The organism is Pseudomonas sp. Irchel 3A7 (assembly GCF_900187565.1).
In the GTDB taxonomy this organism is placed as follows: Bacteria; Pseudomonadota; Gammaproteobacteria; order Pseudomonadales; family Pseudomonadaceae; genus Aquipseudomonas.
Genome location: NZ_FYED01000005.1, coordinates 228,294 through 285,327, shown reverse-complemented (window position 1 = coordinate 285,327; position 57,034 = coordinate 228,294). Strand labels below are relative to the sequence as shown.

Below are 57,034 nucleotides of genomic sequence, written 5' to 3'. Positions count from 1 at the left end.
TCGCCAGTTGACGAGTATTAAGAATTCCGCCTTTTTGTAAATTGTCACGTAGCCGCAATGGCCCAGGGTACGGCGTTGAAGTGCCTAGATTCTTTTGACGTATAACGTCAGCGGCAGCTGCTTCTACTTGTAGCCACGCCTCAAGTATAGCGGCTCTAGGCGCCAACTCAGCAATGGCATCGAGCCGTAATTTTATTTCGTTTTTCGATTTTCCTGCTATTTTTGTATCGTCCTGTGTAGCAGGAACTACTTCCTTAATCTCGTTGGCTATTGCTTCGGTAGCTGCGCCGAATTCTACTTCAATATCTTTGTACTTGAATCTGCGCAGCGATCTCGCGATTGCGGGAAGCTCTTTGCGTATTAAAAGGATAAAGGCAATTACAGTAGCTGGCCATGCAAGGGATTCTATAGCTTTGCTGATAAAAGTTAAGCAATCCACGGAGCCTCCTTGGCTTCTAACTACTATAGGATGACATTGCTGCCATGTTTAGACGAGATGTCGTATAACGTTCCTTGTCGCTCTGCAAGCCCTTATCTCCTGTGGGGGTAGTCGCAGTAAACGCGACATGGGTTTTGGCAAGCGCAATAGCGATAAAGGCACAGTGCTACACGTCTAACCCTACCTATTTGCAATTGGCCTGTCCATCGGCTGCTTAGGGGCCTTCCGTATGATTGAAGCGGGGGGATAGGGCTTCCGGAGAACGGCATGCTTTGGGGGCAGGGCCTACTGATCCTGTGCTCAGCGGTGGGGATGCCATCGTACCGGGCACTCCTGGCCGCCATTTGTTACAATGCGCGGTTCTCTGTGTTGGCCTTTGCAATCGGCCAAAGGTACTTTTTTAACTGTGTACATATCAGCGTACACAATCGAGATTTTAAGCGATGTCCGATAGTAAAATTGTCAATGAAGTCAACGCCAGACGCACGTTTGCCATCATTTCCCACCCCGATGCCGGTAAAACCACCATCACCGAAAAGCTCTTGCTGATGGGCAAGGCGATTGCGGTGGCCGGCACGGTGAAATCCCGTAAATCCGACCGCCATGCCACGTCCGACTGGATGGAAATGGAAAAGCAGCGGGGTATCTCGATTACCACGTCGGTCATGCAGTTCCCGTATCGCGAGCACATGATCAACCTGCTCGACACCCCGGGCCACGAAGACTTCTCCGAAGACACCTATCGCACCCTGACTGCGGTGGACTCGGCGCTGATGGTGCTCGACGGCGGTAAGGGCGTAGAGCCACGGACCATTGCGCTGATGGACGTCTGCCGTTTGCGTGACACGCCAATCGTCAGCTTCATCAACAAACTCGACCGTGACATCCGCGACCCGATCGAACTGCTCGACGAAATCGAGGCAGTCCTCAAGATCAAGGCTGCGCCGATCACCTGGCCGATCGGTTGCTACCGCGATTTCAAAGGTGTGTACCACCTCGCCGACGACTACATCATTGTCTACACCACCGGTCATGGTCACGAGCGCACCGAAACCAAGATCATCGAGAAGCTTGATTCCGACGAAGCCCGCGCGCATCTGGGCGACGAGTACGAGCGCTTCATCGAGCAGCTGGAACTGGTGCAGGGTGCCTGCCACGAGTTCAACCAGCAGGAGTTCCTCGACGGTCAGCTGACTCCAGTGTTCTTCGGTACCGCGCTGGGCAACTTCGGTGTCGATCACGTCCTCGACGCCGTGGTGGACTGGGCGCCGCGCCCGCTGGCGCGTGTAGCCAACGAGCGCACCGTGGAGCCGGTGGAAGAGAAGTTCTCGGGCTTCATCTTCAAGATCCAGGCGAACATGGACCCGAAACACCGCGACCGTATCGCCTTCATGCGTATCTGCTCCGGCAAGTACGAAAAAGGCATGAAGATGCGTCACGTGCGCACCGGCAAGGACGTGCGTATCGGCGACGCCCTGACGTTCTTCTCCTCCGAGCGTGAGCAACTGGAAGAGGCCTACGCGGGTGATATCATCGGCCTGCACAACCACGGCACGATCCAGATCGGCGACACCTTCAGCGAAGGCGAAGTCCTGGGCTTCACCGGCATCCCGCACTTTGCCCCGGAACTGTTCCGCCGCGTACGCCTGCGCGATCCGCTGAAGTCCAAGCAGCTGCGCCAGGGCCTGCAACAGCTGGCCGAAGAAGGCGCGACCCAGGTGTTCTTCCCCGAGCGCAGCAACGACATCATCCTCGGCGCCGTGGGTGTTCTGCAGTTCGATGTGGTCGCCAGCCGCCTGAAAGAGGAATACAAGGTCGAATGCTCCTACGAGCCGATCACCGTTTATTCCGCGCGTTGGGTTGAATGCAGCGACAAGAAGAAACTCGAGGAATTCTCCAACAAGGCCGTGGAAAACCTGGCACTGGACGGCGGCGGTCACCTGACCTACCTCGCCCCGACCCGGGTCAACCTGGCATTGATGGAAGAGCGCTGGCCGGACGTGAAATTCCGTGCGACGCGTGAGCATCACTAAGCGCTGAACTGAAACACCAAAACCCCGTTGCGAAAGCTGCGGGGTTTTTTATTGCCAACTCGATCTCGAACTGTGGGAGCGAGCCTGCTCGCGAATGCGGTGACGAATGGCAGGGTGAAGACAGTTGCTCCCACAAAGGATCATTGGTGTTAGTGGAATTGGGCATAACCCTTATTCAAAACCAATCTCTATATCGACGGCATTTCCATCGGTTCGTTAGCGTCCTATCTGGAGAACCGTGCTGATCGGAACTAGATTAAATTCAGCGCCAGACAGGCACTTCGAGACAGGAAGGATTCGGCTATGAACAGGTTGCTGCGTGTGTTGTTGATGTTGAAGGTGATGGTGATGCTGGCTCTCGGCAGTGCGACAGTCTGGGCCGAGTGCAAAGATCACGAGACGCAGGCGTCGAGCGGTCAGGTGGGGCACGGTGAACTGATGATCGCCGCGTCCGAATCGGAACCGGGCGACAAGGGGCAGGGCGGTAGTGCGGGTGATGACGACTCGACCACCGATGAGCCGGACTCCGATGAGGAAGGTGATAGCCAGACGTAAGTTGCGGGCAAAATAAAACCCCTTCGCTGCCGATTGGTACGCAATCGAAATAGAAGGGGTTGGGAGAAGGCAAAATCCCTGTGGGAGCGAGCCTGCTCGCGAAAGCGGTCTGTCAGTCGACAATGATGTGACTGACATGACGCCTTCGCGAGCAGGCTCGCTCCCACATTTTTAGCCCATTTTTTATGCCGCGCCGTGCACGAACTGCTCGGCGTAGTGGCAAGCCACCTGGCGGCTGTCGAGCAGGCGCAGGGCCGGCTCTTCGGTGCTGCAACGCTCGGTGGCGTACGGGCAGCGCTTGTGGAAGGCGCAGCCGGGCGGCGGGTTCAGCGGGTTGGGCAGTTCGCCGACGATCTTGATTTTCGGCTTGTCCGGATCCGGGTGGATGGTCGGTGTCGCCGACAACAGCGCCTGGGTGTACGGGTGCAGAGGACGGGTGTAGATGTCTTCTTTCGGACCCATTTCCACCGGACGGCCGAGGTACATCACCATCACGTGATCGGCGACGTGACGCACCACCGCCAGGTTGTGGGAGATGAACACGTAGGCGGTGTTGAATTCCTGCTGCAAGTCCATGAACAGGTTCAGCACCTGGGCCTGGATCGACACGTCCAGCGCGGAAGTCGGTTCGTCCGCCACCAGCACCTTCGGTTGCAGCATCATGGCGCGGGCCAAGGCGATCCGCTGGCGCTGACCGCCGGAGAACATGTGCGGATAACGCTGGTAGTGCTCGGGACGCAAGCCCACCTGCTTCATCATTGCCTGGACTTTCTCCCGGCGTTCGGTGGCGGACAGGTTGGTGTTGATCAACAGAGGCTCGGCCAGTTGATCACCGATTTTCTGCCGTGGGTTCAGCGACGCGTAAGGGCTCTGGAACACCATCTGCACGTCTTTGCGCAGTTGCTTGCGCTGGGCCTTGTCGGCGCCGGCCACTTCCTGGCCGGCGATTTTCAGGGAGCCCGAGGACGGCTCTTCGATCAGGGTCAGAGCGCGGGCCAGGGTGGATTTACCGCAACCCGACTCACCTACAACGGCGAGGGTCTTGCCGGCTTCCAGCTCGAAGGACACGCCGTTGAGGGCGCGCACAGTCGCGTGGCCCTTGAACATGCCACGGGACACTTCGTAGTGACGGGTCAGGTCGCGGGCGGTAAGTACGACGGCCATTACGCCACCTCCTGGTTCAGCGGGTAGAAGCAGCGGGCGAGGCTGTTGCTTTTCGGGTCAAGGGCCGGACGTTGCGCGCGGCAGTTGTCCTGCACATATGGGCAGCGCGGCGACAGCAGGCAACCCTGCGGACGGTCGTAACGGCCGGGGACGATACCCGGCAGGGTCGACAGGCGAGAGGCGCCCAGGCTGTGTTCCGGAATCGCCTTGAGCAGCGCTTCGCTGTACGGGTGCGCCGGTATATCGAACAGTTGCGGCACCTGGCCGACTTCGACGGCTTGACCGGCGTACATCACGCACACGCGCTGGGCGGTTTCAGCCACGACCGCGAGGTCGTGGGTGATCAGCACCAGGCCCATGTTCTGCTCTTTCTGCAATGCCAGCAGCAGGTCCATGATCTGCGCCTGAATCGTTACGTCCAGGGCGGTGGTCGGTTCGTCGGCGATCAGCAGTTTCGGCTCGCCGGCAATCGCCATGGCGATCGCGACACGCTGGCTCATGCCGCCGGACAGTTGATGCGGGTAGGCGTCCATGCGGCTGGCCGCGCCCGGGATTTCAACTTTTTCCAGCAGTTCGATGGCGCGTTTGCGCGCGGCCTTGCCGGACATTTTCAGGTGCAGGCGCAGCACTTCTTCGATCTGGAACCCGACGGTGTAGCTCGGGTTCAACGCGGTCATCGGGTCCTGGAAGACCATGGCCAGGTCTTTGCCGACGATCTGCCGACGCTGGCGGTTATTGAGCTTGAGCATGTTCTGGCCGTCGAAGCTCAGGGAATCGGCGGTGACGATCCCCGGGTGCTCGATCAGGCCCATCAACGCCATCATGGTCACGGACTTGCCGGAACCGGACTCGCCAACGATGGCCAGTACTTCGCCCTTGTCCACCTTCAGGTCGAGGCCGTCGACTACCGGTGTGGCGTTCTTGTCGCCGAAGCGAACGTTGAGATTCTTGATTTCTAGCAGTGACATGGGAATCTCCTCAGGCGGCGTTCTTGAGTTTCGGGTCCAGCGCATCGCGCAGGCCGTCGCCCATCAAGTTGATTGCCAGCACGCTGAGCAAAATGGTCAAACCAGGCAGACTGACTACCCACCAGGCGCGTTCGATGTAGTCGCGGGCCGAGGCCAGCATGGTGCCCCACTCAGGGGTTGGCGGTTGTACGCCAAGGCCGAGGAAGCCCAGGGCGGCGGCATCGAGAATCGCCGAGGAGAAGCTCAGGGTGGCCTGAACGATCAGCGGTGCCATGCAGTTGGGCAACACGGTCACGAACATCAGGCGTGGCAGGCCGGCACCGGCCAGGCGCGCGGCGGTCACGTAGTCGCGGTTCAGTTCGCCCATCACCGCGGCGCGGGTCAGACGAACGTAGGACGGCAGGGACACCACGGCGATGGCGATCACGGTGTTGATCAGGCCTGGGCCGAGGATGGCGACGATCGCCACGGCCAGCAGCAGCGAAGGCAGGGCCAGCATGATGTCCATCAGGCGCATGATGGTCGGGCCGATCATTTTCGGGAAGAAGCCGGCGAACAGACCCAGCAGGATGCCGGGGATCAGCGACATCACCACCGACGACAAGCCGATCAGCAGCGACAGGCGCGAACCCTGGATCAGACGCGACAGCAGGTCGCGACCCAGTTCATCGGTACCCAGCAGGAACTGGATCTGCCCACCTTCGAGCCAGGCTGGCGGGGTCAGCAGGAAGTCGCGGTACTGCTCGCTCGGGTCATGCGGGGCGACCCACGGCGCGAAGATCGCGCAGAAAATCACCAGCAGCATGAACATCAGGCCGGCAACGGCGCCCTTGTTCCGGGAGAAGGCGTGCCAGAATTCTTTGTACGGCGACGGGTACAGCAGGCTTTGATCCACAACGGAGGTGGCGGCGGCTACTGAGGAAGTTGGAGTGCTCATGGGTATTGACCTCAGCGCTGATGACGGATGCGTGGGTTGGCAAAGCCGTAGAGGATGTCCACTACGAAGTTGACCAGAATCACCAGGCAGGCGATTAACAGGATGCCGTTTTGTACGACTGGATAGTCACGGGCGCCAATGGCTTCGATCAGCCATTTGCCGATGCCCGGCCAGGAGAAGATGGTCTCGGTCAGGACCGCACCGGCCAACAGGGTGCCGACTTGCAGGCCGACCACGGTCAGCACCGGAATCAGCGCGTTACGCAGACCGTGCACGAACACCACGCGCGACGGCGACAGGCCCTTGGCCTTGGCGGTACGGATGTAATCCTCGCGCAGCACTTCGAGCATCGACGAACGGGTCATCCGCGCGATCACCGCCAGCGGGATGGTGCCGAGCACGATGGCCGGCAGGATCAGGTGGTGCAGGGCATCGAGGAACGCGCCGACATCATCGGCCAGCAGCGTATCGATGAGCATGAAGCCGGTGCGTGGCTCGATGTCATACAGCAGGTCGATCCGCCCGGACACCGGGGTCCAGCCCAGGGACACCGAGAAGAACATGATCAGGATCAGGCCCCACCAGAAGATCGGCATCGAGTATCCCGCCAGGGAGACACCCATTACCCCATGGTCGAACAGGGATCCTCGCTTGAGTGCCGCGATCACCCCGGCCAGCAGGCCCAGGATACCGGCGAACAACAGGGCGGCCATGGACAGTTCCAGGGTCGCGGGGAATAGGGAGGTGAACTCGCTCCAGACGCTTTCACGGGTACGCAGGGATTCCCCCAGATCGCCGTGGGCCAGTTTCCCGATGTAATCCAGGTACTGGGCATACAAGGGTTTGTTCAGACCTAGGCGTTCCATTGCCTGAGCATGCATCTCGGGGTCGACCCGACGTTCGCCCATCATCACTTCCACGGGGTCGCCGGGGATCATGCGAATCAACGCGAAAGTCAGCAAGGTGATGCCGAAGAACGTGGGGATCAATAACCCCAGTCGGCGGGCAATAAAACTAAACATCGTGTGGTGTACCTCATCAGCCGGTTAGGCGTGCCCGGCATGCCTGGGGTCAGGAATGCCGGGAGTTTCTTATCTACTTCACCTGGGTGGTGGCGAAGTTATTTGTGGTGAGCGGGCTGATTTGGTAGCCCTCTACGTTGTTGCGCATTGCGGTGAACATTCTAGTGTGCGCCATGCTGATCCATGGCTGGTCCTGGTTAAAGATAACCTGAGCCTGTTCGTACAGTGCTGCACGTTCGGCCGGGTCGGTTTTTTCGCGGGCCTGGTCGATCAGGGCCTGGAACTTTTCATTGCACCAGCGTGCGTAGTTTTCGCCGTTCTTGGCCGCTTCGCAACTGAGCATAGGCGTCAGGAAGTTATCCGGGTCGCCGTTATCGCCCGCCCATCCGGCGGAAACCATATCGTGCTCGCCGTTTTTCGCGCGCTTGAGCATTTCGCCCCATTCCATCACGCGGATGTCGATCTTGATGCCGACCTTGGCCAGGTCGGCCTGCATCATCTGCGCGCCGAGCATCGGGTTGGGGTTGGTCGGGCCGCCACCGTTACGGGTGAACAGGGTGAAGGTGGTGCCTTCCGGTACGCCGGCTTCCTTGAGCAGGGCACGGGCCTTGTCCAGGTCGCGGGCCGGGTTCTTCAGCTGGTGGTTGTAGCCCAGCAGGGTGTCCGGGAACGGGTTGACGCCCACGGTCGCGTTGCCCTTGCCGAACAGCGCGTTGACGTAGGCTTCCTTGTCGAAGGCAATGTCGATGGCTTTGCGCACCCGCACGTCGCTCATGTACTTGTGCTGGGTGTTCATGGCGATGTACGAGACGGTCATCGCGTTCAGCTCGTCGACCTTCAGGTTCGAGTCTTTCTTGATGCTCGGAATGTCATCCGGTTTCGGGTACAGCGCGATCTGGCATTCGTTGGCTTTCAGCTTCTGCAGGCGCACGTTGTTGTCGGTGGCGATGGCCAGGATCAACGAGTCGGCCGGTGCCTTGCCACGGAAGTAGTCCGGGTTGGCCTTGAAGCGAACCTGGGCATCCTTGTTGTAGCGCTGGAAGACGAACGGACCGGTGCCGACCGGCTTGCTGTTCAGGTCGCCGGTCTTGTTGGCCTTGAGCAGCTGATCGGCGTACTCGGCTGAGTAGATCGAGGAGAAGGCCATGGCAATGTCGGCCAGGAACGGCGCTTCGCGGCGGGTCAGGGTGAATTTGACCGTGTTGTCGTCGACTTTTTCGACGCTTTTGAGCAGTTCCTTGAAGCCCATGCTTTCAAAGTACGGGAAGCCCACGCTCGACAGTTTGTGCCATGGATGGTTCGGGTCCAGCTGGCGCTGGAAGCTCCAGACCACGTCGTCGGCGTTCATGTCGCGGGTCGGCTTGAAGTATTCGGTGGTGTGGAACTTGACGCCTTTGCGCAGGAGGAACGTGTAGGTCAGGCCGTCCTCGCTGATGTCCCAGGACTCGGCCAGGGCCGGAATCACATCCGTGGTACCGGGCTTGAAGTCCGCCAGTCGATTGAAGATGGTTTCGGCCACCGCATCAGCGGTGACTGCAGTTGTGTACTGGACCATGTCGAAGCCTTCCGGACTGGCTTCGGTGCAGACCACCAGGGGTTTGGCCGATACGCCAACCGCGACACTCAACAACGCGGCTGCGATGGCCGCACGTAGGGGAAGCATTTTCATCAAGAACCCTCTGCAATCGGTTGAATGGACAAAAACCGCACGGCCGATTCGTCACTGAATCTGCCGTGCGGCCGGTGTATTTACAGAATGTTGAACGGGATGGTGGTTACCAGACGGAATTCGTTGATGCTGCCATCAGACTGGAATTCGCTGGCGCGGTGAGCGGTGTAGGTCGCGCGAACAGTGGTGGCCTTCAAAGGGCCGCTCTGAACGGCGTAGGTAGCACCGATACCATATTCGTAGTGGTGTTCGCCGTCCTGTTCCTGAACGCCGTCGTAGCCTTTGCCGGACACACCTTTGTTGCCGGTGTAGTGGGTACCGTCGATACCCCAGCCACGCGCCTGGTAGATGTTGAACTTCAGGCCTGGCACGCCGTATTCGGCCATGTTCAGACCGTAGGCGACCTGGAAGGATTTCTCGTTCGGGCCGTTGAAGTCCGACAGCAGGGAGTTGGCCAGGTAGATACCGTTGGTTTCGTGCAGGTAGTCGAAGTACTCGTTACCGTTCACTTCCTGGTACGAGAAGGTCAGGCTGTGGGCCTGGTGAGTCAGGCCGAACGACAGGGAGTAGGTGTCGTTATCGATGTCGCCGATCAGCGCCTTACCTTCTTCCTGGGTTTTGTAGTAGTTCAGGCCGGTGGTCAGGCTCAGCACCTGGCTGTCGCCCAGCACATGGGTGGCACCGAAGTAGTACTGGTTCCAGATGTCTTCGGCCTGGGTCGCCCAGAGGCTGGTGGTCAGGCTGGAGAATGGGGTGTAAGTGATGCCGCCGGTGTAGATGTGATCGGATTCTTCCCGGCCGTTGGCGTATTCGGTACGGAATTTCTGTTGGCTTTGTTCCATACGCGGGGAAACGCGGTCAAAGGTCGCGAAATCGAAGGTCAGGTTTTCCAGTTCGGCGACGTTCAGGCTCACACCCTGGAAGCTCGAAGGCAGTGCACGGTTGCCGATGGTGTCGACTTGCGGGCTGCTGTAGCTCTGGCGACCGGCCGTCAGGGTGGTGTTGGAGAAGCGCGCCTTGACGTTGGCCAGGCCCAGTTTGCTCCACTGCCCTACGGCATCCCCGCCTTTTTCGGTCAGGGTGCGGTTGTTACCTGAAAAAGGGCCAGTCTTGGGGGCGCCACCATTGCCGGCAGCCAGGTCCTCGCGGTCACGATCCAGCGCAATGGCGTTGTAGGCGGCGACTTCAGTGCTGAACCCGACAGGGCCTTCGGTGAAGCCCGAGTTGTACTTGAGGATAGTGCCCTGGACCCAGTTGATGCGGCGATCGGTATCGGCCAGTGTGCCGTGATCGTTGTATTTGAACTTGGCACCACGCTTGAGTTGCTCGTTTGCATACCAGTTACGGGTAGTGCCGCTGATCGACTGGCCTTCGACGAAGCCAGTGGCTTCACTTTGAGCACTTTTTTCTTTCACGGTAACCGGGGTGAACGCCTGGCTCTGGGTTTCAGCGTAAGCGGTGGCGGTTACGCTGCTGATGGCCAGGGCCAGTATCGCGGTGCTGCTCAGTTTCATGGGTGAAGCTCCTTACTTTCTATTATTAATGCCGTTCTTTTTTTGGTGATCCGGCTATTTGCTTTGGAACTCATTTCACGCATTGCAAACGTTTGCCTGGCACCGGATTGGCGAATTACGGCAATACGCTTGCATGAGGGCGCAATGCGCCCCCAGCGTTTTGGCTACACGGTTTTATTTATCGATGCTGACACCCGAGAACACGTTGCGACCGAACGGGCTGACCTTGAACCCTTCGATTTTGGCGCTCAACGGCTGGTTGACCGTCGAGTGGGCGACCGGCGTGATCGGTACCTGCTGCTTGAGGTACTGCTGCGCCTGTTTGTAGAGCACGGTGCGCTGGTCGCGATCGGTCACGACCTTGGCCTGCTTGATCAGCTTGTCGTAAGCCGGATCGCACCACATGGAGTAGTTGTTACCGCCAATGGCGTCGCAGCTGTAGAGCGTGCCGAGCCAGTTGTCCGGGTCACCGTTGTCACCGGTCCAGCCAATCAGGCTGATGTCATGTTCGCCGTTCTTGGTGCGCTTGATGTACTCGCCCCATTCGTAGCTGACGATCTTGACCTTGAGGCCGATCTTCGCCCAGTCGGCCTGGAGCATTTCGGCCATCAACTTGGCGTTGGGGTTGTACGGGCGCTGCACCGGCATGGCCCACAGGGTGATTTCGGTGCCTTCCTTCACGCCGGCGGCCTTGAGCAGTTCCTTGGCTTTTTCCGGGTTGTAGGCGGTGTCCTTGATCGTGTCATCGTAGGACCATTGAGTCGGCGGCATGGCGTTGACCGCCAGTTGACCGGCACCCTGGTACACGGCGTTGAGAATGCCTTGCTTGTTCACCGCCATGTCCAGCGCCTGACGCACTTCGAGCTGGTCGAAAGGCTTGTGACGCACGTTGTAGGCGATGTAGCCGAGGTTGAAACCGGGTTTTTCGATCAGTTGCAGTGCCGGGTCGTTCTTCAGCGCGGTCACGTCGGCAGGGCGCGGGTGCAGGGTGACCTGGCACTCATCGGCCTTGAGTTTCTGCACTCGCACCGAGGCGTCGGTGTTGATGGCGAAAATCAGGTTGTCGAGCTTCACGCGGCTCGGGTCCCAGTAGTGCTTGTTGCCGGTGTAACGGATGTTGGAATCTTTCTGGTAACTCTTGAACACGAACGGCCCGGTGCCGATCGGCTTCTGGTTGATATCGCTCGGCTTGCCCTCGGCCAGCAGCTTGTCGGCATACTCGGCGGAGAGAATGGCGGCGAAACTCATGGCGATGTTCTGGATGAACGCGGCATCCACGCTGTTGAGCGTCATGACCACGGTCAGCGGCCCGGTCTTCTCAACCTTGGCGATGTTCTTGTTCAGGCTCATGCCGTTGAAATACGGGAATTCGGTCGGGTAAGCCTTACGGAAGGGTTGTTGCGGATCGAGCATGCGATTGAACGTGAACAGCACGTCATCGGCGTTGAAATCGCGGGTCGGTGTGAAGTACTTGGTGGTATGAAACTTCACTCCAGGGCGCAGGTGAAAGGTGTACTTGAGGCCGTCCTCGGAAATATCCCAGTTCGTGGCCAGGCCTGGAACGACATTGGTCGCGCCTTTTTCAAACTCTGCCAGTCGGTTGTACAGCGGCTCGGCGGCATCGTTGTCGGTCGCGGTCGTGTACTGCGCGGTATCGAAACCGGCAGGACTGCCTTCGGAGCAAAACACCAGGCTGTTGTTGGCGGCCTGGCTCATGGACGTGGCGGCCAACAGGCCGGTGCCCAGCAATGCGGATAAAACCAAGGTATGGCGCATGACGCTCCCTCTTGTTCGAAGTTTTGGCAGTGAACCTTCGCCCGTGCGCAGGCGTGAAGGCTTCACTGGTTTCAAGCCATGAAAGTCAGCACAAAACCGATGACCCACGCGTGAGCTGGTCGGATCCCGACGGTATGAACCGTGGGTCCGGCAGTAAATGCGTAAAGTCCGAAAGACTCGTGGGAAAAGACGACGCGTCCTAGCGCTCTGCTGTAGTCAGCAGACGATCTGGATGTAGGCGATTTCCTGCTTTCTCGGTCGATAAAGCAACGGCGACGTCAAAAACGTCGCCGTTGCCAAACCTTACTTGCTGACGCTGACGCCGTAGAAGGAGTTCAAGCCAAACGGGCTGATCTTGAAGTCCTGCACATTGGCGCGCATGGGTTGGAACACCGTCGAGTGAGCGATAGGTGTCATTGGCACAGCATCTTTGAGGACGTGTTGCGCCTGCTTGTACAGTTCGGTGCGCTTGGCCTGATCGGTGGTGCGCTTGGCTTCCTTGACGATGCCGTCAAACTTCGGATCGCACCACTTGGAGAAGTTGTTGCCTTCCAGCGAGTCGCAACCGAACAGCACGTTCAGCCAGTTGTCCGGATCACCATTGTCGCCGCTCCAGCCAATCAGCATCCCCTGGTTTTCGCCACCTTTGGAGCGCTTGATGTACTCGCCCCACTCGTAGCTCTGGATCTTGACCTTCAGACCGACCTTGGCCCAGTCGGACTGCAGCATTTCTGCCATCAGCTTGGCGTTCGGGTTGTACGGACGCTGAACCGGCATCGCCCAGAGAACGATTTCGGTGCCTTCTTTCACGCCAGCTTCCTTGAGCAGCTCTTTGGCTTTCTCAGGGTTGTACGGCGCATCCTTGATGGTGGTGTCGTAGGACCACTGGGTCGGTGGCATGGCGTTGACGGCCAGTTGGCCGGCGCCCTGATACACGGAGTCGATGATCTGTTGCTTGTTGACGGCCATGTCCAGTGCCTGACGCACTTTCAGTTGGGACAACGGGTTCGGCTCGTTGCTGCCCTTGACCTTGTCCATCACGTTGTAGGCGATGTAGCCCAGGTTGAAACCGGCCTGCTCAGGCAGCTTCAACGTCTTGTCTTCGCGCAGGGCTTTCAGATCGGCTGGACGAGGGAACAGGGTGACCTGGCACTCGTTCTTCTTCAGCTTCTGGATGCGAACCGACGGGTCGGTGGTGATGGCGAAGATCAGGTTGTCGATCTTGACGTCGTCAGGCTTCCAGTAGTCCTTGTTCCCGGTGTAGCGGATGTTGGAGTCTTTCTGGTAGCTCTTGAATACGAAAGGACCAGTGCCGATGGGCTTCTGGTTGATGTCGGCGGCCTTGCCTTCCTTGAGCAGCTGGGCAGCGTACTCGGCGGACTGGATCGAGGCGAAGCTCATGGCCATGTTCTGAATGAACGCGGCATCTACGTCTTTGAGGGTGAACTTGACGGTGTTGTCGTCGACTTTATCGATCTTGGTGATGTTGGTGTCCATCCCCATGTCGGTGAAGTACGGGAATTCGGTCGGGTACGCTTTGCGGAACGGGTCATCCTTGTTAATCATGCGATTAAAGGTGAACAGCACGTCGTCGGCGTTGAAGTTACGCGTCGGCTTGAAGTACGGAGTGGTGTGGAACTTGACGCCTTCACGCAGGTGGAAGGTGTAAGTCAGGCCGTCGGTGGAGATGTCCCAGCTGGTCGCCAGGCCAGGAATAACGGCGGTGCCGCCGCGCTCGAACTGGGTCAGGCGGTTGAACATGGTTTCGGCAGAGGCGTCGAAGTCGGTTCCGGTGGTGTATTGACCTGGATCGAAACCGGCCGGGCTCCCTTCGGAGCAGAACACCAGGTTAGTCGCAGCTTGAGCGAACGGTGCGGCAGCCAACAAGCTGGCGCCGACTAAAAACGGAATGACCGCGTGTTTAAGCATGGTGGCCTCATGATTTGTTGTCATTTTTTAATTTTGAGGACGACCTCGTGAGTCGTGCCTGCGGATACTTATGCAGGGGCCATACCCAATGCAAGATCCAGAGCGGCTACAAGCCTTAAACGGTGGCACGAACGTACCTTAATGTCGCATTGGTATAAATTTTGACGCATTTGACCGTTTGCGCGGCATTTTTGTAGTGCATCTGACGCACGTTTATGGTGCGTGCAAGCGTTGGGTTGCCCGGGGGTGGGGCGGAGGTGTTACCTATTTATACCCCGGCCTGTGGGGCTGAATGGGAGTGGTTATTGTTGCACTGGATTGGATCAGTGAGCGTGGGTATCACCAGGTGCAACTATTCACCTGTAACAAAGATTGCTCGCGATGAACGGTGACGCGGTTCCCAGTCGAAGCCCGAGTAACGGCGATCGCGAGCAAGCTTTGTGCCTACTGGAATGTAGCGCAAAAAAAACGGCGATCACTTGGGTGATCGCCGTTTTTGTTCAGGGGTTATCGACTCAAGGCATCAGCACTTCAATCGCGCCATCGGCCGTCATGGTGACCTGGCTGGTGCCGGCTTCGACTTCCGGGGTCACCGGTGCGCCGTCCATGCTGGCGGCCTTCATCATCATCGGTGCACGCATGTACGGCTGCGGGAAGCCGCTGCTGTTGAGGTTCATGTTGACGATCTTGTAGCCCTTGCCACCCAGGGCATCGGTGGCAAGTTGGGCGCGAGCCTTGAAGGCGGTGACGGCTTCCTTGAGCAGGGTGTCTTCACTGGCCTTGCGGGTTGGCGTGGCGATCGCGAAGTCCATGCCGCCCATCTTCAGGTCGGTGAGCAGTTCGCCGGTCAGCTTCGACAGCGCGGCGAAATCCGTACTCTCCAGGCGCAGCTCGGAGCGTTCACGCCAGCCGGTGATTTTCTGGCCCTTGGCATCGTAGATCGGGTAGCTGTTGCGGCTGCCCTGGCGCAGGGTGATGTCCTTGACCTGCTTGGCCTGGGCCAGCGCCTTGTTCATGGTGGTGCTGACCTCGGCGGCGAGTTTGGCCGAGTCGGTGTTTTGTGCTTCGGTGTAGAGGGTCACGATCATCAGGTCGCGAGCCACTTCCTGGCTGACTTCGGCGCGCAGGGAAATCTGGTTGTAATGAAGTTCGTCGGCAGCCACGGCCGGGAGGCTGGCAAGGGTGCCAACACTCAGGGCGAGGAGGGCGGCGCTGCGGCGGAATGTGTGCATGAAAGCTCCTAAGGTGGTGCGCAGGGCATGGTCCGGACCTGCGTGAAACCATCAGACTCTAGCTTTAATGATCCGGTTCGCACAGTTACAACTTCTATACAGATGTATCACTGGTGGTGCAGGGCTTTCTGTGGCGAGGGAGCTTGCTCCCGTTGGACTGCAAAGCAGTCCCAAAACCTGCCACCGCAATTCATCAGGAAAAGCGCGTCAACCGGTTTGCGTCTGCTGCGCAGCCGAGCGGGAGCAAGCTCCCTCGCCACAAAAGCATTCCATCGATCATTGGCGAGGCTGTGGCCGTTTGCCGCACGTTTGCCTGCCAGCCCCCACGCTTGGTTATACTCCCTGCGATCCGCCTGGAGCGCTCATCAGGAGAGCTCATGCTCGCCCCCGTTCAAATCACTTCCGCCACTCGCCAGAACCTCTGGCGGCTGACCTTCATCCGCACCTTGGTGCTGGCCGCCCAGGCGGGTTCCGTGGGCCTGGCCTACTGGCTCGAACTGCTGCCGCTGCCCTGGTTCCAACTGGCCGCGACCCTCGGTTGCTCGATGCTGCTGTGCGCGTTCACGGCGATTCGCCTGCGCACTTCGTGGCCGGTCACCGAGCTTGAATATGCCGTGCAATTGGCTTGCGATCTGTTTATCCACAGCGCCTTGCTGTATTTCTCCGGCGGCTCGACCAATCCCTTCGTCTCCTACTACCTGGTGCCGTTGACCATCGCCGCGGTGACGTTGCCGTGGCGTTATTCGGTGATCCTGTCGGGCATCGCGCTGACGATGTATACCCTGCTGCTGGCGCGGTTCTATCCGTTGCAAACGTTCCCGATCGCCCGGGAAAACTTGCAGGTGTATGGAATGTGGCTGAGTTTCGCCCTCGCCGCTGCGGTGATCACCTTCTTCGCCGCACGCATGGCCGAAGAGCTGCGCCGTCAGGAGGAGTTGCGGGCGATCCGCCGCGAAGAGGGGCTGCGCGATCAACAATTGCTGGCCGTGGCCACCCAGGCAGCGGGCGCCGCCCATGAGCTGGGTACACCGCTGGCAACGATGAGCGTACTGCTCAAGGAAATGCGCCAGGATCACCACGATCCCCTGTTGCAGGACGACCTGAGCGTACTGCAGGATCAGGTCAAACTGTGCAAGGAAACGTTGCAGCAGCTTGTTCGGGCGGCGGAGGCCAATCGCCGTTTGGCAGTGGAGATGCAGGACGTCACCGATTGGCTCGATGAAGCGCTGAACCGCTGGCACCTGATGCGCCCGGAAGCCAGTTATCGTTTCCAGCGCCTTGGCCAGGGCACGGTGCCGCGCATGGCGCCGCCGCCGGACCTGACCCAGGCGCTGCTGAATTTGCTGAATAACGCGGCGGATGCTTGTCCCGAAGGACTGCAAGTGACCCTGGACTGGAATGCCGAGGACTTGACCATCAGTATCCGCGACCATGGTGCCGGTGTACCGCTGGCCATCGCCGAACAGATCGGCAAGCCGTTTTTTACCACCAAGGGCAAAGGTTTCGGCCTGGGCCTGTTTTTGAGCAAGGCCAGCGTGACACGCGCCGGTGGCTCAGTGAAACTCTATAGTCATGAGGAAGGCGGCACGCTCACCGAGCTGCGCCTGCCCCTTGGCGCCCGAGGAGACCAACATGAGTGACGAAATCCAGGTTGAAGGCGAAGAGCTGCCGCATTTGCTGCTGGTCGACGACGACGCGACCTTTACCCGGGTGATGGCCCGTGCCATGGCCCGCCGCGGCTTTCGCGTCAGCACCGCCGGTTCCGCTGAAGAAGGGCTGACCATCGCCCAGAACGATCTGCCGGACTACGCCGCGCTGGACCTGAAAATGGACGGCGATTCGGGCCTGGTGCTACTGCCCAAGCTGCTGGAAATGGACCCGGAAATGCGCGTGGTGATCCTGACCGGCTATTCGAGCATCGCCACCGCCGTTGAAGCGATCAAGCGCGGCGCCTGCAACTACCTGTGCAAACCGGCCGACGCCGACGACGTACTGGCTGCGCTGCTGTCCGAACACGCCGACCTTGACAGCCTGGTGCCGGAAAACCCGATGTCCGTGGACCGCCTGCAGTGGGAACACATTCAGCGCGTGTTGACCGAACACGAAGGCAACATTTCCGCCACCGCCCGCGCCCTGGGCATGCACCGCCGCACACTGCAGCGCAAACTGCAGAAGCGTCCCGTTCGCCGCTGAACCTGCGCTGAACGAATGCGGGCCACTCCTCGCGATAAACCGGACCGATCATCTATGATCGGTTCGTGCCTGTACTTTTCTTTATCGAGCCTTTTCCATGAATCAGAACGCTGAATATTCCGCGGTCAACGATGCCGTGCGCGGGCAGTTTTTTCGCAAAGTCTGGGCGATCATCACGCCTTACTGGCGCAGTGAGGAGAAGGTCAAGGCCTGGACGCTGCTGATCGCGGTGATTGCGCTGTCGCTGATCAGCGTCGGTATCTCGGTGTGGTTCAACACCTGGTACAAGGATTTCTACAACGCCCTGCAACAGAAGGACGAAGCGGCGTTCTGGCGGCTGATTCTGTATTTCTGCGTGATTGCGGCGGTGGCGATCGTCGGCGCGGTGTACCGGCTCTATCTGACCCAGATGCTGACGATCCGCTGGCGGGCATGGCTCACGGAAAAACATTTCGCCCGCTGGCTCGCGGACAAGAACTACTACCAGCTGGAGCAGGGCGGGTACACCGACAACCCGGACCAGCGGATCTCCGAAGACCTCAACAATTTCACCTCGGACACCTTGAGTCTGGGCATTGGTCTGCTGCGCAATATCGTCAGTCTCGTGTCCTTCTCGATCATCCTCTGGGGAGTCTCAGGCAGTATCGAGCTGTTCGGTATAACCATTCCCGGCTACATGTTCTGGGGCGTGCTGCTTTATGCGGTAGTGGGCAGTTGGTTGACGCACTTGATCGGTCGCCGTTTGATCGGTTTGAACAATCGGCAACAACGCTTCGAAGCGGACCTGCGATTCTCCATGGTGCGGATTCGCGAGAATGCCGAAAGCATTGCGTTATACAACGGCGAGCCAAACGAGAACCGCCGTTTGAACAATCGTTTCTCCATGGTCTGGCACAATTTCTGGGACATCATGAAGGTGTCCAAGCGTCTGACCTTCTTCACTTCCGGTTACGAGCAGGCCGCCGTGATCTTCCCCTTTATGTTGGCAGCGCCGCGTTACCTCGCCGGCAAGATCGAACTTGGCGAGCTGATGCAAATCGGCTCGGCATTCGGCAACGTTCAGGACAGTTTCAGCTGGTTCATCACCGCGTACCAGAACCTCGCCTCATGGCGCGCCACCTGTGATCGTCTGCTGAGTTTCCGCCAGGCCATGACCGACAACGAGGAGCGTGCTCCGGCGATCGATGTGCAGAATCAGGGTGATGCGTTGAAGGTGCACAACCTTGGTCTCGATCTGGCTGACGGTCGCCATTTGCTGACGAGCGCGGACATGACCGTGAGGGAGGGCGAGCGCGTGATGCTCAGCGGCCGTTCCGGCAGCGGCAAGTCGACACTGCTGCGGGCGATGGGGCATCTGTGGCCGACGGGTCACGGCAGCATTCGCCTGCCCGCCGCGCGTTACCTGTTCCTGCCGCAGAAGCCCTATTTGCCGATCGGCTCCCTGCGTGAGGCGCTGAGTTATCCACAGCCCGGTGATACCTACACGAACGAGCGCTATGCGCACGTCCTGGAAACCTGCCGTTTGCCGCATCTGGTGGCGCGTCTCGATGAAGCCAATCACTGGCAGCGCATGCTCTCGCCCGGTGAGCAGCAACGCCTGGCCTTTGCCCGCGCCCTGCTGTATGCGCCGCAGTGGTTGTACATGGACGAAGCGACCTCGGCGATGGATGAGGAAGACGAAGCATCGCTGTATCAGGCGCTGATCGATGAGTTGCCGGGGCTGAGCATCGTCAGCGTCGGCCATCGCAGCAGCCTCAAACGCTTCCATCCGCGGCACGTTCGTATCGAGAATGGGCATTTGGTGGACCAGGCCGTGACTGCCTAAACCCCACCGCCCCACTGTAGGAGCGAGCTTGCTCGCGATGGAGGCTAACGATAAGGCGTATATGCTGAATCAACGCGGCGCGTTTAAGTCCATCGCGAGCAAGCTCGCTCCTACAGGAGGGTGGGGTGATCGTACAACCGCGTTGAGCTATGATGCGGTTTCAGCCGAATTTTTCGAGACAGATGTTCACCATGGAAAACCCGAACGACGCACCACGCCTCCCTCGCAAGCGCCGCAGCCTCGCTCAGGAACTGGTGACGGTGCTGTCCGAGCAGATCCGCGACGGTCACCTCAAGCGGGGCGACAAGTTGCCCACCGAGTCGGCGATCATGGATGCCCATGGCGTCAGCCGCACGGTGGTGCGCGAAGCGATTTCCCGTTTGCAGGCGGCGGGGCAGGTGGAAACCCGTCACGGCATCGGCACCTTCGTGCTCGACACGCCGAGCCCGAGCGGTTTCCGCATCGACCCGGCCACCGTGGTCACTTTGCGTGACGTGCTGGCCATCCTGGAACTGCGCATCAGCCTGGAAGTGGAGTCCGCCGGTCTGGCCGCGCAGCGTCGCAGCCCCGAGCAGTTGGCGTTGATGCGTGCCGCGCTGGATGCGTTGAATGAAAGTGTCTCCCACGCCAGCGATGCCGTGGCCTCGGACTTCCAGTTCCATCTGCAGATTGCGCTGGCCACCGGCAACCGCTATTTCACTGACATCATGACCCACCTGGGTACCAGCATCATCCCGCGCACCCGCCTCAACTCCGCGCGACTGGCCCATGACGATCAGCAGCACTACATGAATCGCCTGAGCCGCGAGCACGAAGAAATCTACGATGCCATCGTCCGCCAGGACTCCGACGCCGCCCGCGCGGCGATGCGCCTGCACCTGACCAACAGCCGTGAGCGGTTGCGTCATGCCCATGAAGAGGCTGAGGCGCAGCGGGGCTGAGGCTAGGCGGTGACCTGTTGAGTCGTGGAGCTCGTGCCATTGGGGTCAAGATTAGGTGCGGGTGGTAAAGGCATGACTGAATCTCCCTATAAGGCGTCGTAACCAGACTGTGATGCGGAGCTGGATGGCCGGCCCCGTGCACGATAACGTGGTGGCTCACTTGATCGTCAGTAAAACAGGGTCCGAGTCATAGGCCAGGCCAGACTCTCCCATTCCCTGGTAGCGCAACTCTACTGTTCGGCCAGCAAACTTTTGCAGTTGTGCTTTGGAAATCTCGACCGTCAGGTTCTTGTCTTGTCTAAATTCGCCCTCATCCGGTTCTGCTGGCGGCGGTGGCTGTACATAGCTGCCTGCGCGGGCCTCGTCACCGGTCAATTCGGGATTTTCCGGATCACCCAGGATTGCGTACACCCTTCCTTCCGGAGGGAGCGTTGCGTTATCTGAGAGGGTGAGCAACAGCGGCCCACTGAAGGTGGAGATATCTAATTTCGCTTGCGCAGGAGAGCCGGTGGTTGGGACATTCAAGATCGGCGCTGGATTGGCCATGACAAAAGCTCCTTCTATAAGGCCGTGATGAGTAAGGCAGAAGCCGGCCCGACAAGCGGCACTTCCCTCTAAAAGACGTTGGCTGGAGTGATCCATTGCCTGTCAGGCACTCTTCGCGAGCAGGCTCGCTCCCACAGTTGGTCGTGGTGGTTCGCACTGTTGTGTTCGCCGATGATCCATTGTGGGAGCGAGCCTGCTCGCGAAAGGGCCGCAAGCCACGCCACAAATTTTCAGTCATTCCCGGGTTACCAGACTCAATCTTCCGACAACGTATCTCCAGCAAGCTTGTGGGTAAAACCACTTGATACAAATTTCTTGCACCGAGAGCCTATGAAACAAGGCTCTTAACCCGCCTTGTCCAACAATTTGCCCCTTCGACGATGAAATGCAGTTGACGGTTGTATTTTAAGTTGTACGATGACCTACAACTTCAGCGCAGAGCTGAACGGTCTTCTCACACAACGTCGCAACTCAGGGTGTTCGAATAATGAATCCACAAGAACTGAAGTCCATCCTTTCTTCCGGTCTGCTGTCTTTCCCGGTCACCGATTTCAATGCCCAGGGCGATTTCAACCGCGCTGGCTACATCAAGCGTCTGGAATGGCTGGCCCCCTACGGCGCCTCGGCTCTTTTCGCCGCGGGCGGCACCGGTGAGTTCTTCTCCCTGGCGGCCAGTGAATACTCGGAAATCATCAAGACTGCCGTCGACACTTGCGCTACCAGCGTGCCGATTCTGGCCGGTGTCGGTGGTTCGACCCGTCAGGCCATCGAGTACGCTCAGGAAGCCGAGCGCCTGGGCGCCAAAGGTCTGTTGCTGCTGCCGCACTACCTGACCGAAGCCAGCCAGGATGGCGTGGCCGCCCATGTTGAAGCTGTGTGCAAATCGGTCAACATCGGCGTCGTGGTTTACAACCGTAACGTCTGCCGCCTGACCGCACCGTTGCTGGAACGTCTGGCCGAGCGCTGCCCGAACCTGATCGGCTACAAGGATGGCCTGGGCGATATCGAGTTGATGGTGTCGATCCGTCGCCGCCTCGGTGATCGCTTCAGCTACCTGGGTGGTTTGCCGACCGCTGAAGTCTACGCCGCGGCTTACAAGGCGCTGGGCGTGCCGGTCTACTCCTCGGCGGTGTTCAACTTCATCCCGAAAACCGCGATGGACTTCTACCACGCCATTGCCCGCGAAGATCACGCCACCGTCGGCAAGATCATCGACGACTTCTTCCTGCCGTACCTGGACATCCGTAACCGCAAGGCCGGTTACGCCGTGAGCATCGTCAAGGCCGGGGCAAAAATTGCCGGCTATGACGCAGGTCCTGTGCGTGCACCGCTGACCGACCTGACCGGCGAAGAGTATGAAATGCTCGCCGCGCTGATCGACAAGCAAGGTGCGCAGTAACACAACCGATTAAACGAGGCCGCTGAGTATTCAGCGGCCTTTTGCGTGAAGCTTTTCGTATCGAGGGCCGTCCAGTGACAAAGCGCTACGACAACTACATCAACGGTGAATGGGTCGCCGGTGCCGATTATTCGGCCAACATCAACCCGTCCGAATTGAGCGACAACATCGGCGACTACGCCAAGGCTGACCTGGCCCAGGTCAACGCCGCCATCGACGCCGCCCGTGCTGCGTTCCCGGCGTGGTCCACGTCCGGTATTCAGGCGCGTCACGATTCCCTGGATAAAGTCGGCACCGAAATCCTTGCTCGTCGCGAAGAGCTCGGCACCCTGCTGGCCCGGGAAGAGGGCAAGACCCTGCCTGAAGCCATCGGCGAAGTGACCCGCGCCGGCAACATCTTCAAGTTCTTCGCCGGTGAATGCCTGCGCCTGTCCGGCGACTATGTGCCTTCGGTGCGTCCGGGCGTCAACGTTGAAGTCACTCGCGAAGCCCTGGGCGTGGTCGGCTTGATCACGCCGTGGAACTTCCCGATCGCCATCCCGTCGTGGAAAATCGCCCCGGCCCTGGCCTACGGCAACTGCGTGGTGCTCAAACCTGCGGACCTGGTGCCAGGTTGCGCCTGGGCGCTGGCGGAAATCATCTCCCGCGCAGGCTTCCCGGCCGGTGTGTTCAACCTGGTGATGGGCAGCGGTCGCGTAGTGGGCGAAGCGCTGGTCAACAGCCCGAAAGTCGACGGCATCAGCTTCACCGGCTCGGTGGGTGTCGGTCGTCAGATCGCTGTCAGCTGCGTATCGCGTCAGGCAAAAGTCCAGCTGGAAATGGGCGGCAAGAACCCGCAGATCATTCTTGACGACGCCGACCTCAAACAAGCGGTCGAGCTGTCCGTGCAGAGTGCGTTCTACTCCACCGGCCAGCGTTGCACGGCCTCCAGCCGCCTGATCGTCACCGCCGGGATTCACGACAAGTTCGTCGAAGCCATGGCCGAGCGCATGAAGTCGATCAAGGTCGGCCACGCGTTGAAGGCAGGCACCGACATCGGTCCGGTGGTTTCCCAGGCGCAGCTTGAACAGGACATGAAGTACATCGACATCGGCCAGTCCGAAGGCGCGCGCCTGGTCAGTGGCGGTGGTCTGGTGACTTGCGACACCGAAGGTTACTTCCTCGCGCCGACCCTGTTTGCCGACAGTGAAGCGTCGATGCGTATCAGCCGCGAAGAGATCTTCGGTCCGGTGGCCAACATCGTCCGCGTGGCCGATTACGACGCTGCGCTGGCCATGGCCAACGACACGGAGTTCGGTCTGTCGGCGGGCATCGCCACGACGTCGCTGAAGTACGCCAACCACTTCAAGCGCCACTCCCAGGCCGGGATGGTGATGGTCAACCTGCCGACCGCCGGCGTGGATTACCACGTTCCGTTCGGTGGGCGTAAAGGTTCATCCTATGGATCACGTGAGCAAGGCCGCTATGCGCAAGAGTTCTACACGGTCGTGAAGACCAGCTACATCGGCTCCTGATCCACCGCAACACCCTGTAGGAGCGAACAAAGATTCACCCGCGCATAAAAATAATTTGTGGGAGTACATCTGCATGCAATCGACCCAGAAGCCGACTCACGTCCGCTATTTGATCCTGCTCATGCTGTTTCTGGTGACCACGATCAACTACGCCGACCGGGCTACCATCGCAATCGCCGGCTCCAGCCTGCAAAAAGACCTCGGCATTGACGCGGTCACCCTCGGCTATATCTTCTCTGCATTCGGTTGGGCCTACGTGGCCGGGCAAATTCCCGGCGGCTGGTTGCTGGACCGTTTCGGTTCGAAGAAAATCTATGCACTGAGCATTTTCACCTGGTCGCTGTTCACCGTGCTGCAAGGCTTTGTCGGTGAGTTCGGCATGTCCACGGCAGTGGTGGCGCTGTTCATGCTGCGCTTCCTGGTGGGCCTGGCCGAAGCGCCGTCCTTCCCCGGCAACGCCCGCATTGTCGCAGCCTGGTTTCCTACCGCTGAACGCGGCACCGCCTCGGCGATCTTCAACTCGGCGCAATACTTCGCCACTGTGTTGTTCGCACCGCTGATGGGCTGGATCGTCTATGCCTTCGGCTGGAAGCACGTGTTCATCGTCATGGGTATCCTCGGCATCGTCTTCTCGCTGATCTGGCTGAAGGTGATCTACGGTCCGCGCGAACACCCGTTGATCAATGACGCCGAGTTCAAGCACATCGCCGATAACGGCGGCATGGTCGACATGGACCAGGCCAAGGGCAAAAAATCCGACGGTCCGAAGTGGGACTACATCCGCCAGTTGCTGACCAACCGCATGATGCTGGGCGTGTATCTGGGCCAGTACTGCATCAACGGCATCACTTACTTCTTCCTGACCTGGTTCCCGGTGTACCTGGTGCAAGAGCGTGGCATGACCATCCTCAAGGCCGGTTTCATTGCCTCGTTGCCGGCGATCTGCGGCTTTATCGGTGGGGTGCTCGGCGGGGTGATTTCCGATTACCTGCTGCGCAAGGGCCATTCCCTGACCTTCGCCCGCAAGGCGCCGATCATTGCCGGCCTGCTGGTTTCGAGCAGCATCGTGGCTTGCAACTATGTGGACGTCGAATGGATGGTCGTTGGCTTCATGGCCCTGGCGTTCTTCGGCAAAGGCGTGGGCGCACTGGGTTGGGCTGTGGTCTCCGACACCTCGCCAAAACAGATCGCCGGTCTGAGCGGTGGCCTGTTCAACACCTTCGGCAACCTGGCGTCGATCACCACGCCGATCGTCATCGGCTACATCATCAGCTCCACCGGCTCGTTCAAATGGGCACTGGTGTTCGTTGGTTGCAACGCACTGGTCGCGGTGTTCAGCTATCTGGTCATCGTAGGTCCGATCAAGCGCGTGGTGCTCAAGGAGCCACCGGTCAGCGGCCCTGAAACCCACAACAAATTGTCTCAAGCGCATTCCTGAGGAGCGGCGTCATGCAGTTGATTGAACATTCCGACTCGCCGCGCTACATCCGCCTGCACGAGCGGGACAACGTAGTGATCGTGGTCAACGACCAGGGCGTACCGGCCGGTACCGCGTTCGCTGATGGGCTGGTCACCGTGGACTTCGTGCCGCAGAGTCACAAGGTCACCCTGGAAGACATTCCCGAGGGTGGGCAGGTGATTCGTTACGGCCAGACCATTGGCTATGCGTTGCAGCCGATTCCACGCGGCAGCTGGGTCAAGGAAGATCAACTGCGCATGCCGACCGCGCCACCGTTGGACAGCCTGCCGCTGTCCACCGAGGTGCCGGCCGCGCAAGCACCGCTGGAAGGCTTCACTTTCGAAGGTTATCGCAACGCCGACGGCACCGTCGGCACGCGCAACATTCTTGGTATTACCACCACGGTGCAATGCGTGACCGGCGTGCTGGATCACGCGGTCAAGCGCATCAAGGACGAGCTGTTGCCCAAGTACCCGCACGTCGACGACGTGGTGGCGTTGACCCACAGTTACGGCTGTGGCGTGGCGATCACCGCCACCGACGCGTACATCCCGATTCGCACCGTGCGCAATCTGGCGCGCAACCCGAACCTGGGTGGCGAGGCGTTGGTGATCAGCCTGGGCTGCGAAAAATTGCAGGCCGGGCAGGTGATGCACGAGGACGACAGCTCGGTGGATCTGAGCGAGCCATGGTTGTATCGCTTGCAGGATTCCAGTCACGGTTTTACCGAGATGATCGAGCAGATCATGGAGCTGGCTGAAGTGCGTCTGAAGAAGCTCGATCAACGCCGTCGGGAAACCGTGCCGGCGTCCGAGCTGATCCTGGGCATGCAGTGCGGTGGCAGCGATGCGTTTTCCGGAATCACCGCCAACCCGGCCTTGGGCTATGCCTCTGACTTGTTGCTGCGCGCCGGTGCGACGGTGATGTTCTCCGAAGTGACCGAAGTGCGCGACGCGATCTACCTGCTGACCTCCCGCGCGCAAACCAAAGAAGTGGCGCAGGAGCTGGTGCGGGAAATGGACTGGTACGACCGTTACCTGGCCAAGGGCGAAGCGGACCGCAGTGCCAACACCACGCCAGGCAACAAGAAGGGCGGTTTGTCGAACATTGTCGAGAAGTCTCTGGGCTCGATCGTCAAGTCCGGCAGTAGCGCGATCAGCGGCGTGCTCGGCCCTGGCGAGCGGTTCAAGGAAAAAGGCCTGATCTTCTGCGCGACCCCGGCCAGCGACTTTGTCTGCGGGACGTTGCAGTTGGCGGCAGGGATGAACCTGCACGTGTTCACCACCGGTCGCGGCACGCCTTACGGGCTGGCCATGGCGCCGGTGGTGAAAGTGTCGACCCGGACCGAACTGGCGCAACGCTGGCCGGACCTGATCGATATCGACGCCGGGCGCATCGCTACCGGGCGCGCTTCAATCGAAGACCTCGGCTGGGAGTTGTTCCACTACTACCTGGACGTGGCCAGCGGCAAGAAGCAGACCTGGGCGGAGCGACACAAGCTGCACAATGACATCACCTTGTTCAATCCGGCGCCGATCACCTGATACCGCGTCGCCTGCATCGCTGGCAAGCCAGCTCCCACAGGTTCAGCGCAATCCTTGTGGGAGCTGGCTTGCCAGCGATAGCGATCGACCAGACGCCGATGTCTTCGGTGGCTTATCATTAGCCCCCTAACGACGCTCACCTCAAGGTCTTCTCCGGCATGCTGGCAATTTTCCTCGAAACCCTGAACATCACCGCACCGGTGTTCGCCATGCTGTTTCTGGGGGTGTTGCTCAAGCGCATCGACTGGATCAACGATAACTTCATCCACACTGCATCGGCCCTGGTGTTCAACGTCACCATGCCGGCGTTGCTGTTTCTGGGCATCTTGCATGCCGACTTGCACGCCGCGCTGCAACCGGCGCTGCTGATCTATTTCTCCCTCGCGACCCTGGCGTGTTTTGCCATTGCCTGGGGCTGGGCGATTCTTAAATGTCCGCGTGAAGACCGCGGGATCTACACCCAGGGCGCCTTTCGCGGCAACAACGGGGTGATCGGACTGGCGCTGGCGGCAAGCATGTACGGTGACTACGGAATTTCCCTCGGGGCGATTCTCGCGGCGCTGGTGATCCTGTTCTACAACACGCTGTCGACCATTGTGCTGGCGGTGTACAGCCCGGTGATCAAGTCCGATCCGTGGAGCATCTGCAAAAGCGTGGTCAGCAACCCGCTGATCATCAGCGTGATCGCGGCGGCGCCCTTTGCCTACTTCAAGATCAGCCTGCCGGGGTGGCTGGAAACCTCAGGCCAATACTTGGCGCAAACCACCTTGCCGCTGGCGCTGATCTGCATCGGCGGCACGCTGTCGCTCGCGGCGATGCGTAAAAGCGGTTCAATGGCGCTCAGTTCAAGCCTGGTGAAAATGCTCGGCCTGCCCATACTGGCGACGCTGGGCGCGTGGCTCTGGGGGTTTCGTGGGGCGGAGTTGGGAATTCTGTTTCTGTATTTCGGCAGCCCGACCGCGGCCGCCAGTTTCGTCATGGCCCGGGCGGCGGACGGTAATCATGAGCTGGCGGCGGCGATCATCGTCATCACCACGCTGATGGCGGCGGTCACCACCAACATCGGGATCTTTTTGTTGCAGTGGGGTGGGTGGATTTAGCCTTGGGACTTGCGGTGGTTTTCAGATCCATTCGCGAGCAGGCTCGCTCCCACAGGGGAATGCGTTCCAACTGTGGGAGCGAGCCTGCTCGCGAAAACTATGGACCTGCTTACTGCTTCTGGTAGCTATCGATCACTTCCTGCGCCGCCCGAAACGCATCGATCGCCGCCGGTACGCCGGCATACACCGCGCAATGCAGCAGCGCTTCACGGATCTCATCCACCGTGCAACCGTTGTTCAACGCACCACGCACATGACCTTTCAACTCTTGCGGGCACTTCAGTGCGGTCAGCGCGGCGAGGGTGATCAGGCTGCGGGTTTTCAATGGCAAGCCTTCACGGTTCCACACGCCGCCCCAGGCGTGTTCGTTGACGAAGTCCTGCAGCGGCTGGGTGAATTCCGTGGCGCTGCCCAGCGCGCGGTCGACGAAGGCGTCGCCCATCACTTGGCGACGTACTTCAACGCCGGTTTTTTTATTTTCGGTCATGGCAACTCCCTCTTGTGATGTTGGCGGCGCCAGGCGCGCAGCGACGTGAACAGCAAGAACGCCACCAGCGCCGGCAGGACGAAAAACAGCATCAGGTGTTCAAGCTTGCCCGCCAGCGGCATGCCGGTGGTGAACGACACCACGTGCAGCCCGTAAGCCAGGTACAAGCCCAAAAACAGCAGGCCCTCGACGCGGGTCACGCGGTAGCCGGAATAGAACATCGGCAGGCACAGCACGGCGACGCCGAGCATCACCGGCAGGTCGAAATCCAGCGCGTTGGGCGACACCGACAGTGGCGCAGGCGCAATCATTGCGGTCAGGCCCAGCACGCCCAGGAGGTTGAACAGGTTGCTGCCGATCACGTTGCCCACGGCGATCTCCCGTTCACCGCGCAACGCGGCGATCAACGAGGTGGCGAGTTCCGGCAGCGACGTGCTGACGGCGACGATGGTCAGGCCGATGATCCGCTCCGACAGCCCGAGGTCGGTGGCCACCGATACCGCCGCGCCCAGCAGCAAATGTCCGGCGTACACCAGCATCGCCAGGCCGCTGACGATCATCAGCAGGCTGCTGACCCACGGCGCCTGGGTGCCTTCGGAACTGATCGAATGCGGGCGCGCCGAGTGCCGCGACTGGCGCAGCAGCAAACCCAGGTACAGCACCAGTGCCGCCAGCAGCATCACACCGTCGGCGCGGGTCAGTTCTTCGTTCCAAGCCAGCAGGAACACCAGCAGGCTGGCGCCGATCATCAGCGGAATATCCAGGCGCACCAGTTGCCGTGATACCCGCAACGGGATGATCAGCGCCGACAACCCGAGGGTGACGAGGATGTTGAAAATGCTGCTGCCGATCACACTGCCGACGGCGATGTCGGCGTTATGCGCCAGGGTCGCTTGCAGGCTCACGGCCATCTGCGGTGCACTGCTGCCGAGGGCCACAATGGTCAGGCCGATGATCAGCGGTCGCACATACAGGCGCGCGGCCAGGCGCACCGCCCCACGCACCATCAGTTCGGCGCCGGCGATCAATAGCACCAGCCCGCTGAGCAATTCGATCACGCTGATCAGGGGTAAATCGACTAGTCCGAAAATGGTCGGGGCTCCGTGGTTCAGTCGAGGGCTTGCACGCGAACCCGTGCGGTGCCGCTCTTGAGCATGCCCAGGCGTTCGGCGGCTTCATGGGACAGGTCGATCAGGCGCCCGCGGGTATGTGGCCCGCGATCGTTGATGCGCACGATGCAGGATCTGTCGTTTTTCAGATTGGTGACTTTCACCCGCGTACCGAAGGGTAGCTGGCGGTGGGCGGCGGTCATTGAATTCTTGTCGAAACGCTCGCCGCTGGCGGTGCGTTTGCCCTGGTGTTTGGCACCGTAGTACGAGGCCACACCGGTTTTGTCGTAGCCGTGTGGATCGACGGTGTCGGTGCTGGCGCAACCGGCGAGCAGAGAGAGCAGGGCGCAAAGTCCAAATAGACGCTTCATAGAAGTGTTCCCGAAACAAAAGTGGGAGCGAGCCTGCTCGCGAATGCCAATCTGACAGTCAACTTTGCATTGAGTGCCAAACCCCATTCGCGAGCAGGCTCGCTCCCACAGTAAAACGGAGCCAGGTTTGAATGCTGGCTCCATTCCGGTCAGCCTTCGAGCTTGCTTTTGAGCAGTTCGTTGACCTGTTGCGGGTTGGCCTTGCCTTTGGAGGCTTTCATGGCCTGGCCGACGAAGAAGCCGAACATCTTGCCGCGTTTGGCTTCGTCTGCCGCGCGGTACTGTTCAACCTGTTCGGCGTTGGCCGCGAGCATTTCGTCCAGCACCGCCGAGATTGCGCCGGTGTCGGTCACTTGCTTGAGGCCGCGCTTGTCGATGATCTCGTCCGCGCTGCCTTCGCCATTGGCCATGGCTTCGAACACAACCTTGGCGATCTTGCCGGAGATGGTGTTGTCCTTGATGCGCAGCAGCATGCCGCCCAGTTGCTCGGCCGAAACCGGCGACTGTTCGATATCCAGGCCTTGCTTGTTGAGCAGGCTGCCCAGTTCAACCATCACCCAGTTCGCCGCCAGCTTGGCGTCGCCGCCGATGCTCGCGACTTTCTCGAAGTAGTCGGCTTGCTCGCGGCTGGTGGCCAGCACGCTGGCGTCGTAGACTGACAGGCCGAACTCTGCCTGGAAGCGTTCGCGTTTCTGCGGCGGCAACTCCGGCAGGGTGGCGCGCACGTCATCGAGGAACGTGTTTTCGATGACCACCGGCAACAGGTCCGGATCGGGGAAGTAACGGTAGTCGTTGGCTTCCTCCTTGCTGCGCATCGGACGGGTCTCGTCCTTGTTCGGATCGTAGAGGCGAGTCTGCTGGATCACCTTGCCGCCGTCTTCGATCAATTCGATCTGACGCTGGACTTCGCTGTTGATCGCCTTCTCGATGAAGCGGAACGAGTTGACGTTCTTGATCTCGCAGCGGGTGCCGAATTCGGCCTGGCCTTTCGGACGGATCGACACGTTGCAGTCGCAACGCAGCGAGCCTTCGGCCATGTTGCCGTCGCAGATGCCCAGGTAACGCACCAGGGCGTGGATCGCCTTGACGTAGGCCACGGCTTCCTTGGCGCTGCGCATGTCCGGCTCGGAGACGATTTCCAGCAGCGGCGTGCCGGCACGGTTCAGGTCGATGCCACTGGCGCCGCTGAATTCTTCGTGCAGGCTCTTGCCGGCGTCTTCTTCAAGGTGCGCGCGGGTGATGCCGACACGTTTGACCGTGCCGTCTTCCAGGGCGATGTCCAGGTGGCCCTTGCCGACGATCGGCAACTCCATCTGGCTGATCTGGTAGCCCTTGGGCAGGTCCGGATAGAAGTAGTTTTTACGGGCGAACACGTTGTGCTGGCCGATCTTGGCGTCAATCGCCAGACCGAACATCACCGCCATGCGCACCGCTTCCTGGTTCAGCACTGGCAATACGCCAGGCATGCCGAGGTCGATCAGGCTGGCCTGGGTGTTCGGCTCGGAACCGAAGGTAGTGGAACTACCGGAAAAGATTTTCGACCGGGTGGTGAGCTGGGTGTGAATCTCCAGCCCGATCACGACTTCCCATTGCATGTGTGTCTCCTCAGAAGCCGGTTGGGGTGCGGGTATGCCAGTCAGTGTTCAACTGATACTGGTGGGCAACGTTCAACAGGCGGCCTTCCTGGAAATACGGGGCGAGCAGTTGCACGCCGACCGGCAGGCCATCGACGAAACCTGCAGGCATGGACAAGCCCGGCAGTCCCGCGAGGTTGGCGGTGATGGTGTAGACGTCTTCCAGGTACGCAGCGACCGGGTCGCTGTTCTTGGCGCCGAGCTTCCAGGCCGGGTTCGGCGTGGTTGGGCCGAGGATGATGTCGACTTCATTGAAGGCCGCCATGAAGTCGTTCTTGATCAGGCGACGGATCTTCTGTGCCTTCAGGTAGTAGGCGTCGTAGTAGCCGGCTGATAGCGCGTAGGCACCGACCATGATGCGGCGCTGCACTTCAGTCCCGAAACCTTCGCCACGGGAACGCTTGTACAGGTCCTCGAGGTTTTTCGGGTCTGCGCAACGGTAGCCGAAACGCACGCCGTCGAAGCGCGACAGGTTGGAAGAGGCTTCGGCCGGAGCGATCACGTAGTACGCAGGAATGGCGTGCTGCATGTTCGGCAGGCTGATTTCCTTGACCACGGCGCCGAGCTTTTTCAACGCTTCGACGCTGGCCATGACCAGATCGGCAATGCGCGGGTCGAGACCGGCGCTGAAGTACTCCTTCGGGACACCGATACGCAGGCCTTGCAGCGAACCGTTCAGGCTGGCGCTGTAGTCCGGCACGGGTTCATCGATGCTGGTGGAGTCGTTCGGATCGAAGCCGGCCATACCTTGCAACAATATTGCGCAGTCTTCAGCGGTGCGTGCCAGCGGGCCGCCCTGATCGAGGCTGGACGCGTAAGCGATCATGCCCCAGCGCGAGACGCGACCGTACGTCGGTTTCAGGCCGGTAAGGTTGGTCAGCGCCGCCGGCTGACGAATCGAACCGCCGGTATCGGTGCCGGTGGCCGCAGGCAACAGGCGAGCGGCCACCGCGGCCGCCGAACCACCGGACGAACCGCCCGGCACGTGTTCCAGGTTCCACGGGTTTTTCACCGCGCCGTAATAGCTCGACTCGTTGGCCGAGCCCATGGCGAACTCGTCCATGTTGGTCTTGCCCAGGGTCACCGCCCCGGCAGCGGCCAGCTTGGCGACGACGGTGGCGTCGTACGGAGCCTTGAAGTTGTCGAGCATCTTCGAGCCGCAGCTGGTGCGAATGCCCTGGGTGCAGAACAGATCCTTGTGGGCGATCGGCGCGCCGAGCAGGGCGCCGCTCTCACCGTTGGCGCGGCGTGCGTCGGCGGCTTTCGCCTGCTGCAGCGCCAGGTCTTCGGTGAGGCTGATGAAACTGTTGAGCTGCGGATCGAGCTGGGCGATGCGCGCCAGCAGGACTTTGGTCAGCTCTTCGGAGGAAAACTTTTTATCGGCGAGTCCGCGGGCGATCTCGGCCAGAGTCAATTGATGCATTGCAGGCTCTTTCCCTTTAGTCGATGACTTTCGGAACCAGGTACAGGCCGTTTTCGACCGCTGGTGCGATGGACTGGTAGGCCTCGCGGTTATTGGTCTCGGTCACGACGTCTGCACGCAGGCGCTGGCTGGCTTCCAGTGGGTGGGCCAGCGGCTCGATACCGTCGGTATTGACCGCCTGCATTTCGTCGACCAGCCCCAGAATGCTGTTGAGGGCCGAAGTGATGTGTGGAAGATCGGCATCATTGAGGCCAAGGCAGGCCAGATGAGCGATTTTTTCCACGTCGGAGCGTTCAAGCGCCATTGGGATTCTCCAGTGGAAAACAAAACGGACGGCGTCCGTGTGTTAGATTGTCGGAACACTACCGCACTTCTACGGTCATAAGGCCGCGATTGTGGGGCTTGGTGCACAGAAAAGCGGCCAATTTAACATATTGGCGCCTTGCCCAAAATCCCTGTCGTTGTTAGAGTTTGCCGCACTTTTTTACCCACGCGTTGCCTAGGGTCCCTTTCCCATGTTCAAGAAACTGCGTGGCATGTTTTCCAGCGATCTTTCCATTGACCTGGGCACTGCCAACACCCTTATTTACGTGCGCGAGCGCGGTATCGTCCTGAATGAGCCATCGGTTGTGGCCATTCGGACACACGGTAACCAGAAAAGTGTCGTTGCTGTCGGCACCGAGGCCAAGCGCATGCTGGGCCGTACGCCGGGCAACATTGCTGCCATTCGTCCGATGAAGGACGGCGTGATCGCCGACTTCAGCGTCTGCGAAAAGATGCTGCAGTACTTCATCAACAAGGTTCATGAAAACAGCTTCCTGCAGCCTAGCCCGCGTGTGCTGATCTGCGTTCCTTGCAAATCCACCCAGGTTGAGCGTCGCGCCATCCGTGAATCGGCCCTCGGTGCCGGTGCCCGTGAAGTATTCCTGATCGAAGAGCCAATGGCCGCTGCGATCGGTGCCGGCCTGCCGGTTGAAGAAGCGCGCGGTTCGATGGTGGTCGATATCGGTGGCGGTACCACCGAAATCGCGCTGATCTCCCTGAACGGTGTGGTTTACGCTGAATCCGTACGGGTTGGCGGCGACCGCTTCGACGAAGCGATCATCACCTACGTGCGTCGCAACTACGGCAGCCTGATCGGCGAGTCCACCGCCGAGCGCATCAAACAGGAAATCGGCACGGCCTACCCGGGCGGTGAAGTGCGTGAAGTCGACGTGCGTGGCCGTAACCTGGCTGAAGGCGTTCCACGCGCATTCACCCTGAACTCCAACGAAGTGCTGGAAGCTCTGCAAGAGTCCCTGGCGACCATCGTTCAGGCCGTCAAAAGCGCCCTGGAGCAATCGCCGCCGGAACTGGCGTCCGACATCGCCGAGCGTGGCCTGGTACTGACCGGTGGTGGCGCCTTGCTGCGTGACCTCGACAAGTTGCTGGCCCAGGAAACCGGCCTGCCGGTGATCGTCGCCGAAGACCCGTTGACCTGCGTAGCTCGCGGCGGTGGCCGTGCATTGGAAATGATGGATAAACACACCATGGATCTGCTCTCCAGCGAATAAGTCGCCGGATGGCCTTCATGCTGTTGAGCGCGCAGGCGGCACTTTGCAGTGCTGCCTGTTCGCGTTTATCTTCTGTCAGTCTGCATCCAGGCCGGTTTGATGCCGTATGAATAAAGAGAATATTTGCCTGGGAGGAGCGGCTTATTAAACCGCTTTTCACCAAGGGTCCCTCACTGGGCGTGCGCTTGTTGGTGCTGGTCGTGCTTTCGGTCGCGCTGATGGTGTTCGATGCCCGCTTCACACTGCTCAAGCCAGTGCGTAGCCAGATGTCGCTGGTGCTGATGCAGTCTTACTGGATCACCGACCTGCCGCAGCGGCTATGGCAGGGTGTGGCCAGCCAGTTTGGCAGCCGGACCGAACTCGTCGCCGAAAACGAAAAGCTCAAGAGCGAAAACCTGCTGTTGCAGGGGCGCATGCAAAAGCTTGCCTCCCTGACCGAGCAGAACGTTCGGCTGCGCGAGTTGCTCAACTCCTCGGCACTGGTCAACGAAAAGGTCGAAGTGGCCGAATTGATCGGCATGGACCCCAACCCGTTCACCCACCGCATCATCATCAACAAGGGTGAGCGTGACGGTGTGGTCCTCGGTCAGCCGGTACTCGATGCCCGTGGCCTGATGGGCCAGGTGGTCGAGTTGATGCCCTATACCTCCCGCGTCCTGCTACTGACCGATTCCACCCACAGCATTCCAGTGCAGGTCAACCGCAACGGCCTGCGGGCGATCGCCAGCGGCACCGGCAACCCGGAACGCCTCGAGCTGCGTCACGTGGCGGATACCGCTGACATCAAGGAAGGCGATCTGCTGGTCAGCTCCGGCCTGGGGCAGCGTTTCCCGGCAGGTTACCCGGTGGCCACGGTCAAGGAAGTGATCCACGACTCCGGCCAGCCGTTCGCCATTGTCCGCGCGGTGCCGACCGCAGCCTTGAATCGCAGCCGTTACCTGCTGTTGGTGTTCAGCGACAACCGCACCGCTGAAGAGCGTGCCAATGATGCGGCGCAGGCTCAGGAGTCTCTGGATGCTCAGGGCGGTGGACCGATCATTCCGGCGACCGTGCCGAAACCCGCCATTGTTCCGGCCGCCGTCGCGGCGCCAGCAGCACCGGTAGCCCCGGTAGCCCCGACAACGGCTCCCGCTGCCGCCACTCCGGCCAAGCCTGTCGCCACCCATCCCGCCGCTGCCAAGCCTCCGGCGGCTCAACCCGCTGCCGTGAAGCCTGCTGCCAAACCGCCTGTCTCCGCGCCGGCTAACACTGGGGGACGAGAATAATGGTCGGTGTCAAAGCTTCACGAAACGGCTGGATGGTCTGGCTGACGTTCGCCATCGGCATGCTGCTCAGCGTTTCGCCGCTGCCGCAATTCATGGAAATCCTTCGCCCGCTATGGCTGGCCCTGCTGCTGGCGTTCTGGGCGTTGGCCCTGCCACAGAAAATCGGGATGGTCACCGCGTGGTGCCTGGGCCTGGCTGAAGACGTGCTGTATGGCACGCTGCTGGGCCAGAACGCTTTGATCCTGACCCTCATCACCTACCTGGTGCTGGCACTGCAACAACGTCTGCGGATGTTCCCGATGTGGCAGCAGAGCCTGGTGATCCTGGTGATCTTCGGCCTCGCGCAGCTTGTTCAGTTATGGCTCAGCGCGCTGACCGGCAACCGTCAGCCAACGCTGGCGCTGGTATTGCCGGCGCTGGTCAGCGCATTGCTCTGGCCATGGATCAGCTTCGCTTTGCGCGGTTTGCGTCGACGCTACAAAATCAATTAACTCGGTCAGGCATTTGCCTCCAATTTGACAGGGAGATGTCTTGATGAAACGGCTGTACCTGGCCTCTGGCTCGCCGCGTCGGCGTGAACTGCTCACGCAGATCGGCGTGCCTTTCACCGCCATCAGTGCGGACATCGATGAAACCCCTCTGACTCATGAATCGCCTTCGGCCTATGTCGAGCGTCTTGCGCGCGGCAAGGCTGCGGCCGGGCGCGATTCGGTGGTGTCCGATGCGCCGTTCTGCGTGCTGGGCGCCGATACCGCTGTCGTGCTCGACGGCAAAATTCTCGGCAAACCGGTTGATGAAGCTGACGCTTGCGCCATGCTGAAGATGTTGTCCTGCAAAGAACATGAAGTCCTGACGGCGATTGCACTGCTCGAAGGTGAGCGTTGCGAGTCGCGGGTGGTGCGCAGTGTGGTGCGTTTTCGCCCCATCGACAGCGACGAGGCGGTGGCCTACTGGGCCAGCGGCGAGCCGCGGGACAAGGCAGGTGGTTATGGAATTCAAGGATTGGGTGCGGTGTTTGTCGCCGGGCTCGATGGAAGTTATTCGGCGGTGGTTGGACTGCCGCTGTGCGAAACCGCGGAACTGCTCGGCCATTTCGGCATACCCTGTTGGCAAACCCATAACGCGCGTTAAGCGTCGTACTGACCAGATGCGGCCATTATCGTGAACATGCCTGAACGAGATCCTGCCATGAGTGAAGAGATTCTGATCAACATCACGCCGATGGAATCACGCGTGGCGGTGGTCGAAAACGGTGTCCTGCAAGAGGTCCATGTCGAGCGCACGCAAAAGCGCGGGATCGTCGGCAACATCTATAAAGGCAAAGTCGTGCGGGTATTGCCGGGCATGCAGGCGGCATTTGTCGATATCGGCCTGGATCGTGCCGCGTTCATTCATGCCTCGGAAATTTCCCTGCGCGAAGGTCCGGCGGTGGAGAGCATCAGCGCCCTGGTACATGAAGGCCAGAGCCTGGTGGTGCAAGTCACCAAGGACCCGATCGGCTCCAAAGGGGCGCGGTTGACTACCCAGTTGTCGATCCCGTCGCGCTATCTGGTGTACATGCCGCGCACCGCGCATGTCGGCATTTCGCTGAAGATCGAAGACGAAGCCGAGCGCGAACGCCTCAAGCAAGTGGTCAGCGATTGCGTCGCCAAGGAAGGCATCAAGGAAGCCGGTGGTTTTATCCTGCGTACGGCGGCCGAAGGCGCCGGCGCCGACGAAATCCTCATGGACATCCGCTACTTGCGCAGGCTCTGGGATCAGATCAATGCCCAGATCTTGACCATCAGCGCGCCAAGCGTGATCTATGAGGATCTCGGCCTGGCACTGCGCACCCTGCGTGATCTGGTGAGCCCGAAAATCGAGAAGATTCGCATCGACTCACGGGAAACCTTCCAGAAAACCACGCAATTCGTCGCCGAACTGATGCCGGAGATCGCCGATCGTCTGGAGCACTACCCCGGCGAACGGCCGATTTTCGACCTGTACGGCGTCGAAGACGAAATCCAGAAAGCCCTGGAACGCAAAGTCCCGCTCAAGTCCGGTGGATACCTGGTGGTGGATCCGGCGGAAGCCATGAGCACCATCGACGTCAACACCGGGGCGTTCGTCGGTCATCGCAACCTCGAAGAAACCATCTTCAAGACCAACCTCGAAGCCGCGACGGCCATCGCTCGCCAACTGCGACTGCGCAATCTGGGCGGGATCATCATCATCGATTTCATCGACATGGAAGATGAAGAACACCAGCGCCAGGTGCTGCGCACGCTGGAGAAGCAGTTGGAGCGCGATCACGCCAAGACCAACATTATCGGTATCACCGAGTTGGGCCTGGTACAGATGACGCGCAAGCGCACCCGCGAAAGCCTTGAGCAAGTGTTGTGCGAACCGTGCACCAGTTGCCAGGGCCGCGGCAAGTTGAAGACCCCGGAAACCGTTTGCTACGAAATCTTCCGCGAAATCCTCCGCGAGGCTCGCGCCTATCAGGCGGAAGGCTATCGTGTATTGGCGAACCAGAAAGTTGTCGATCGCCTGCTCGATGAAGAGTCGGGCAACGTCGCCGAGCTTGAAGGGTTCATCGGACGCACCATTCGGTTCCAGGTGGAAACCATGTATTCCCAGGAACAATACGACGTGGTGCTGCTCTGAATCGCTACGTCCTGATTTTTTCTCAACGGCTGGCCTCAGCTTTTCGCAGAACTTTTGCCATGGGAGCCAACTGACATGGAGCGTCTGACACGCATTTTGGCCGCACTGACCCGCTGGGGTCTGGGCCTGTGCGCGTTGGTTTTGGTATTGATGGCGTTGTACGTCAGCCTTGGCCGGGAATTGGCGCCGCTGGTGGCCGAATACCGTGTCGAAATCGAAAGCAGGGCCAGTGAGGCCTTGGGCATGCCACTGCAAATCGGCGAGTTGAAAGGCAGCTGGAGCGGCTTCGCGCCTATTTTGTCGGTTCACGATGTCACAGTGGGCGAGGGCGCCAACGCCCTGCACCTGGAGCATGTGCGGGTAGTGCCGGATCTTTGGGGCAGTGTAATGGCGCGCGAAGTGCGCATCGCCCATCTGGAACTCAACGGCCTGAAGATCAGCCTCAAGCAAGGCGATGATGGCCAGTGGGCGCTGGAAGGCTTGCCGGTCAAGGACGATCAGCCCCTTGACCCGCAGCAGTTGCTCAATCGCATGCAGATGCTCCAGCAGTTGTCGGTTCTCGACAGCCAGATCACCTTGCAGCCGTGGGGAGCGTCGCCACTGACGCTGACCTACGTCGGCCTGAATCTGAAAACCGGTGTCACGCGTCAGCGACTCGATGCGCGCCTGACGCTGCCTGACGGGCAACCGCTGGCCATGAGCCTGCGCACGCGCATACGCGCCAGCCAGTGGAAGGAGGCTGAAGCCCAGGTTTACCTGAGCCTGCCGCAAAGCGACTGGTCGAAATGGCTGCCCGAGAGCATCAGCCAGCAATGGAATTTTTCCGAGATCAAGGCCGGCGGCGAGCTGTGGGCGACCTGGGGCAAGGGCGAGCTGCAAAGCGCTGCGGTGCGTTTGAATGCACCGCAACTCAAGGGTGCCTATGCCGAACGCAAACCGGTGCAGATCAACAATCTGGCGCTCAATGGCTATTTCCAGCGCAACGCCGAAGGCATGCTGGTGACGGTGGATTCCCTGGCGATGAACCTCGGCGAAACCCGCTGGGAATCGCGTCTGCAGTTCAAGCAAACCAAAGCCACTGACAATTTGGAGGCGCTCTGGCATTTGCAGGCCGACCGCCTCGAACTTACCCCGCTCACGCCGCTGCTCAATGCCCTGGCGCCACTGCCTGAAGGCCTTGCCACGGTGATTGAGCGACTCAAGGTCACCGGCGGGCTGCGCAATGTCCTGATCGATGTGCGACCCAATGCCACGGATGACAGCAAATTCAGCTTTGCCGCCAACCTCGACCGGGTCGGTTTCGACGCCTATCACGGCGCGCCAGCGGCGCGAAACGTCACGGGCAGCATCAGCGGTGACCTTGGGCAGGGCGAGTTGCGCATGGACAGCAAGGATTTCATGCTGCACCTGGACCCGATTTTCGCCAAGCCATGGCAGTACATTCAGGCCAATGCCCGCCTGACCTGGAAGCTCGACAAAGACGGCTTCACCCTGATCGCGCCGTACCTGAAGGTGCTGGGCGAAGAGGGCAAGATTGCCGGCGATTTCCTGATCCGCCTGCATTTCGACCACACCCAGGAAGACTACATGGACCTGCGGGTCGGTCTGGTGGAGGGTGACGGTCGTTACACCGCCAAATACCTGCCGGCGGTGCTCAGCCCGGCGCTGGACGAATGGTTGCGTACGGCGATTCTCAAAGGTGCGGTGGATCAGGGCTTCTTCCAGTACCAGGGGTCGTTGAACCACGGTGCAGCCGAGACAGCGCGCAGTATCAGTCTGTTTTTCAAGGTGCACGATGCCGAATTGGCCTTCCAGCCGGGCTGGCCCCATGTCAGCAAGGTGACGGGCGATGTGTTCGTTGAAGACAGCGGCGTGCGGATCCTGGCCAGCAAGGGGCAATTGCTCGATACCCAGGTCCGCGACATTTACGTCAATATCCCCCATGTGCCGGACGGGCAAAGCTCCCACCTGCTTCTCGACGGGGCGTTTGCCGGAGGTTTGGGCGACGGTCTGAAAATTCTTCAAACAGCGCCGATCGGCACTGCCGAGACCTTTGCCGGTTGGGAAGGCGAGGGTGACCTGCAAGGCAAGCTCAAGCTTGATATTCCTTTGGCCAAGGGCGAGCAACCGAAAATCCTGGTCGACTTCAAGACGGCCAAGGCCCGCCTGAAACTGGCCGAACCGTCACTGGAGCTGACGCAGCTCAAGGGCGATTTCCGCTTCGACAGCGCCAAAGGACTGAGCGGGCAAAACATCACCGCCCGAGCGTTCGACAAACCGGTAAGCGCGCAGATTTTCGCCGATGGTCGCGAAGGCAAGCTCAACACCCGGGTCACCGCTTCGGGGCAGGTCGAAGTCAAAAAGCTCACGGACTGGCTGAGCGTTACCCAGCCATTGCCGGTCAGCGGCGTGATCCCCTACCAATTGCAACTGACCCTCGATGGCGCTGATAGCCAGTTGATGGTCAATTCCAGTCTCAAGGGAGTAACCCTGGACTTGCCAGCGCCGTTCGGCCTGGCGGCGGATGCGGGGCGTGACACGACGTTCCGCATGACGCTGCAAGGCGCGGAGCGACGCTATTGGGTGAACTACGGCGAACTGGCGAACTTCACCTTTGCCGCACCGACCGGCAACATTGCCAACGGTCGTGGTGAGTTGTTCCTGGGCAACGGCGATGCGGTGTTGCCCGGTGCCAAGGGCCTGCGTGTGCGCGGCGTGCTGTCGGAACTGGACGTCGGGCCGTGGCAGGATCTGGTGAGCAAGTATGCCGGGAGTGACCCCGGTGGCAGCGCCAAGCAGTTGCTCAGTGGCGCGGATATCAAGGTCGGCAAGCTTAGCGCCTTCGGCACGACATTGGATCAGGCGTCAGTGCAGTTGGCGCGTAAACCGACCGCTTGGGCCCTGCAGCTCGACAGTCAGCAGGTCAAGGGCAACGCCAGCTTCCCTGATGCGAAAGCCGCACCGACGGTGATCAATCTGCAAACCGTGCGTCTGCCGGCACCGGACCCGACGGTGCTGGCCGATGAGAACTCGCCGGACCCGCTGGCCTCGGTGGACCCGACCAAGATCCCGGCGATGGATATCACCATCAATCAGCTGTACCAGGGCAATGACCTGGTGGGTGCCTGGTCGCTGAAAGTGCGCCCGACGGCCAAGGGCATTGCTCTGAACTCACTGGACATGGGCCTCAAAGGCATTCTGTTGCAGGGCAGCGGCGGCTGGGAAGGTGTGCCCGGCGCCAGCACAAGCTGGTACAAGGGACGGATCAGCGGCAAGAACCTCGCGGACGTGCTCAAGGGCTGGGGCTTTGCGCCAAGTGTCACCAGTCAGGAGTTCCATATGGATGTGGATGGCCGTTGGCCCGGCTCACCGGCCTGGCTGGCGTCCAAGCGTTTTTCCGGCACCCTCGATGCTTCGATGAAGGAGGGTCAGTTTGTTGAAGTCGAGGGCGGTGCCCAGGCGTTGCGGGTGTTTGGCTTGCTCAACTTCAACTCCATTGGCCGGCGTTTGCGCCTGGACTTCTCCGACCTGTTCGGCAAAGGCCTGAGCTATGACCGGGTCAAGGGGCTGCTGGTGGCGACCAACGGCGTGTACGTGACCCGCGAGCCGATCCAGATGACGGGGCCGTCGAGCAATGTTGAACTCAACGGTACCCTGAATCTGGTCGGTGATCAGATCGATGCCAAATTGCTGGTGACCTTGCCGGTGACCAACAACTTGCCGATTGCCGCCTTGATCGTCGGTGCACCTGCCATTGGCGGGGCGCTATTTCTGATCGACAAGTTGATCGGCGATCGCGTCGCCCGTTTCGCCAGTGTGAAATACACCGTCAAAGGGCCGTGGAAAGATCCGAAAATCACCTACGACAAGCCTTTTTGAAACGCCATCCTTCGGACCTATGGAGTAGCATGGCGAGAATGGCTCGCCCCCCTTGTAGGAGCGAGCTTGCTCGCGATGGACGTGAACGATGACGCAGGCTGTCTGAAAAAACACGTCACGTTCAGATTCATCGCGAGCGAGCTCGCTCCTACAGAGTCTGTGTTGATATCAGTAAGGAAAAGCCCATGTCTGTAGCGGTGATTCAAATGGTCAGCCAAAGCGATGTGCCGGGCAACCTGGTTCAGGCGCGTCGCCTGCTTGAACAGGCAGCGGCGGCGGGTGCCGTGCTGGCCGTGCTGCCGGAAAACTTCGCCGCCATGGGCCGCCGTGATATCGCCGACATCGGTCGCGCCGAGGCATTGGGCGAAGGCCCGATCCTGCCCTGGTTGAAGCAGACCGCACGTGACCTCAAGTTATGGATAGTGGCTGGCACTTTGCCGTTACCGCCGGTGGATCAACCGACGGCCAAAGTGCACGCCTGTTCGTTGCTGGTGAATGATCAAGGCGAAACGGTGGCGCGCTACGACAAACTGCACCTGTTCGACGTGGATGTGGCCGACAATCGCGGCCGTTATCGCGAATCCGATGACTATGCTTATGGCAGTGGGGTCGTGGTCGCGGACACGCCGGTGGGGCGAGTCGGCCTGACGGTTTGTTATGACTTGCGCTTCCCGGAGCTCTACAGCGAATTGCGTGCTGCCGGCGCGGAATTGATTACCGCGCCGTCGGCCTTTACCGCCGTGACCGGCGCTGCGCACTGGGACGTGCTGATTCGCGCAAGGGCCATCGAAACCCAGTGTTATGTGCTCGCGGCTGCCCAGGGTGGGACGCATCCGGGGCCGCGGGAAACCTGGGGGCATGCGGCCATTGTCGATCCATGGGGTCGAGTGCTGGCGCAACAGGATCAAGGCGAGGCCGTGCTGCTGGCCGAACGCGACAGCAGCGAACAGGCGTCCATCCGGGCGCGGATGCCGGTGTCCAGTCACCGGCGCTTTTTCTCGCAGGGCGCCCAGCGACCTGCATCAGAACGACGAATTTAAGGCGTAAAGCATATGAGCGAGTTGTTGTCCTCAGTCAGTGAACACCTCCTGGCGCCCGGTGGCGTAACGATCGAAAGCCTGCAAGGTGTGCTCGGGGATCTGGCCGGGCCGGGTATCGATGCCGCCGACCTGTATTTCCAGGGGCAGATTTCCGAGTCCTGGGCGCTGGAAGACGGCATCGTCAAGGAAGGCAGCTTCAATCTTGACCAGGGCGTGGGCGTGCGGGCTCAATCGGGTGAAAAAACCGGTTTCGCCTACAGCAACGCGATCACCCTCGAAGCTCTGGGCGCGGCGGCCCGTGCCGCCCGTTCGATTTCCCGGGCCGGGCAGAACGGGACGGTGCAAGCATTCACCACCCAGGATGTCGCGCAGTTGTACGCGCCGGACAATCCCCTGGAAGTGCTGAGCCGCGCGGAGAAAGTCGATCTGCTCAAGCGCATCGATGCCGCCACTCGCGCGCTCGATCCGCGTATCCAGCAAGTCACCGTGAGCATGGCCGGTGTCTGGGAACGGATTCTGGTGGCGTCTACCGATGGTGGTCTGGCGGCGGATGTGCGGCCACTGGTGCGCTTCAACGTCAGCGTGATCGTCGAGCAAAATGGCCGTCGCGAGCGCGGTGGCCATGGCGGTGGCGGTCGTACCGATTACCGTTACTTCCTCGCCGAAGACCGCGCCATGAGCTATGCCCGTGAAGCGTTGCGTCAGGCGCTGGTCAATCTGGAAGCCATTCCTGCGCCGGCCGGTACCTTGCCGGTGGTGCTCGGTTCCGGTTGGTCGGGCGTGCTGTTGCACGAAGCGGTCGGCCACGGCCTGGAAGGCGATTTCAACCGAAAGGGCAGCTCGGCTTATAGCGGGCGCATGGGCGAGAGGGTTGCCTCCAAACTTTGCACCATCGTCGACGACGGCACCTTGTCCGGGCGTCGTGGCTCATTGAGCGTTGACGATGAAGGCACCCCGACCGAGTGCACCACGCTGATCGAAAACGGCGTGCTCAAGGGGTATATGCAGGACAAGCTCAACGCACGGCTGATGGGTGTGGCCCGCACCGGTAACGGACGTCGCGAATCCTATGCGCATCTGCCGATGCCACGCATGACCAACACCTACATGCTGGCCGGCGAAAGCGACCCGGCGGAAATCATCGCTTCGGTGAAGAGGGGCATCTACTGCGCGAACCTCGGCGGTGGTCAGGTCGATATCACCAGCGGCAAGTTCGTGTTCTCCACCAGCGAGGCGTACCTGATCGAAGATGGCAAGATCACCGCCCCGGTCAAAGGTGCGACCTTGATCGGCAACGGCCCGGAAGCCATGAGCAAAGTGTCGATGGTCGGCAACGATCTGGCGCTGGACAGCGGCGTGGGGACGTGCGGCAAGGATGGGCAGTCGGTGCCGGTGGGTGTCGGCCAGCCAACGCTGAAGATTGATGCGATTACCGTGGGTGGCACGGGCTCGTAAGGATGGAGCTGCGGGTGAGTCGCGCGGCGACTCACCCGGTCCGGGATTCAACGCAGGCCGCGTTGAGTCTCGTCCAGCTCACGGATGTACTTGAAGATTTTACGGCTGGAAGCAGGAGGCTTGTTTTGTGCAACCTCGTGCTGTGCCTGACGGATCAGGGAACGCAGTTGCTGGCGATCGGCGTCAGGGTAGTCGACGACGAATTTTTCCAGAACGGCATCGTCACCGGCTATCAGGCGATCACGCCAGCGCTCCAGGTTATGGAAGCGCTCGTTGTACTGGCGAGTGGAGGCATCGAGTTGATCGAGCAAAACCAGAATGGCGTCAGTGTCCTGATCGCGCATCAGTTTGCCGATGAACTGAAGGTGCCGTTTACGCGCGATGTTCGCGGTGTGCTTGGGCGCATCGGCCAGGGCCCGGCGCAAGGCGTCGGTCAAGGGCAGTTTTGCCAGCAAGTCAGGCTTGAGTGTTGTGAGGCGCTCGCCGAGGTCAACCAGAGCATGCAGCTCGCGTTTGACCTGGGATTTGCTTTTTTCTCCCGTATCGAGGGAGTCGTCGTAAGAATCAACCATGGTGGCCGTCCGCAAAGAAACGCCGCCATGATAACCAGTCGGGGGCCGCTTGTCCGGCCCGGTCGCTCGATGACCGTCACCGAAAGCAGAATTTGAGTGGAGAACAGCATGAGTGCAGTTGAAAGCGTCGGCCCACAAGCATTGCCGGCACTGCAAGAACAAGTCGAGCAGATCATCGCTGAAGCCAAGCGCCAAGGCGCCAGTGCCTGTGAGGTGGCGGTATCCCTGGAGCAGGGCCTGTCGACCTCGGTACGCCAGCGTGAAGTCGAAACCGTCGAATTCAACCGCGATCAGGGCTTCGGCATCACCTTGTACGTCGGCCAGCGCAAGGGCTCGGCCAGCACTTCGGCCAGTGGTCCCGAGGCGATTCGTGAAACCGTCGCGGCGGCACTGGCCATCGCCAAACACACCTCTGAAGACGAAGCCTCGGGCCTGGCGGATGCCGCATTGATGGCCAGGGACCTGCAGGATTTCGATCTTTTCCACGAATGGGACATCACCCCGGAGCAGGCCATCGAAAAAGCCTTGCTCTGCGAAGCCGCGGCATTCGATGCCGACGCGCGGATCAAGAACGCTGACGGCACCACCCTGAGCACGCATCAGGGCTGCCGTGTGTACGGCAACAGCCACGGGTTTATCGGCGGTTATGCATCGACCCGGCACAGCCTGAGCTGCGTGATGATCGCCGAGGCCGATGGCCAGATGCAGCGTGATTACTGGTACGACGTGAACCGTCAGGGCAATTTGCTGGCCGATCCGGTGAGCATCGGCCAGCGTGCCGCGCAACGGGCGGCGAGTCGCCTGGGCGCGCGTCCGGTACCCACCTGCGAAGTACCGGTGCTGTTTTCCGCCGAGCTGGCCGGTGGTCTGTTCGGCAGTTTCCTGTCGGCGATTTCCGGTGGCAGCCTGTACCGAAAATCCTCGTTCCTTGAAGGCACCCTTGGGCAAAAGCTGTTTCCGGAGTGGCTGACCATTGATGAACGCCCGCACCTGATGCGTGCCCTGGGGAGTGCGGCGTTCGATGGTGATGGCCTGGCAACCTACGCCAAGCCGTTCGTCGAAAAAGGCGAGTTGGTGTCTTACGTCCTGGGCACCTACTCCGGTCGCAAACTCGGCATGCCGAGTACCGCGAATGCCGGCGGCGTGCATAACCTGTTCGTCACCCATGGTGATGAAGACCAGGCTGCCCTGCTGCGACGCATGGGCCGCGGGCTGTTGGTGACCGAGCTGATGGGCCAGGGCCTGAACATGGTCACCGGCGATTATTCCCGTGGCGCGGCGGGTTACTGGGTCGAGAACGGTGAAATCCAGTTCGCGGTCCAGGAAGTGACCATCGCCGGCAATATGCGCGATATGTTCAAGCAGATCCTTGCCGTGGGTAACGACCTGGAACTGCGCAGCAACATTCGTACGGGGTCGGTGCTGATCGAGCGGATGACGGTCGCCGGTAGCTGACCTTCCTCGCTGCATAAAAAAAGGCGCGCCACCCATCGGGTGGCGCGCCTTTTTGTTGGGCTTCGCACAATTCCCTTGTGGGAGCGAGCCTGCTCGCGAAGGCGGCCGATCATTCAACGACTTATGTTGGCTGACACCCCGCATTCGCGAGCAGGCTCGCTCCCACAAGGTATCTTGCGTACACAGTCGGGGTTGTTTTGGTTCTCATTATCATCTAATAATAAATCTCATTATCGAATGAGCCCAGATCATGAGTTCTGCCTTGCACGAGCAGCCTTACCTCGAAAGCTGGCGCTGGATGAGCCGCCAGATCCGTTGCGCGATGGATCCTGACGAACCTCGCCTGATCGATCATTACCTGGCCGAGGGCCGGTATCTGGCCTGTTGCACGGCGACCTCACCCTGGACCGTCGCTGAAACCTCTTTGCGTCTGTTGCTCGACACCGCCGCCGATGTCGCGCTGCCCTGGCACTGGCGCACTTACTGCCTGGACCAGGCCTGGCGTCCGCTGCGTGAGCTGGAACGCCTGTCTCTATGCAAATGCCGCCTCAAGCGCTGGCAGAGCTACACCTGGCAACTGGCGACCTGCGAGTTGCAACCCTCGATTCCCTTAATTGAACTGGTGCAAGGATCTACAGATGACCAAGACACGTATTGAGCGCGACAGCATGGGCGAGCTGCAGGTCCCGGAAGACGCCCTCTACGGCGCACAGACCCAACGTGCCGTGGATAACTTCCCGATCAGCGGCAAGCCGATGCCGGTACAGTTCATCCGCGCGCTGATCCTGGCCAAGGCGGCGGCCGCCCGGGCCAACATCGAGCTCAAGCAGATCAGCGAATCCCAAGGCAAAGCCATTGTCGATGCGGCGCAGGGTCTGCTGGAAGGCGATTTCATGCAGCACTTCCCGGTGGATATCTTCCAGACCGGTTCCGGCACCAGCTCCAACATGAACGCCAACGAAGTGATCGCCACCTTGGCCAGCCGCCTGCTCGGCGAGCCGGTGAACCCTAACGATCACGTCAACTGCGGGCAAAGCAGCAACGACATCATCCCCACCACCATTCACGTCAGTGCGGCGCTGGCCTTGCACGAACAGTTGCTGCCAGCCCTGACCGGGCTGGTGCAGGTGATTGAGCGCAAGGCCGAGCAGGTTCATCACCATGTCAAAACCGGTCGCACCCACCTGATGGACGCGATGCCGGTGCGCATGAGCCAGGTGCTCAATGGCTGGGCACAACAGCTCAAGGCCAACATCGGTCACTTGCAGGATTTACAGCCAAGCCTGCAATCCCTGGCCCAGGGTGGTACGGCCGTGGGTACCGGCATCAATGCGCATCCCGAATTCGCCGCGCGATTCAGCCGGCAACTGAGCCAATTGACCAGGGTGACATTCACCCCGGGTATCGATCTGTTTGCGTTGATCGGCTCCCAGGACACTGCCGTTGCCGTCTCCGGGCAGCTCAAGGCAACCGCCGTATCGCTGATGAAAATCGCCAACGATCTGCGCTGGATGAACTCCGGGCCCTTGGCCGGTCTGGGCGAAATCGAACTCGAAGCCTTGCAACCGGGTTCTTCGATCATGCCTGGCAAGGTCAACCCGGTGATTCCGGAAGCCACCGCCATGGTTGCAGCTCAAGTGATCGGCAACGACACGGTCATCACCATCGCCGGTCAGTCGGGCAACTTCGAACTGAACGTGATGTTGCCGATTGTTGCCCAGAACCTGCTGAGCAGCATCGAGCTGCTCGCCAACGCCAGCCGTTTGCTCGGTGAAAAAGCCATCGCCAGCTTCAAGGTGAACGAGTCCCGACTCAAGGAAGCGCTGTCTCGCAACCCGATTCTGGTGACCGCCCTCAACCCGATCATCGGCTACCAGAAAGCCGCCGAAATCGCCAAGAAGGCCTATCAACAAGGCCGGCCGGTGATCGATGTCGCACTGGAGCACACCGAGCTGTCACGCAGTCAGCTGGAAGAGTTGCTCAACCCCGAAAAACTCACCGCAGGCGGCGTGTAAACCCCACCACCGCTTTGGAGGTTCACCATGGAGCACTGGAAACGCACGATCGAAAGAGCCAATCGCTTTTTCATGCAGGGCGAACTGGTCGATGCTCGCGAGGCATACTTGCAGGCATTGGCCCTGGCCCAGGTGTTGTTCGAGCGCTGGGCGGATGCCGACGAAGCGGTGGCGGCTTGCGTGATTTCCCATCACAACCTGGCGGACCTGCATTTGCGCCTGAATCAGCCGGAGGAGAGCGCCGAATACCTGTGCGCCATCCACCAGCGGCTGTTGCAGACCATGCAGGACCCGCGACTGTCACCGGCCTTGCGTGAGGCTGCGCTGCGTCAGAGCAGCAAAACCTATGTCGAGCTGCTGAATTTCATCAGCGAACACGGCGAATACCCGCGCCCCCATCGTTTGCTGCACATCGATACCGCCTCGCCCGCGTCTCATCATCATGGAGTCCATTGAAATGGCTTTTACCTTGCCCGCCTTGCCGTATGCCTACGATGCCCTGGAGCCGCATATCGATGCGCAGACCATGGAGATTCACTACACCAAGCACCACCAGACCTACATCAACAACCTGAATGCCGCTGTCGAAGGCACCGAGTTTGCCGAGTGGCCAGTTGAAAAACTGGTGGCCGCCGTGCAGCAACTTCCGGAAAAACTTCGCGCCGCAGTGATCAATCAGGGCGGTGGTCATGCCAATCACTCGCTATTCTGGGAAGTCATGGCGCCCCATGGTGGCGGCAAGCCTGAAGGTGCACTGGCCGAGGCCATCGATGAGCAACTGGGTGGTCTCGACAGTTTCAAGGACGCCTTCACCAAAGCCGCGTTGACCCGCTTCGGCAGTGGTTGGGCCTGGCTAAGCGTGACGCCGCAAAAGACGTTGGTGGTGGAAAGCAGTGGCAACCAGGACAGTCCGTTGATGGGCGGCAATACACCCATCCTCGGCCTGGATGTCTGGGAGCACGCCTATTACCTGCAATATCAGAACCGTCGTCCGGAATACATCAGCGCGTTCTACAACGTGATCAACTGGCCTGAAGTCGCAGCTCGCTATCAGGCTGCGCTGGTCCAAGTCTTCTAAAAAACCATCCAAGGCTGACTATGGGCACTGAAACACTGGCGATCGGAAGTGGACGAATGTTTCGTTACGCGTTTGGATCGCTGTTACTGCTGGCGGGCATGAGCTTGCTGGTGGCGCACGGGCTGGAATGGCTGGACCTGGAGCCCCGGTTGTCGCGGGCGTTGCAGGGTGGTGCGATCTGCGCCCTCGGCACCGCGCTTGGGGCCGTGCCGGTGTTGGTGATCCGGCGCATGCCCCAGGCGCTCAGCGATACATTACTGGGGTTTGGCGCCGGAGTGATGCTGGCGGCGACGGCGTTTTCGCTGATCGTACCGGGCATTGCGGCGGCGGAGAATCTTGGCATGACCCCGTGGGCGTCCAGCGGCCTGATCTGTTTCGGCATCATGCTCGGCGCATTCGGTCTGTTTCTGGTGGATCGCAAAGTGTCCGGTGCCTCACCGCAAATGCTCGTCGGAACCGTGGAACATCCAGTGATTCCTCCTCGGATCTGGCTGTTTGTGTTCGCGATCATTGCCCATAACATTCCCGAAGGCATGGCTGTCGGTGTCTCGGCAGGCGGCGGCATGCCTGATGCCGACAGTCTGGCGATGGGCATTGCCTTGCAGGACGTGCCGGAGGGATTGGTGATTGCCCTGGTTCTGGCCGGGGCAGGGATGTCGCGGTTCAAGGCATTCCTGATCGGTGCCGCGTCAGGTCTGGTCGAGCCGGTGTTTGCCCTGTTGTGCGCATGGCTGGTGAGCCTGGCCGAGCTGCTGTTGCCGTTGGGCCTGGCATTGGCCGCCGGGGCCATGTTGCTGGTGGTCACCCATGAAGTCATTCCCGAGTCGCGTCGACACGGTCACGACAAGCTGGCCAGCCTCGGGTTGCTGGTCGGGTTCTGTTTAATGATGGTGATGGATACGGCGTTGGCCTGAAGGGGCTGTTATTAAGAGAATGCTGTTCACTTAAGACAGTTTTCAGACGAGTAAGAAACCGGTGGCGAGGGGATTTATCCCCGTTGGGCTGCGAAGCGGCCCCCAGTGCCCGTTCAAACAGACCGAGGTGTCTGGATTGGGGCCGCTTCGCGACCCAACGGGGATAAATCCCCTCGCCACAAGAGTGTTATTCGCCTTCGTCGAAGTAGTTATTGATCAAGGCAACCAGCGCTTCCATCGCTTCCTGTTCCTGTTCGCCTTCCGTGCTCAGATGGATTTTGGTGCCCTTGCCGGCGGCGAGCATCATCATGGCCATGATGCTTTTCCCGTCGACGGTGGATTCTGGTGTGCGTCCAACCCTGATCGTGCATTCCTTGAATTGACCGGCAACCCCAACGAATTTTGCAGACGCCCGGGCATGCAAACCCAGTTTATTGATGATTTCGATTTCCAGAGCAGGCATCGCGATGTGAATCCTTTAGCTGAGGTCGCGGTGGCGGACCTGGACGTTCTTCAGGGATTGCTGCAGGGTCTTGCCCAGACGTTCGGTCAGGTAGACAGAGCGGTGATGCCCGCCGGTGCAACCGATGGCGATGGTGACATACGCGCGGTTGCTGGCAGCAAAGCGGGGTAACCATTTGAGCAGATAGGTGGAGATGTCCTGGAACATCTCTTCGACATCCGGCTGCGCCGCCAGGTACTCGGCAACCGGCTGATCGAGTCCGGACTGCGCGCGTAACTCCGGTTTCCAGTAAGGATTGGGCAAGCAGCGCACATCGAACACCAGGTCGGCGTCGACCGGCATGCCGCGCTTGAAGCCGAAAGACTCCACCAGAAACGCTGTACCGGGCTCCGGCTGGTTCAGCAGGCGCAGCTTGATGGTATCGCGCAGCTGATACAGGTTCAGGTTGGTGGTATTGACCTTGAGATCGGCCAGGTCGGCAATGGGGCCGAGCAGGCTCGTTTCGTCGGTGATCGCTTCGGCCAGCGAGCGATTGGCACTGCTCAGCGGGTGGCGACGACGGGTTTCCGAAAAGCGTTTGAGCAGGGTTTCTTCGTCGGCATCCAGATACAGCACATCGCACTGGATGTGACGGCTGCGTACTTCTTCCAGCAGCTCGGGAAACCGCGATAGATGGCTTGGCAGGTTGCGCGCATCGATGGATACGGCAACCAGCGGCTGTGACAGCTCGGTGTGAATCAACGCACGTTCGGCCAGTTCCGGCAGCAACCCGGCAGGCAGGTTGTCGATGCAGTAGTAGCCGTTGTCCTCGAGCACATCGAGGGCGGTACTTTTACCTGAGCCGGAGCGGCCGCTGACGATGATCAAGCGCATGATTACTGCCCGTTTTGCTCGTCCAGGACAACCTGATACAAGGCTTGATTGCTCGGGGCGCTGCGCAGTTTGTCGCGCACGTCCTTGCGGTCGAGCATGCTGGCAATCTGGCGCAACAACTCAAGGTGCGCATCGGTGGCGGCTTCCGGGACCAGTAGCACAAACAGCAGGTCAACCGGGGCGCCGTCGATGGCGTCGAAATCTATAGGGGCGTCAAGGTGCATCAAGGCACTGATGGGCGCGTTGCAACCCTTGAGGCGGCAATGAGGAATGGCGATGCCGTTGCCAAAACCGGTCGAGCCGAGTTTTTCGCGGGCGATCAAAGCCTCGAAGACATCTTGCATCTCCAGATCCGGCACTTCGCGATGGATAAGGTTGGCAATTTGCTCGAGGGCTTTCTTTTTGCTGCCGCCCGGCACGTTCACCAGGGAACGGCCGGGGGTCAGGATGCTTTCAAGTCGGATCATGGGTTGGGAGTGTTAACGACCGGTAGCGCCCTGGAGGAGGCTCTGGGTCTTTTCCTTATGCTTTTTGAGTTGTTTATCCAGCTTGTCGGTCAAGGCGTCGATCGCCGCGTACATATCGGTATGTTCCGCGTTGGCGACCACTTCATTGCCGGGAATATGCAGCGTGGCTTCGATTTTCTGCTTCAGCTTTTCGACCGTCATCGTGACCTGCACGTTGGTGATCTTGTCGAAATGTCGCTCCAATCGTTCGAGTTTTTCGCCGATGTAGGTGCGAAGAGGTTCGGTCACTTCCAGTTGGTGTCCACTGATGTTGACTTGCATACAGCTTCTCCTTCGTTGCCAGTGCATAAAGCGGCAGATCAGATGATCTGCCACTGGAACGCTGTGGCGTGGCTCTACATCAACCGCTTGCGTTCGCTCGAAGGCGCGATCCCGAGGGATTCGCGGTACTTGGCGACGGTGCGGCGAGCCACCTGAATGCCTTGTGCCTCCAGTAAACCAGCGATCTTGCTGTCACTCAACGGCTTTTTCTGATTTTCCGCGGCAACCAGTTTTTTGATGATCGCGCGGATCGCCGTGGACGAGCATTCGCCGCCTTCGGAGGTGCTGACGTGACTGGAGAAAAAGTATTTCAATTCATAGATGCCCCGGGGGGTATGCATGAATTTCTGCGTGGTCACCCGTGAGATCGTCGACTCGTGCATGCCGACCGCTTCAGCGATGTCATGCAGGACCAACGGCTTCATCGCCTCGTCGCCATACTCCAGGAAGCCGCGCTGATGCTCGACGATCTGGGTGGCTACTTTCATCAGGGTTTCGTTGCGGCTTTGCAGGCTCTTGATGAACCAGCGGGCTTCCTGCAGCTGATTGCGCATGAAGGTGTTGTCGGCACTGGTATCGGCGCGGCGCACGAAGCCGGCGTACTGGGCATTGACCCGCAGCCGTGGCACCGACTCCTGGTTGAGCTCTACCAGCCAGCGCTCGTTGTCCTTGCGCACGATCACGTCCGGGACCACATATTCGGCTTCGGTGGACTCGATCTGCGAGCCAGGGCGCGGATTGAGGCTCTGGACCAGTTCGATGACCTGGCGCAGTTCGTCTTCCTTGAGCTTCATGCGGCGCATCAGCTGGCTGTAGTCACGGCTGCCGAGCAAGTCGATGTAATCGGTGACCAGGCGTTTGGCCTCGGCCAGCCAGGGTGTTTTGGCAGGCAGCTGGCGCAATTGCAGCAGCAGGCATTCACCCAGGTTACGGGCGCCGATGCCGGCGGGTTCGAATTGCTGGATGCGGTGCAGGACGGCTTCGATTTCGTCCAGTTCGATGTCCAGTTCCGGATCGAAGGCTTCGAGGATTTCCTCGAGCGTTTCGTCCAGATAGCCCTGATTGTTGATGCAGTCGATCAGGGTCACGGCAATCAGCCGGTCGGTGTCGGACATCGGGGCCAGGTTCAATTGCCAGAGCAGGTGGCTTTGCAGGCTTTCGCCGGCTGATGTGCGGGTGGTGAAGTCCCACTCGTCGTCATCGTTGCTGGGAAGACTGCTGGCGCTGGTCTGGTAGACGTCTTCCCATGCCGTATCGACGGGAAGTTCGTTGGGAATGCGTTCGTTCCAGTCACCTTCGTCGAGGTTATCAACCGTCGGCGCGCTTTCCTGGTAGGAAGGTTCCTGGATGTCGGTGTTGGGCTTCTGTTCGGCGTTGTCGGCCAAGGGGTCGGTGTTGTCGAAGTCGTCGCCTTCTTCCTGGCGCTCGAGCATCGGATTGGACTCCAGGGCCTCCTGGATTTCCTGCTGCAGGTCCAGGGTCGACAATTGGAGCAGGCGGATGGCCTGTTGCAGCTGCGGTGTCATCGTCAGCTGCTGGCCCATTCTCAAGACTAGCGATGGTTTCATGGCAGGGGCTTAACACCTTATTCGCCGGCGCACATGCGCCATCCACTACAGGGGCGCCGGAGCGCCAAACATAAGCAAATTATATGCCCGAAGTTGCGGTGTTTGCCTAGAGCGCTGTAACAATAAAAAAGTATTGATTTTTATCGAGACAAGCGCTCGGTCGACTAGCCAGCACTTCAGTGCTTACAGGCGGAACTCATGGCCCAGGTACACTTCCTTGACCAGGTCGTTGGCCAGGATGGTGTCGGAGTCGCCTTCGGCGATCAGTTGGCCATCGTTGACGATGTAGGCTGTTTCGCAGATATCCAGGGTTTCACGGACGTTGTGGTCAGTGATCAGTACGCCAATGCCCTTGGCCTTGAGGTGGTGGATGATCTGTTTGATGTCGCCCACCGAAATCGGGTCCACGCCGGCGAAGGGTTCGTCGAGCAGGATGAATTTCGGGTTGGTGGCCAGTGCGCGGGCGATTTCCACGCGGCGGCGTTCGCCACCGGACAGGCTCATGCCGAGGTTGTCGCGGATGTGGCTGATGTGGAACTCCTGCAGCAGGCTTTCCAGCTCCTGGCGACGATCGGCCTTGTCGAGTTCCTTGCGGGTCTCGAGGATGGCCATGATGTTGTCGGCCACCGACAGTTTGCGGAAGATCGACGCTTCTTGCGGCAGATAACCGATACCGGCCTTCGCACGACCGTGCATTGGCTGGTGGCTGACGTCCAGGTCGTCGATCAGGACGCGGCCCTGATCGGCCCGTACCAGGCCAACGATCATGTAGAAGCAGGTGGTCTTGCCGGCGCCGTTGGGGCCAAGCAGGCCGACGATCTGACCGCTGTCGATGGACAGGCTGACGTCACGCACGACCTGGCGGCTCTTGTAGCTCTTGGCCAGGTGCTGAGCTTTCAGAGTTGCCATTACTGGGCCTTTTGCTCGTCGGTTTTCTTTTTCGGCTGGATCACCATGTCGATGCGTGGGCGCGCTTCGGTGACTTTGCTGCCTGTGGCGCGACCGGCGCTGGCCAGCTTTTTAACGGTGTCGTAGACGATTTTTTCGCCCTGGGTGACGTTGTTGTCCTTGTCGACGACTTTGGCGCGATCGATCAGCACGACGCGGTTTTGCGTTGCGTGATACTGGATGGTCACGCCCCAGCCTTGAACCGGCTTGGCATCGCCCGCGGTTTGCACTTGTTCGAAGTAGGCGAGGTTGCCCACGGACGTCACCACATCGATATCACCGTTAGGTGCACGGGTCATGGTCACTTTGTTGCCGGTGACCTTCATCGAGCCTTGGGTGATGATCACATCGCCCGTGTAGGTGGCGATACCGTTCTTGTCGTCCAGCTGGGCGTCGTCGGCCTGAATGCGGATAGGCTGCTGTTGATCATCCGGCAGGGCCCAGGCGCTCACGCTTCCCAGTGCTGCGCTCAGACTGAGCAAAATAGGGAGGGTTTTAACGAGCCTCATACTGTCCTCTTACGTTCGAGAGCAGGTGTATCCTGCTTTCTTTCAAGTACGCTTTCATTCCGTTGCCTGTCGATACGCCGCCAGCGCCGTCGATTCTAACGGGTTGCTCGGTCTGCGCATATTGCTTCTGCGGGAACACTGTCATGCGAGTGGTGGTGATCAGGGTCCTGCGGTTTTTCTCGTCGAAACGCGTGATACGTACCGAATCGATCAGCTCGACCTGTGTGCCGTCGGGATTGACTTCACCCTTTTCGCTCTGGACGTGCCACGGGAACTCGGTGCCGCGGAACATGTTCAGGTCGGGATTGGTCAGCAAGGTCACTTCGGTGGCTTTGAGGTGTTCGACCTTGTCCGACGTCATTTCGTATTGCAGTTTGCCGTCCGGCAGGAACTGCACGCTGTGGGCGTTGATGGCGTAATAGTCGATTGCGCTGTTGTCGACTTGCACAACAGGCTTGTCGAGGAAACGTTCCGGGCTGATGTTCCAGTAGCCGACCGCGGCGAAAATCGCCGCGATGCAACCGAATACCAGGATGTTGCGAATCTTTTTGCTCAGCATGTCTGGCTCACAGGTACGCGGCATTGGCCGCATCGAGGCGGCCCTGGGCGCGCAGGATCAATTCGCAGAATTCGCGGGCGGCACCTTCGCCGCCGCGGGCCTGGGTGATGCCGTGGGCGTGTTCGCGCACGAAACTGGCGGCATTGGCGACTGCCATTCCCAAGCCTACGCGACGAATCACCGGCAGATCAGGCAGGTCGTCACCAAGGTAGGCAACCTGTTCATAGCTTAGGTTGAGTTGGCCAAGAAGCTCGTCAAGCACCACCAGTTTGTCTTCGCGTCCCTGGTACAGGTGTGGAATGCCGAGGTTCTTCGCTCGCCGCTCGACCACCGGGGTCTTGCGGCCGCTGATGATGGCAGTCTGCACGCCGGCGGCCATCAGCATCTTGATGCCCTGGCCGTCGAGGGTGTTGAACGTCTTGAATTCGCTGCCGTCTTCGAGGAAGTACAGGCGTCCGTCGGTGAGAACGCCGTCGACATCGAATACCGCCAGTTTGATCTGTTGGCCGCGCTTCAGCAGGTCCGTGCTCATTACATTACTCCCGCACGCAGCAAGTCGTGCATGTTCAAGGCACCGACCGGGCGGTCTTCGCCATCGACCACCACCAGCGCGTTGATTTTATGGTCTTCCATGATTTTCAGGGCCTCGGCGGCGAGCATTTCGGCGCGGG

The 57,034-nt window shown here is 60.0% G+C and carries 53 protein-coding genes (2 of these 53 only partly in view); 25 read left to right on the top strand and 28 right to left on the bottom strand.

The genetic code is table 11. The features are described from left to right. Positions 1-439, bottom strand: the 5' portion of a protein-coding gene (locus CKW21_RS10765) for a hypothetical protein (RefSeq protein WP_095193948.1). Its footprint begins 140 nt before the window's first position; only the first 439 of its 579 coding nucleotides appear in the window; the start codon lies at positions 437-439; its stop codon lies off the left edge, out of view. A 443-nt stretch (positions 440-882) separates the two neighbouring features. Here CKW21_RS10765 and CKW21_RS10760 point away from each other — a divergent pair, with 443 nt between their 5' ends. Beyond that, entirely contained in the window at positions 883-2,472 is a 1,590-nt protein-coding gene (locus CKW21_RS10760; RefSeq protein ID WP_095193947.1) for a peptide chain release factor 3, read from the top strand. A gap of 303 nt (positions 2,473-2,775) precedes the next feature. Continuing rightward, positions 2,776-3,027, top strand: a complete 252-nt coding sequence (locus CKW21_RS10755) for a hypothetical protein (protein WP_095193946.1) — start codon at positions 2,776-2,778, stop codon at positions 3,025-3,027. A gap of 183 nt (positions 3,028-3,210) precedes the next feature. Here CKW21_RS10755 and CKW21_RS10750 read toward each other — a convergent pair whose 3' ends face one another. The 9 genes from CKW21_RS10750 to CKW21_RS10710 form a co-directional block, all read right to left on the bottom strand. Further along, the gene (locus CKW21_RS10750; protein WP_075947653.1) at positions 3,211-4,191 is read right to left on the bottom strand and encodes a peptide ABC transporter ATP-binding protein; all 981 of its coding nucleotides are present in this window, start codon (positions 4,189-4,191) and stop codon (positions 3,211-3,213) included. After that, positions 4,191-5,159: an ABC transporter ATP-binding protein gene (locus tag CKW21_RS10745; protein WP_095193945.1), complete on the bottom strand. Its 969-nt coding sequence runs from the start codon at positions 5,157-5,159 to the stop codon at positions 4,191-4,193. Before CKW21_RS10745 ends, CKW21_RS10750 begins: the two co-directional genes overlap by 1 nt. A 10-nt stretch (positions 5,160-5,169) precedes the next feature. Further along, positions 5,170-6,096 carry an ABC transporter permease subunit gene (locus CKW21_RS10740; RefSeq protein WP_095193944.1) on the bottom strand — a complete coding sequence of 309 codons (927 nt, stop codon included), beginning with the start codon at positions 6,094-6,096 and terminating at the stop codon, positions 5,170-5,172. Between the two features lie 11 nt (positions 6,097-6,107). After that, positions 6,108-7,118: an ABC transporter permease subunit gene (locus CKW21_RS10735; RefSeq protein WP_095193943.1), complete on the bottom strand. Its 1,011-nt coding sequence runs from the start codon at positions 7,116-7,118 to the stop codon at positions 6,108-6,110. A gap of 73 nt (positions 7,119-7,191) precedes the next feature. Continuing rightward, the gene (locus CKW21_RS10730) at positions 7,192-8,787 is read right to left on the bottom strand and encodes an ABC transporter substrate-binding protein (protein WP_095193942.1); all 1,596 of its coding nucleotides are present in this window, start codon (positions 8,785-8,787) and stop codon (positions 7,192-7,194) included. Positions 8,788-8,867: 80 nt separating this feature from the next. Beyond that, positions 8,868-10,301: an OprD family porin gene (locus tag CKW21_RS10725; protein WP_095193941.1), complete on the bottom strand. Its 1,434-nt coding sequence runs from the start codon at positions 10,299-10,301 to the stop codon at positions 8,868-8,870. A gap of 174 nt (positions 10,302-10,475) precedes the next feature. Further along, positions 10,476-12,077 carry an ABC transporter substrate-binding protein gene (locus CKW21_RS10720; protein WP_095193940.1) on the bottom strand — a complete coding sequence of 534 codons (1,602 nt, stop codon included), beginning with the start codon at positions 12,075-12,077 and terminating at the stop codon, positions 10,476-10,478. 303 nt (positions 12,078-12,380) lie between these two features. Then, entirely contained in the window at positions 12,381-14,006 is a 1,626-nt protein-coding gene (locus CKW21_RS10715; protein WP_095193939.1) for an ABC transporter substrate-binding protein, read from the bottom strand. 515 nt (positions 14,007-14,521) lie between these two features. Next, positions 14,522-15,238 (bottom strand): SIMPL domain-containing protein, encoded by a 717-nt coding sequence (locus tag CKW21_RS10710; RefSeq protein WP_095193938.1) that lies wholly within the window; start codon positions 15,236-15,238, stop codon positions 14,522-14,524. Between the two features lie 377 nt (positions 15,239-15,615). Here CKW21_RS10710 and CKW21_RS10705 point away from each other — a divergent pair, with 377 nt between their 5' ends. The 4 genes from CKW21_RS10705 (at position 15,616) to CKW21_RS10690 (ending at position 20,197) form a co-directional block, all read left to right on the top strand. Continuing rightward, positions 15,616-16,878: an ATP-binding protein gene (locus CKW21_RS10705; protein ID WP_095193937.1), complete on the top strand. Its 1,263-nt coding sequence runs from the start codon at positions 15,616-15,618 to the stop codon at positions 16,876-16,878. Next, complete coding sequence (locus tag CKW21_RS10700) at positions 16,871-17,431, top strand: response regulator transcription factor (protein ID WP_095193936.1); 561 nt, start codon at positions 16,871-16,873, stop codon at positions 17,429-17,431. The genes CKW21_RS10705 and CKW21_RS10700 overlap by 8 nt, the downstream gene beginning before the upstream one ends. A gap of 97 nt (positions 17,432-17,528) precedes the next feature. Further along, positions 17,529-19,256 carry an ABC transporter ATP-binding protein/permease gene (locus CKW21_RS10695; RefSeq protein WP_095193935.1) on the top strand — a complete coding sequence of 576 codons (1,728 nt, stop codon included), beginning with the start codon at positions 17,529-17,531 and terminating at the stop codon, positions 19,254-19,256. 191 nt (positions 19,257-19,447) lie between these two features. Next, positions 19,448-20,197 carry a FadR/GntR family transcriptional regulator gene (locus CKW21_RS10690; protein WP_177437263.1) on the top strand — a complete coding sequence of 250 codons (750 nt, stop codon included), beginning with the start codon at positions 19,448-19,450 and terminating at the stop codon, positions 20,195-20,197. A 156-nt stretch (positions 20,198-20,353) separates the two neighbouring features. Here the strand turns inward: CKW21_RS10690 and CKW21_RS10685 are convergent, their stop codons facing one another. Then, positions 20,354-20,743, bottom strand: coding sequence for a hypothetical protein (locus tag CKW21_RS10685; RefSeq protein ID WP_095193934.1), 390 nt, complete (start codon positions 20,741-20,743; stop codon positions 20,354-20,356). 487 nt (positions 20,744-21,230) lie between these two features. Here CKW21_RS10685 and kdgD point away from each other — a divergent pair, with 487 nt between their 5' ends. The 5 genes from kdgD to CKW21_RS10660 all read left to right on the top strand — a co-directional run bounded on the left by kdgD (position 21,231) and on the right by CKW21_RS10660 (position 27,759). Beyond that, a complete protein-coding gene (gene kdgD, locus CKW21_RS10680; protein WP_007976489.1) occupies positions 21,231-22,142 on the top strand; it encodes a 5-dehydro-4-deoxyglucarate dehydratase in 912 nt (303 codons plus the stop codon). Positions 22,143-22,216: 74 nt separating this feature from the next. Continuing rightward, the gene (locus CKW21_RS10675; RefSeq protein ID WP_095193933.1) at positions 22,217-23,656 is read left to right on the top strand and encodes an aldehyde dehydrogenase family protein; all 1,440 of its coding nucleotides are present in this window, start codon (positions 22,217-22,219) and stop codon (positions 23,654-23,656) included. Between the two features lie 73 nt (positions 23,657-23,729). After that, the gene (locus CKW21_RS10670; protein WP_095193932.1) at positions 23,730-25,094 is read left to right on the top strand and encodes an MFS transporter; all 1,365 of its coding nucleotides are present in this window, start codon (positions 23,730-23,732) and stop codon (positions 25,092-25,094) included. 11 nt (positions 25,095-25,105) lie between these two features. After that, a complete protein-coding gene (gene garD / locus CKW21_RS10665; protein ID WP_095193931.1) occupies positions 25,106-26,659 on the top strand; it encodes a galactarate dehydratase in 1,554 nt (517 codons plus the stop codon). Between the two features lie 158 nt (positions 26,660-26,817). Continuing rightward, positions 26,818-27,759, top strand: coding sequence for an AEC family transporter (locus CKW21_RS10660; protein ID WP_095193930.1), 942 nt, complete (start codon positions 26,818-26,820; stop codon positions 27,757-27,759). Positions 27,760-27,868: 109 nt separating this feature from the next. Here CKW21_RS10660 and CKW21_RS10655 read toward each other — a convergent pair whose 3' ends face one another. The 6 genes from CKW21_RS10655 to gatC form a co-directional block, all read right to left on the bottom strand. Further along, positions 27,869-28,246 carry a carboxymuconolactone decarboxylase family protein gene (locus CKW21_RS10655; RefSeq protein ID WP_095193929.1) on the bottom strand — a complete coding sequence of 126 codons (378 nt, stop codon included), beginning with the start codon at positions 28,244-28,246 and terminating at the stop codon, positions 27,869-27,871. Further along, complete coding sequence (locus tag CKW21_RS10650; RefSeq protein ID WP_095193928.1) at positions 28,243-29,304, bottom strand: calcium/sodium antiporter; 1,062 nt, start codon at positions 29,302-29,304, stop codon at positions 28,243-28,245. The genes CKW21_RS10655 and CKW21_RS10650 overlap by 4 nt, the downstream gene beginning before the upstream one ends. Before the next feature lie 50 nt (positions 29,305-29,354). Beyond that, positions 29,355-29,726 (bottom strand): septal ring lytic transglycosylase RlpA family protein, encoded by a 372-nt coding sequence (locus CKW21_RS10645; protein ID WP_095193927.1) that lies wholly within the window; start codon positions 29,724-29,726, stop codon positions 29,355-29,357. 149 nt (positions 29,727-29,875) lie between these two features. After that, positions 29,876-31,321 (bottom strand): Asp-tRNA(Asn)/Glu-tRNA(Gln) amidotransferase subunit GatB, encoded by a 1,446-nt coding sequence (gene gatB / locus CKW21_RS10640; protein WP_095193926.1) that lies wholly within the window; start codon positions 31,319-31,321, stop codon positions 29,876-29,878. A gap of 10 nt (positions 31,322-31,331) precedes the next feature. Next, a complete protein-coding gene (gene gatA, locus CKW21_RS10635; RefSeq protein WP_095193925.1) occupies positions 31,332-32,783 on the bottom strand; it encodes an Asp-tRNA(Asn)/Glu-tRNA(Gln) amidotransferase subunit GatA in 1,452 nt (483 codons plus the stop codon). A gap of 16 nt (positions 32,784-32,799) precedes the next feature. Next, complete coding sequence (gene gatC / locus CKW21_RS10630; RefSeq protein ID WP_007976465.1) at positions 32,800-33,087, bottom strand: Asp-tRNA(Asn)/Glu-tRNA(Gln) amidotransferase subunit GatC; 288 nt, start codon at positions 33,085-33,087, stop codon at positions 32,800-32,802. A gap of 211 nt (positions 33,088-33,298) precedes the next feature. On the opposite strand from gatC, the gene mreB reads away from it, so the two are divergent. The 8 genes from mreB (at position 33,299) to tldD (ending at position 44,621) form a co-directional block, all read left to right on the top strand. Next, the gene (gene mreB / locus CKW21_RS10625) at positions 33,299-34,336 is read left to right on the top strand and encodes a rod shape-determining protein MreB (protein ID WP_002555108.1); all 1,038 of its coding nucleotides are present in this window, start codon (positions 33,299-33,301) and stop codon (positions 34,334-34,336) included. Positions 34,337-34,479: 143 nt separating this feature from the next. Continuing rightward, positions 34,480-35,601 (top strand): rod shape-determining protein MreC, encoded by a 1,122-nt coding sequence (mreC, locus tag CKW21_RS10620; RefSeq protein ID WP_095193924.1) that lies wholly within the window; start codon positions 34,480-34,482, stop codon positions 35,599-35,601. Beyond that, positions 35,601-36,092 carry a rod shape-determining protein MreD gene (gene mreD / locus CKW21_RS10615; protein WP_095193923.1) on the top strand — a complete coding sequence of 164 codons (492 nt, stop codon included), beginning with the start codon at positions 35,601-35,603 and terminating at the stop codon, positions 36,090-36,092. The genes mreC and mreD overlap by 1 nt, the downstream gene beginning before the upstream one ends. A gap of 43 nt (positions 36,093-36,135) precedes the next feature. Continuing rightward, the gene (locus tag CKW21_RS10610) at positions 36,136-36,732 is read left to right on the top strand and encodes a nucleoside triphosphate pyrophosphatase (RefSeq protein WP_095193922.1); all 597 of its coding nucleotides are present in this window, start codon (positions 36,136-36,138) and stop codon (positions 36,730-36,732) included. A gap of 57 nt (positions 36,733-36,789) precedes the next feature. Next, a complete protein-coding gene (gene rng, locus CKW21_RS10605; protein ID WP_095193921.1) occupies positions 36,790-38,247 on the top strand; it encodes a ribonuclease G in 1,458 nt (485 codons plus the stop codon). Positions 38,248-38,322: 75 nt separating this feature from the next. Next, positions 38,323-42,126 (top strand): YhdP family protein, encoded by a 3,804-nt coding sequence (locus tag CKW21_RS10600; protein ID WP_095193920.1) that lies wholly within the window; start codon positions 38,323-38,325, stop codon positions 42,124-42,126. A 185-nt stretch (positions 42,127-42,311) separates the two neighbouring features. Beyond that, positions 42,312-43,166: a carbon-nitrogen hydrolase family protein gene (locus CKW21_RS10595; protein ID WP_095193919.1), complete on the top strand. Its 855-nt coding sequence runs from the start codon at positions 42,312-42,314 to the stop codon at positions 43,164-43,166. A gap of 12 nt (positions 43,167-43,178) precedes the next feature. Further along, positions 43,179-44,621: a metalloprotease TldD gene (tldD, locus tag CKW21_RS10590; protein ID WP_095193918.1), complete on the top strand. Its 1,443-nt coding sequence runs from the start codon at positions 43,179-43,181 to the stop codon at positions 44,619-44,621. A gap of 47 nt (positions 44,622-44,668) precedes the next feature. On the opposite strand, the gene yjgA is transcribed toward tldD, so the two are convergent. Further along, entirely contained in the window at positions 44,669-45,193 is a 525-nt protein-coding gene (gene yjgA / locus CKW21_RS10585; protein ID WP_008054354.1) for a ribosome biogenesis factor YjgA, read from the bottom strand. A gap of 108 nt (positions 45,194-45,301) precedes the next feature. On the opposite strand from yjgA, the gene pmbA reads away from it, so the two are divergent. The 6 genes from pmbA to CKW21_RS10555 all read left to right on the top strand — a co-directional run bounded on the left by pmbA (position 45,302) and on the right by CKW21_RS10555 (position 50,655). Then, entirely contained in the window at positions 45,302-46,648 is a 1,347-nt protein-coding gene (gene pmbA / locus CKW21_RS10580; RefSeq protein ID WP_095193917.1) for a metalloprotease PmbA, read from the top strand. A gap of 250 nt (positions 46,649-46,898) precedes the next feature. After that, complete coding sequence (locus CKW21_RS10575) at positions 46,899-47,306, top strand: FagA protein (protein ID WP_095193916.1); 408 nt, start codon at positions 46,899-46,901, stop codon at positions 47,304-47,306. Continuing rightward, entirely contained in the window at positions 47,287-48,663 is a 1,377-nt protein-coding gene (locus tag CKW21_RS10570) for an aspartate ammonia-lyase (RefSeq protein ID WP_095193915.1), read from the top strand. The genes CKW21_RS10575 and CKW21_RS10570 overlap by 20 nt, the downstream gene beginning before the upstream one ends. Before the next feature lie 27 nt (positions 48,664-48,690). Then, positions 48,691-49,119, top strand: coding sequence for a hypothetical protein (locus CKW21_RS10565; protein WP_095193914.1), 429 nt, complete (start codon positions 48,691-48,693; stop codon positions 49,117-49,119). 1 nt (position 49,120) lies between these two features. Further along, on the top strand, positions 49,121-49,741 hold the full coding sequence (locus tag CKW21_RS10560; protein ID WP_095193913.1) for a superoxide dismutase: 621 nt from the start codon (positions 49,121-49,123) through the stop codon (positions 49,739-49,741). Between the two features lie 20 nt (positions 49,742-49,761). After that, positions 49,762-50,655, top strand: coding sequence for a ZIP family metal transporter (locus CKW21_RS10555; protein WP_095193912.1), 894 nt, complete (start codon positions 49,762-49,764; stop codon positions 50,653-50,655). Positions 50,656-50,842: 187 nt separating this feature from the next. Here CKW21_RS10555 and CKW21_RS10550 read toward each other — a convergent pair whose 3' ends face one another. From CKW21_RS10550 to CKW21_RS10505, 10 genes are all read right to left on the bottom strand, one after another. Continuing rightward, positions 50,843-51,118, bottom strand: coding sequence for an HPr family phosphocarrier protein (locus CKW21_RS10550; protein WP_095193911.1), 276 nt, complete (start codon positions 51,116-51,118; stop codon positions 50,843-50,845). Between the two features lie 15 nt (positions 51,119-51,133). Then, the gene (rapZ, locus tag CKW21_RS10545; protein WP_095193910.1) at positions 51,134-51,991 is read right to left on the bottom strand and encodes an RNase adapter RapZ; all 858 of its coding nucleotides are present in this window, start codon (positions 51,989-51,991) and stop codon (positions 51,134-51,136) included. A gap of 2 nt (positions 51,992-51,993) precedes the next feature. Beyond that, complete coding sequence (gene ptsN / locus CKW21_RS10540) at positions 51,994-52,458, bottom strand: PTS IIA-like nitrogen regulatory protein PtsN (RefSeq protein WP_095193909.1); 465 nt, start codon at positions 52,456-52,458, stop codon at positions 51,994-51,996. Between the two features lie 12 nt (positions 52,459-52,470). Next, complete coding sequence (hpf, locus tag CKW21_RS10535; protein ID WP_007941242.1) at positions 52,471-52,779, bottom strand: ribosome hibernation-promoting factor, HPF/YfiA family; 309 nt, start codon at positions 52,777-52,779, stop codon at positions 52,471-52,473. Positions 52,780-52,853: 74 nt separating this feature from the next. After that, the gene (locus tag CKW21_RS10530) at positions 52,854-54,347 is read right to left on the bottom strand and encodes an RNA polymerase factor sigma-54 (protein WP_032829337.1); all 1,494 of its coding nucleotides are present in this window, start codon (positions 54,345-54,347) and stop codon (positions 52,854-52,856) included. A 183-nt stretch (positions 54,348-54,530) separates the two neighbouring features. After that, positions 54,531-55,256, bottom strand: a complete 726-nt coding sequence (gene lptB, locus CKW21_RS10525) for an LPS export ABC transporter ATP-binding protein (protein ID WP_095193908.1) — start codon at positions 55,254-55,256, stop codon at positions 54,531-54,533. Then, positions 55,256-55,804, bottom strand: coding sequence for a lipopolysaccharide transport periplasmic protein LptA (gene lptA, locus CKW21_RS10520; RefSeq protein ID WP_095193907.1), 549 nt, complete (start codon positions 55,802-55,804; stop codon positions 55,256-55,258). Before lptA ends, lptB begins: the two co-directional genes overlap by 1 nt. Further along, positions 55,791-56,363 carry an LPS export ABC transporter periplasmic protein LptC gene (gene lptC, locus CKW21_RS10515; RefSeq protein WP_095193906.1) on the bottom strand — a complete coding sequence of 191 codons (573 nt, stop codon included), beginning with the start codon at positions 56,361-56,363 and terminating at the stop codon, positions 55,791-55,793. Before lptC ends, lptA begins: the two co-directional genes overlap by 14 nt. A gap of 7 nt (positions 56,364-56,370) precedes the next feature. Continuing rightward, positions 56,371-56,895 (bottom strand): HAD family hydrolase, encoded by a 525-nt coding sequence (locus CKW21_RS10510; RefSeq protein WP_095193905.1) that lies wholly within the window; start codon positions 56,893-56,895, stop codon positions 56,371-56,373. Beyond that, positions 56,895-57,034, bottom strand: partial view of a KpsF/GutQ family sugar-phosphate isomerase gene (locus CKW21_RS10505; protein ID WP_095193904.1) — the 3' end only. 835 nt of this gene lie beyond the right edge of the window; 140 of the gene's 975 nt are visible here — the last part of the coding sequence; its start codon lies beyond the right edge, outside the window; it ends in the stop codon at positions 56,895-56,897. The genes CKW21_RS10510 and CKW21_RS10505 overlap by 1 nt, the downstream gene beginning before the upstream one ends.

Excerpts from the sequence above, each read along its gene's own strand:
- CKW21_RS10760 (WP_095193947.1), top strand. The coding sequence starts at position 883 with ATGTCCGATAGTAAAATTGTCAATGAAGTCAACGCCAGACGCACGTTT.
- CKW21_RS10755 (WP_095193946.1), top strand. The coding sequence starts at position 2,776 with ATGAACAGGTTGCTGCGTGTGTTGTTGATGTTGAAGGTGATGGTGATG.
- CKW21_RS10750 (WP_075947653.1), bottom strand. The coding sequence starts at position 4,191 with ATGGCCGTCGTACTTACCGCCCGCGACCTGACCCGTCACTACGAAGTG.
- CKW21_RS10745 (WP_095193945.1), bottom strand. The coding sequence starts at position 5,159 with ATGTCACTGCTAGAAATCAAGAATCTCAACGTTCGCTTCGGCGACAAG.
- CKW21_RS10740 (WP_095193944.1), bottom strand. The coding sequence starts at position 6,096 with ATGAGCACTCCAACTTCCTCAGTAGCCGCCGCCACCTCCGTTGTGGAT.
- CKW21_RS10735 (WP_095193943.1), bottom strand. The coding sequence starts at position 7,118 with ATGTTTAGTTTTATTGCCCGCCGACTGGGGTTATTGATCCCCACGTTC.
- CKW21_RS10730 (WP_095193942.1), bottom strand. The coding sequence starts at position 8,787 with ATGAAAATGCTTCCCCTACGTGCGGCCATCGCAGCCGCGTTGTTGAGT.
- CKW21_RS10725 (WP_095193941.1), bottom strand. The coding sequence starts at position 10,301 with ATGAAACTGAGCAGCACCGCGATACTGGCCCTGGCCATCAGCAGCGTA.
- CKW21_RS10720 (WP_095193940.1), bottom strand. The coding sequence starts at position 12,077 with ATGCGCCATACCTTGGTTTTATCCGCATTGCTGGGCACCGGCCTGTTG.
- CKW21_RS10715 (WP_095193939.1), bottom strand. The coding sequence starts at position 14,006 with ATGCTTAAACACGCGGTCATTCCGTTTTTAGTCGGCGCCAGCTTGTTG.
- CKW21_RS10710 (WP_095193938.1), bottom strand. The coding sequence starts at position 15,238 with ATGCACACATTCCGCCGCAGCGCCGCCCTCCTCGCCCTGAGTGTTGGC.
- CKW21_RS10705 (WP_095193937.1), top strand. The coding sequence starts at position 15,616 with ATGCTCGCCCCCGTTCAAATCACTTCCGCCACTCGCCAGAACCTCTGG.
- CKW21_RS10700 (WP_095193936.1), top strand. The coding sequence starts at position 16,871 with ATGAGTGACGAAATCCAGGTTGAAGGCGAAGAGCTGCCGCATTTGCTG.
- CKW21_RS10695 (WP_095193935.1), top strand. The coding sequence starts at position 17,529 with ATGAATCAGAACGCTGAATATTCCGCGGTCAACGATGCCGTGCGCGGG.
- CKW21_RS10690 (WP_177437263.1), top strand. The coding sequence starts at position 19,448 with ATGGAAAACCCGAACGACGCACCACGCCTCCCTCGCAAGCGCCGCAGC.
- CKW21_RS10685 (WP_095193934.1), bottom strand. The coding sequence starts at position 20,743 with ATGGCCAATCCAGCGCCGATCTTGAATGTCCCAACCACCGGCTCTCCT.
- kdgD (WP_007976489.1), top strand. The coding sequence starts at position 21,231 with ATGAATCCACAAGAACTGAAGTCCATCCTTTCTTCCGGTCTGCTGTCT.
- CKW21_RS10670 (WP_095193932.1), top strand. The coding sequence starts at position 23,730 with ATGCAATCGACCCAGAAGCCGACTCACGTCCGCTATTTGATCCTGCTC.
- garD (WP_095193931.1), top strand. The coding sequence starts at position 25,106 with ATGCAGTTGATTGAACATTCCGACTCGCCGCGCTACATCCGCCTGCAC.
- CKW21_RS10660 (WP_095193930.1), top strand. The coding sequence starts at position 26,818 with ATGCTGGCAATTTTCCTCGAAACCCTGAACATCACCGCACCGGTGTTC.
- CKW21_RS10655 (WP_095193929.1), bottom strand. The coding sequence starts at position 28,246 with ATGACCGAAAATAAAAAAACCGGCGTTGAAGTACGTCGCCAAGTGATG.
- CKW21_RS10645 (WP_095193927.1), bottom strand. The coding sequence starts at position 29,726 with ATGAAGCGTCTATTTGGACTTTGCGCCCTGCTCTCTCTGCTCGCCGGT.
- gatB (WP_095193926.1), bottom strand. The coding sequence starts at position 31,321 with ATGCAATGGGAAGTCGTGATCGGGCTGGAGATTCACACCCAGCTCACC.
- gatA (WP_095193925.1), bottom strand. The coding sequence starts at position 32,783 with ATGCATCAATTGACTCTGGCCGAGATCGCCCGCGGACTCGCCGATAAA.
- gatC (WP_007976465.1), bottom strand. The coding sequence starts at position 33,087 with ATGGCGCTTGAACGCTCCGACGTGGAAAAAATCGCTCATCTGGCCTGC.
- mreB (WP_002555108.1), top strand. The coding sequence starts at position 33,299 with ATGTTCAAGAAACTGCGTGGCATGTTTTCCAGCGATCTTTCCATTGAC.
- mreD (WP_095193923.1), top strand. The coding sequence starts at position 35,601 with ATGGTCGGTGTCAAAGCTTCACGAAACGGCTGGATGGTCTGGCTGACG.
- CKW21_RS10610 (WP_095193922.1), top strand. The coding sequence starts at position 36,136 with ATGAAACGGCTGTACCTGGCCTCTGGCTCGCCGCGTCGGCGTGAACTG.
- rng (WP_095193921.1), top strand. The coding sequence starts at position 36,790 with ATGAGTGAAGAGATTCTGATCAACATCACGCCGATGGAATCACGCGTG.
- CKW21_RS10600 (WP_095193920.1), top strand. The coding sequence starts at position 38,323 with ATGGAGCGTCTGACACGCATTTTGGCCGCACTGACCCGCTGGGGTCTG.
- CKW21_RS10595 (WP_095193919.1), top strand. The coding sequence starts at position 42,312 with ATGTCTGTAGCGGTGATTCAAATGGTCAGCCAAAGCGATGTGCCGGGC.
- tldD (WP_095193918.1), top strand. The coding sequence starts at position 43,179 with ATGAGCGAGTTGTTGTCCTCAGTCAGTGAACACCTCCTGGCGCCCGGT.
- yjgA (WP_008054354.1), bottom strand. The coding sequence starts at position 45,193 with ATGGTTGATTCTTACGACGACTCCCTCGATACGGGAGAAAAAAGCAAA.
- pmbA (WP_095193917.1), top strand. The coding sequence starts at position 45,302 with ATGAGTGCAGTTGAAAGCGTCGGCCCACAAGCATTGCCGGCACTGCAA.
- CKW21_RS10575 (WP_095193916.1), top strand. The coding sequence starts at position 46,899 with ATGAGTTCTGCCTTGCACGAGCAGCCTTACCTCGAAAGCTGGCGCTGG.
- CKW21_RS10570 (WP_095193915.1), top strand. The coding sequence starts at position 47,287 with ATGACCAAGACACGTATTGAGCGCGACAGCATGGGCGAGCTGCAGGTC.
- CKW21_RS10565 (WP_095193914.1), top strand. The coding sequence starts at position 48,691 with ATGGAGCACTGGAAACGCACGATCGAAAGAGCCAATCGCTTTTTCATG.
- CKW21_RS10560 (WP_095193913.1), top strand. The coding sequence starts at position 49,121 with ATGGCTTTTACCTTGCCCGCCTTGCCGTATGCCTACGATGCCCTGGAG.
- CKW21_RS10555 (WP_095193912.1), top strand. The coding sequence starts at position 49,762 with ATGGGCACTGAAACACTGGCGATCGGAAGTGGACGAATGTTTCGTTAC.
- CKW21_RS10550 (WP_095193911.1), bottom strand. The coding sequence starts at position 51,118 with ATGCCTGCTCTGGAAATCGAAATCATCAATAAACTGGGTTTGCATGCC.
- rapZ (WP_095193910.1), bottom strand. The coding sequence starts at position 51,991 with ATGCGCTTGATCATCGTCAGCGGCCGCTCCGGCTCAGGTAAAAGTACC.
- ptsN (WP_095193909.1), bottom strand. The coding sequence starts at position 52,458 with ATGATCCGACTTGAAAGCATCCTGACCCCCGGCCGTTCCCTGGTGAAC.
- hpf (WP_007941242.1), bottom strand. The coding sequence starts at position 52,779 with ATGCAAGTCAACATCAGTGGACACCAACTGGAAGTGACCGAACCTCTT.
- CKW21_RS10530 (WP_032829337.1), bottom strand. The coding sequence starts at position 54,347 with ATGAAACCATCGCTAGTCTTGAGAATGGGCCAGCAGCTGACGATGACA.
- lptB (WP_095193908.1), bottom strand. The coding sequence starts at position 55,256 with ATGGCAACTCTGAAAGCTCAGCACCTGGCCAAGAGCTACAAGAGCCGC.
- lptA (WP_095193907.1), bottom strand. The coding sequence starts at position 55,804 with ATGAGGCTCGTTAAAACCCTCCCTATTTTGCTCAGTCTGAGCGCAGCA.
- lptC (WP_095193906.1), bottom strand. The coding sequence starts at position 56,363 with ATGCTGAGCAAAAAGATTCGCAACATCCTGGTATTCGGTTGCATCGCG.
- CKW21_RS10510 (WP_095193905.1), bottom strand. The coding sequence starts at position 56,895 with ATGAGCACGGACCTGCTGAAGCGCGGCCAACAGATCAAACTGGCGGTA.